The sequence below is a fragment of the Blautia sp. 210820-DFI.6.14 genome (assembly GCF_020558815.1).
In the GTDB taxonomy this organism is placed as follows: Bacteria; Bacillota; Clostridia; order Lachnospirales; family Lachnospiraceae; genus Blautia_A; species Blautia_A obeum.
This window is the reverse complement of record NZ_JAJCKS010000029.1, coordinates 1-42316: the sequence shown is the minus strand read 5'-3', so window position 1 is coordinate 42316 and position 42316 is coordinate 1. Positions and strand designations below refer to the sequence as shown.

General features: G+C 41.3%; 42 protein-coding genes and 1 tRNA gene. 3 read left to right on the top strand and 40 right to left on the bottom strand.

Annotated elements, in window-relative coordinates:
- Positions 1-167: 167 nt before the first annotated feature.
- From radA to pyrF, 19 genes are all read right to left on the bottom strand, one after another.
- The gene (gene radA / locus LI112_RS15405) at positions 168-1559 is read right to left on the bottom strand and encodes a DNA repair protein RadA (RefSeq protein WP_055056487.1); all 1392 of its coding nucleotides are present in this window, start codon (positions 1557-1559) and stop codon (positions 168-170) included.
- Positions 1553-1966 (bottom strand): hypothetical protein, encoded by a 414-nt coding sequence (locus LI112_RS15400; protein WP_005425224.1) that lies wholly within the window; start codon positions 1964-1966, stop codon positions 1553-1555. Before LI112_RS15400 ends, radA begins: the two co-directional genes overlap by 7 nt.
- A 192-nt stretch (positions 1967-2158) precedes the next feature.
- Complete coding sequence (locus LI112_RS15395; RefSeq protein WP_117997201.1) at positions 2159-4621, bottom strand: ATP-dependent Clp protease ATP-binding subunit; 2463 nt, start codon at positions 4619-4621, stop codon at positions 2159-2161.
- A gap of 12 nt (positions 4622-4633) precedes the next feature.
- A complete protein-coding gene (locus LI112_RS15390) occupies positions 4634-5011 on the bottom strand; it encodes a GntR family transcriptional regulator (RefSeq protein WP_022388085.1) in 378 nt (125 codons plus the stop codon).
- A gap of 127 nt (positions 5012-5138) precedes the next feature.
- Complete coding sequence (locus LI112_RS15385; RefSeq protein ID WP_005425220.1) at positions 5139-5903, bottom strand: SseB family protein; 765 nt, start codon at positions 5901-5903, stop codon at positions 5139-5141.
- A gap of 115 nt (positions 5904-6018) precedes the next feature.
- Complete coding sequence (purD, locus tag LI112_RS15380) at positions 6019-7293, bottom strand: phosphoribosylamine--glycine ligase (protein WP_005425219.1); 1275 nt, start codon at positions 7291-7293, stop codon at positions 6019-6021.
- Positions 7294-7361: 68 nt separating this feature from the next.
- On the bottom strand, positions 7362-7985 hold the full coding sequence (gene purN / locus LI112_RS15375) for a phosphoribosylglycinamide formyltransferase (protein ID WP_005425218.1): 624 nt from the start codon (positions 7983-7985) through the stop codon (positions 7362-7364).
- Positions 7979-9004, bottom strand: a complete 1026-nt coding sequence (gene purM / locus LI112_RS15370) for a phosphoribosylformylglycinamidine cyclo-ligase (RefSeq protein ID WP_005425217.1) — start codon at positions 9002-9004, stop codon at positions 7979-7981. The genes purN and purM overlap by 7 nt, the downstream gene beginning before the upstream one ends.
- A 26-nt stretch (positions 9005-9030) precedes the next feature.
- A complete protein-coding gene (gene purE, locus LI112_RS15365; protein WP_005425216.1) occupies positions 9031-9531 on the bottom strand; it encodes a 5-(carboxyamino)imidazole ribonucleotide mutase in 501 nt (166 codons plus the stop codon).
- Between the two features lie 155 nt (positions 9532-9686).
- On the bottom strand, positions 9687-11756 hold the full coding sequence (locus LI112_RS15360; protein ID WP_227190997.1) for an aminopeptidase: 2070 nt from the start codon (positions 11754-11756) through the stop codon (positions 9687-9689).
- On the bottom strand, positions 11749-12336 hold the full coding sequence (locus tag LI112_RS15355; protein WP_227190995.1) for an HD domain-containing protein: 588 nt from the start codon (positions 12334-12336) through the stop codon (positions 11749-11751). Before LI112_RS15355 ends, LI112_RS15360 begins: the two co-directional genes overlap by 8 nt.
- Positions 12337-12339: 3 nt before the next feature.
- Positions 12340-12654, bottom strand: a complete 315-nt coding sequence (locus LI112_RS15350; RefSeq protein ID WP_022388088.1) for a hypothetical protein — start codon at positions 12652-12654, stop codon at positions 12340-12342.
- Positions 12638-13111 (bottom strand): VanZ family protein, encoded by a 474-nt coding sequence (locus LI112_RS15345; RefSeq protein WP_022388089.1) that lies wholly within the window; start codon positions 13109-13111, stop codon positions 12638-12640. Before LI112_RS15345 ends, LI112_RS15350 begins: the two co-directional genes overlap by 17 nt.
- Before the next feature lie 19 nt (positions 13112-13130).
- On the bottom strand, positions 13131-13283 hold the full coding sequence (locus LI112_RS15340; protein ID WP_005425210.1) for a hypothetical protein: 153 nt from the start codon (positions 13281-13283) through the stop codon (positions 13131-13133).
- A gap of 50 nt (positions 13284-13333) precedes the next feature.
- Complete coding sequence (gene pyrE / locus LI112_RS15335; protein ID WP_005425209.1) at positions 13334-14014, bottom strand: orotate phosphoribosyltransferase; 681 nt, start codon at positions 14012-14014, stop codon at positions 13334-13336.
- Between the two features lie 158 nt (positions 14015-14172).
- Positions 14173-15525 carry an MATE family efflux transporter gene (locus tag LI112_RS15330; RefSeq protein WP_022388090.1) on the bottom strand — a complete coding sequence of 451 codons (1353 nt, stop codon included), beginning with the start codon at positions 15523-15525 and terminating at the stop codon, positions 14173-14175.
- 91 nt (positions 15526-15616) lie between these two features.
- Complete coding sequence (locus tag LI112_RS15325) at positions 15617-16522, bottom strand: dihydroorotate dehydrogenase (RefSeq protein ID WP_227190994.1); 906 nt, start codon at positions 16520-16522, stop codon at positions 15617-15619.
- Positions 16519-17301, bottom strand: coding sequence for a dihydroorotate dehydrogenase electron transfer subunit (locus tag LI112_RS15320; protein WP_173904956.1), 783 nt, complete (start codon positions 17299-17301; stop codon positions 16519-16521). Before LI112_RS15320 ends, LI112_RS15325 begins: the two co-directional genes overlap by 4 nt.
- 19 nt (positions 17302-17320) lie before the next feature.
- On the bottom strand, positions 17321-18247 hold the full coding sequence (pyrF, locus tag LI112_RS15315; protein WP_022388092.1) for an orotidine-5'-phosphate decarboxylase: 927 nt from the start codon (positions 18245-18247) through the stop codon (positions 17321-17323).
- Positions 18248-18522: 275 nt separating this feature from the next.
- Here pyrF and LI112_RS15310 point away from each other — a divergent pair, with 275 nt between their 5' ends.
- Positions 18523-18723 (top strand): cold-shock protein, encoded by a 201-nt coding sequence (locus LI112_RS15310; RefSeq protein WP_005425201.1) that lies wholly within the window; start codon positions 18523-18525, stop codon positions 18721-18723.
- A gap of 91 nt (positions 18724-18814) precedes the next feature.
- Here LI112_RS15310 and LI112_RS15305 read toward each other — a convergent pair whose 3' ends face one another.
- Together LI112_RS15305 and LI112_RS15300 are read right to left on the bottom strand one after the other, a co-directional pair.
- Positions 18815-19066 carry a hypothetical protein gene (locus LI112_RS15305; RefSeq protein ID WP_022388093.1) on the bottom strand — a complete coding sequence of 84 codons (252 nt, stop codon included), beginning with the start codon at positions 19064-19066 and terminating at the stop codon, positions 18815-18817.
- Positions 19067-19139: 73 nt separating this feature from the next.
- Positions 19140-19979 carry a DegV family protein gene (locus LI112_RS15300; RefSeq protein WP_022388094.1) on the bottom strand — a complete coding sequence of 280 codons (840 nt, stop codon included), beginning with the start codon at positions 19977-19979 and terminating at the stop codon, positions 19140-19142.
- 153 nt (positions 19980-20132) lie between these two features.
- Here LI112_RS15300 and LI112_RS15295 point away from each other — a divergent pair, with 153 nt between their 5' ends.
- Positions 20133-20636 (top strand): DUF5721 family protein, encoded by a 504-nt coding sequence (locus LI112_RS15295; protein WP_022388095.1) that lies wholly within the window; start codon positions 20133-20135, stop codon positions 20634-20636.
- Here the strand turns inward: LI112_RS15295 and LI112_RS15290 are convergent.
- The 8 genes from LI112_RS15290 to LI112_RS15255 form a co-directional block, all read right to left on the bottom strand.
- Positions 20572-20997, bottom strand: coding sequence for a sporulation initiation factor Spo0A C-terminal domain-containing protein (locus LI112_RS15290; RefSeq protein ID WP_022388096.1), 426 nt, complete (start codon positions 20995-20997; stop codon positions 20572-20574). The genes LI112_RS15295 and LI112_RS15290 overlap by 65 nt on opposite strands.
- 275 nt (positions 20998-21272) lie before the next feature.
- Positions 21273-23336 (bottom strand): molecular chaperone HtpG, encoded by a 2064-nt coding sequence (htpG, locus tag LI112_RS15285; RefSeq protein WP_173899672.1) that lies wholly within the window; start codon positions 23334-23336, stop codon positions 21273-21275.
- A gap of 134 nt (positions 23337-23470) precedes the next feature.
- Positions 23471-26521 carry a hypothetical protein gene (locus LI112_RS15280; RefSeq protein ID WP_227190992.1) on the bottom strand — a complete coding sequence of 1017 codons (3051 nt, stop codon included), beginning with the start codon at positions 26519-26521 and terminating at the stop codon, positions 23471-23473.
- A 246-nt stretch (positions 26522-26767) separates the two neighbouring features.
- On the bottom strand, positions 26768-27025 hold the full coding sequence (locus LI112_RS15275) for a hypothetical protein (RefSeq protein WP_005425190.1): 258 nt from the start codon (positions 27023-27025) through the stop codon (positions 26768-26770).
- Positions 27025-27831, bottom strand: a complete 807-nt coding sequence (locus tag LI112_RS15270) for an HAD family hydrolase (RefSeq protein ID WP_118235654.1) — start codon at positions 27829-27831, stop codon at positions 27025-27027. The genes LI112_RS15275 and LI112_RS15270 overlap by 1 nt, the downstream gene beginning before the upstream one ends.
- Positions 27824-28489: an HAD family hydrolase gene (locus LI112_RS15265; protein ID WP_005425188.1), complete on the bottom strand. Its 666-nt coding sequence runs from the start codon at positions 28487-28489 to the stop codon at positions 27824-27826. Before LI112_RS15265 ends, LI112_RS15270 begins: the two co-directional genes overlap by 8 nt.
- A gap of 4 nt (positions 28490-28493) precedes the next feature.
- Positions 28494-29084 carry a nucleoside triphosphate pyrophosphatase gene (locus tag LI112_RS15260; protein WP_022388099.1) on the bottom strand — a complete coding sequence of 197 codons (591 nt, stop codon included), beginning with the start codon at positions 29082-29084 and terminating at the stop codon, positions 28494-28496.
- Positions 29085-29254: 170 nt separating this feature from the next.
- Positions 29255-29327: transfer RNA gene (locus tag LI112_RS15255), tRNA-Thr, on the bottom strand.
- Between the two features lie 198 nt (positions 29328-29525).
- On the opposite strand from LI112_RS15255, the gene LI112_RS15250 reads away from it, so the two are divergent.
- The gene (locus LI112_RS15250; protein ID WP_173904952.1) at positions 29526-31190 is read left to right on the top strand and encodes a glutamine--tRNA ligase/YqeY domain fusion protein; all 1665 of its coding nucleotides are present in this window, start codon (positions 29526-29528) and stop codon (positions 31188-31190) included.
- 123 nt (positions 31191-31313) lie between these two features.
- Here the strand turns inward: LI112_RS15250 and LI112_RS15245 are convergent, their stop codons facing one another.
- From LI112_RS15245 to LI112_RS15195, 11 genes are all read right to left on the bottom strand, one after another.
- On the bottom strand, positions 31314-31643 hold the full coding sequence (locus LI112_RS15245; RefSeq protein WP_117638956.1) for a hypothetical protein: 330 nt from the start codon (positions 31641-31643) through the stop codon (positions 31314-31316).
- 130 nt (positions 31644-31773) lie between these two features.
- Positions 31774-32367 (bottom strand): RNA polymerase sporulation sigma factor SigH, encoded by a 594-nt coding sequence (gene sigH, locus LI112_RS15240; RefSeq protein WP_005425182.1) that lies wholly within the window; start codon positions 32365-32367, stop codon positions 31774-31776.
- A gap of 13 nt (positions 32368-32380) precedes the next feature.
- Complete coding sequence (gene rlmB, locus LI112_RS15235; RefSeq protein ID WP_005425181.1) at positions 32381-33124, bottom strand: 23S rRNA (guanosine(2251)-2'-O)-methyltransferase RlmB; 744 nt, start codon at positions 33122-33124, stop codon at positions 32381-32383.
- Complete coding sequence (locus tag LI112_RS15230; RefSeq protein WP_005425180.1) at positions 33121-33546, bottom strand: Mini-ribonuclease 3; 426 nt, start codon at positions 33544-33546, stop codon at positions 33121-33123. The genes rlmB and LI112_RS15230 overlap by 4 nt, the downstream gene beginning before the upstream one ends.
- Entirely contained in the window at positions 33531-34940 is a 1410-nt protein-coding gene (cysS, locus tag LI112_RS15225) for a cysteine--tRNA ligase (protein ID WP_117638955.1), read from the bottom strand. The genes LI112_RS15230 and cysS overlap by 16 nt, the downstream gene beginning before the upstream one ends.
- Before the next feature lie 59 nt (positions 34941-34999).
- A complete protein-coding gene (ispF, locus tag LI112_RS15220) occupies positions 35000-35479 on the bottom strand; it encodes a 2-C-methyl-D-erythritol 2,4-cyclodiphosphate synthase (protein ID WP_117638954.1) in 480 nt (159 codons plus the stop codon).
- A gap of 2 nt (positions 35480-35481) precedes the next feature.
- Positions 35482-36168, bottom strand: coding sequence for an iron-containing alcohol dehydrogenase (locus LI112_RS15215; RefSeq protein WP_117997207.1), 687 nt, complete (start codon positions 36166-36168; stop codon positions 35482-35484).
- A gap of 141 nt (positions 36169-36309) precedes the next feature.
- Positions 36310-37758 carry a serine hydrolase gene (locus LI112_RS15210; protein ID WP_117638952.1) on the bottom strand — a complete coding sequence of 483 codons (1449 nt, stop codon included), beginning with the start codon at positions 37756-37758 and terminating at the stop codon, positions 36310-36312.
- A 163-nt stretch (positions 37759-37921) separates the two neighbouring features.
- On the bottom strand, positions 37922-40282 hold the full coding sequence (locus LI112_RS15205) for an ATP-dependent DNA helicase (RefSeq protein ID WP_144368580.1): 2361 nt from the start codon (positions 40280-40282) through the stop codon (positions 37922-37924).
- A gap of 112 nt (positions 40283-40394) precedes the next feature.
- Positions 40395-40622: an HPr family phosphocarrier protein gene (locus LI112_RS15200; protein WP_005425170.1), complete on the bottom strand. Its 228-nt coding sequence runs from the start codon at positions 40620-40622 to the stop codon at positions 40395-40397.
- A 232-nt stretch (positions 40623-40854) separates the two neighbouring features.
- Positions 40855-42174 (bottom strand): aspartate kinase, encoded by a 1320-nt coding sequence (locus LI112_RS15195; protein ID WP_144368579.1) that lies wholly within the window; start codon positions 42172-42174, stop codon positions 40855-40857.
- Positions 42175-42316: the final 142 nt, after the last annotated feature.

Genomic DNA, 42316 nt, shown 5'->3' with positions numbered 1-42316 from the left:
GTGTGTCGCTCTCAAGCGACTTGTTTACTCTATCACATGTTCGTTTCTTTGTCAACAATTATTTTTGTTTTTTTCAAAACTTTTCAAATTGTTTAATCAGAAGAAACAATTCCTTGTGACAGCTCAGTTAGAATACCACTATCCAACCGAGTTGTCAACACTCTTTTTTATAATTTATAATTATTCTTCATGATATAACGAATTGCATCTTGAATCCAGGACACATATACCAGATTAATGCCAGAAACTTTTCCCACAGACGATTTACATACTTCCGGCAAGATCACTGTATCAAAACCAAGTTTTTTCGCTTCGGCCACTCTTTGTCCTGCCATACTCACTGCCCGGACCTCACCACTTAATCCAACTTCGCCAAATGCGATCACTGAATCCGGAATGATAATATCTTTGCAGCTCGATACAACTGCCAGTGAGATTCCCAAATCAATCGCAGGCTCTGTCATTTTCATGCCACCTGCGATATTTACATATGCATCGCAGGCTGCCAGATGAATTCCTACTTTTTTTTCTAATACAGCCATAAGCAGATTTACTCTGTTAAAATCAGTTCCCACCGCAGTTCTTCTTGGTATTCCAAAATTGCTCTGGCAGACCAGTGCCTGAATCTCCACAAGGATCGGTCGTGTTCCTTCCATCGAGCACGCAACAATGGAACCAGATGTCCCATTCGGCTTTCCGTTCAGCATAAACTCTGACGGATTCTTCACTTCTTCCAATCCTGTATTTCTCATTTCAAATACACCAATTTCATTTGTAGATCCAAATCTGTTTTTGACAGCACGAAGAATACGATAAGACGCATGACGGTCTCCCTCAAAATACAGCACTGTATCCACCATATGTTCCAAAACTCTCGGACCTGCTACATTGCCTTCTTTTGTCACATGTCCTACGATAAAAATAGAAACACCCTGACCTTTGGCAATCTGCATCAGAATATTCGTTGATTCCCTAACCTGCGAAACACTGCCTGGTGCCGAACTGATATCTTCATGGAACATCGTCTGGATTGAATCAATCACGACCATATCCGGTTTTTTTCTTTCAATCACCTCTCTGATTGTTTCCAGATTTGTCTCACATAGTAACTGGAGATTCTCATTGAACTCCCCAATACGTTCAGCACGTAATTTAATCTGCCGCAAAGATTCTTCACCTGATATATATAATACAGAATTACCCGACATCGCCAGATTTCTGCAAACCTGTAAAAGAAGGGTGGATTTTCCGATTCCCGGATCTCCACCCACCAATACCAAAGACCCGGGGACAATGCCGCCCCCGAGTACTCTGTCAAGCTCTCCTATATTCGTCAGTTTTCTTTCATCTTCCGAAAGTCTGATGTCTTTTAATACTACCGGTTCAGCTCTTCGCAAACCGTTCTGTAGACCGCTTCCCGTCGAAGATACCTTCTTTGTGGAAACTGTTTCTTCAACAAATGTATTCCATGCTCTGCATCCAGGACATTGTCCCATCCACTTTGAAGACTCATACCCACATTCCTGACAAAAATAAACAACCTTTTTATTTTTTAGCATTTTTCAACCTTTACTGCTACAGCTGCATCTCCGCCAAGTTCTACACTGAAAGAAAGCTTGCCGCCAAGATTTGTCTGCATTTTTCCTGCATCTTCACCATCAATAGAAATGCTGTATTCTGTATCAGCTTCCATCTCAACGGTAATCTGCGCGTCCTCCGCACCTTCTACTTCAAACTCCATGCCAGTACCATCCTGCTTCAATGAATATACAGCAGTTCCCGGTACAGACTCGTATACAAACATTCCATTGCGTTCCAGTTTGGTAATCTCTTTAAATGTTTTTACTTTATAAACATCTCCCTGATATGGGAAATCAGATGCTTTAGATTTTGTCGGTAATTCATAATTACCAAAGCTGATACCCCCATTTTCTTCTGTTCGGATCAGTTCTTTTACTACTGCCATGATCTTATGTCCTCCCTAGACTTTTCTGTTGTGTTTTAGTCCTTGCATATCTGCACCGTGTTATCTTAATATCCCATCTGACGCAGATATTTCAGTTACATTATTATAACATTCAGTACTTTTTTTGACCAGTATCCTAACCAAGATTTAACATCTTTTTTAGATTTTAAATTGCCATAATCCCTTCTGCGCTTATTCCGTATCTCTGACCGGAATAAAACAGATTTTCTTCTGATGAAGCTGAACTTTCACTGTATCTCCAGTTCGAATTCTGCCTTCAAGAATTTCATTGGCCATCGGATCTTCCAGTTTATTCTGAATGGCTCTTCTCAGAGGTCTTGCGCCATATTTACTGTCAAAACCGGATTCTGCCAGATAATCTCTGACCGAATCTGTAATTTTAAGCTGAATACCCATCTGCTCTGCACATCGTTTCTCAAGATTTTTCAAAAGAATATTCACGATTTTCCTGATCTCCGGCTTTTTAAGTGGATGGAATACCATAATTTCATCGATTCGATTCAAAAATTCCGGTTTAAAAAGTCTTCTTACTTCTTCCATCACTCCGGATTTCATTCTCTCATAGTCCTGTTTTTCATTATCCTGGGACATAAAGCCAAGTTTCTTTGGCTCAATGATTGCCTGTGCTCCAACATTGGATGTCATAATGATTATCGTCTGTTTAAAATCAACTTTTCTTCCATGTGCATCTGTAATATGTCCATCATCTAAAACCTGAAGCAAAATATTAAACACATCCGGATGTGCTTTCTCAATCTCATCAAACAACAGTACACTATACGGATTTCTTCTTACTTTTTCGCTAAGCTGCCCGCCTTCATCATATCCAACATATCCCGGAGGTGAACCGATCATTTTGGAAACACTGTGTTTTTCCATGTATTCTGACATGTCAACACGGATCATTGCCTGCTCACTGCCAAACACAGCTTCCGCAAGTGCCTTTGAAAGTTCTGTTTTGCCTACACCGGTCGGTCCAAGAAAAAGGAATGAGCCAATCGGACGGTTTGGATCTTTCAGCCCTACTCTGCCTCTTTTAACAGCCTGCGCAACCGCTTTGACAGCTTCCTCCTGTCCGATCACTCTTTTATGAAGTTCTTTTTCCAGGGCCGCAAGACGCTTGGTTTCACCTTCCGTAAGTCTTTTTACTGGAATTTTAGTCCAGTCCGATACTATATCTGCTACAGAATTTTCATTTACCGTAAGATTTTTGCGTTTATTTCTGCGCACTTCTTTTTTTCTGTATTTTTCAATCTGTTCTTCCGCTTCATTCTGCTCCTGCTGAATTCTCTTTGCCATAGACAGATCTGCAAGTTTTATTGCTTCTTCTTTCTGATTCAGCAATTCTCTTATCTTTATTTCCAATGCTTCTATCTCTGGTGCGGAACGATAGCTTCCAAGCTGTACTTTGGATGCAGCTTCATCAATAATATCGATTGCTTTATCCGGAAGAAATCGGTCATTAATATATCGAACTGACATTCTAACCGCAGCCTCCAGAGCCTCATCTTCAATTCTTACCCCATGATGTTTCTCATAATACGGACGAAGTCCTTTCAAAATCTCAAGGGCCTCCTGTTCTGTCGGCTCTTCTACGGTAACCGGCTGAAATCTTCGCTCCAGCGCAGCATCCTTTTCGATGTATTTACGATATTCCTCCAGTGTTGTTGCACCAATCAGCTGAATTTCTCCTCTTGAAAGAGAAGGCTTCAGAATATTGGACGCATCCAGAGCACCTTCTGCCCCTCCGGCGCCAATGATTGTGTGAAGTTCATCAATAAAAAGAAGAATTCCCTGGTTTACACGCACCTCATCAATTACCTTACGGATACGTTCCTCAAATTCTCCCCTATACTTACTTCCGGCAACCATTCCTGACATATCAAGAACAACAACTCTTTTATCACGCACAGAATCCGGAACAAGTCCTGAAACAATTCTCTGTGCCAGACCTTCAACAATCGCAGTCTTACCAACTCCCGGTTCTCCAACCAGACACGGATTATTCTTACTTCTTCTGCTCAGGATCTGAATCAGTCGTGTAATCTCTCTGTCACGTCCAACCACAGGATCCAATTTGCCTTCTGCTGCCATCACAGTCAGATCTCTGCTGTACTGGTCCAGCGTCGGCGTCGCTGCCCCACTCTTCTGTGTTTTTTGATTTCTGCCACCCTGTAGTTCTTCTGCTGTTGGATTCTCAATTCCCATCGCGGTCAGAACTGCCACATACAGTTTCTGGATATTGACTCCCATTGTATAAAGAAGCCTGGTCGCAACACAATCCGTCTCTTTAAGCATTGCCACAAGAAGATGTTCCGTTCCGGCCTGTGCTTCTTTCTGATTTTCTGCCTCCTGTACAGATTTTTCAAGCACTCTCATCGCTCTTGGGCTGTATTCCGGTGCCTTTTCCGCAGCCAGCACCTCTGACGGTGCGATCAGTTCTTCGATCAGCTGGCGCAGCGCATCTTCTTCTACATTAAATTCTTCCAGAATCCTGCCCGCCGTACCCTCTTTTTCCTTTAGCAGACCTACCAGAATATGCTCTGTGCCAATATATGAATGATTACAGGACTGTGCGGTGGTTTTTGCCAGTTTTAACGCATTTGCAGCCTGTCTGGTAAATTTATCCTGCATAGTTTGTTCCTCCTAGTTGTCAATTTCGTATTCGTCATAGATCTCATCGATCAGATCATGCACTTCACTTCTGCTGACGTTTCTGCAGCAGCCCTTTGCCAACGCTACAAGAAGATTTTCTTTCATTTCTTCCAGTGCTTTGATCTTATCAACATCCACAGCGATAATTGCCCCACGTCTGCGGTCGATCGTAACAAAACCTTCCTGACGCAACAAAGAATATGCTTTGTTTACCGTATGCATATTAATTCCTACTGTATCCGCCAACTGTCGAACTGACGGAAGCGGATCTCCCTCTTGCAGTCTGGAAGTAGCAATTCCCATTATAATCTGATTCATAAGCTGTACATATATAGCTTCATCACTGTTAAAATCTATTTCAATGACCATTTCCGTCAGCCTCCCATTGTTTTTCAATGTTATACATATAGTAGCACATACAGCAGATTTTGCAAGTAAAAAATAAAAACAGGCAGCCTGTTCAGCCACCTGTCTTATTATCATTATGTCATTTTTATCAGCCAAGAATCTTCTTAAACTGTTCTTTATTAAGAATAAGATTAAATCCCATTGGATTAAATACCATTGCTTCCGCCTGATTGATCAGAATTTCCGGAAGTTTGTCAAATGGAATTTTTGCCAGGCGAAGTTTTTTACCTTTTGCAAATTTTTCAAATTCCATAACATCAGAAAATACCGGCTGTAAAATCTGGCCTTCTTTATTTTTCAGATACGGAATATTAATTTTTTTCGGATTTTCTTCGTCACGTTCCATTGCTACCAGGAAATGAGATTTTTTCAGATTTGCAATCAGTTCCTCTTCCAGTGCTCTTAAATTTTTGTGTTCTTCTTTTTCAACCGGACGTCGAAGTTCCTGCATAAAATAGATACCTGAAAGCTGTAATGTTGGATTGATCAGCGGACGTTTAGCCGGCTCCATCTGACTGAGATCTGGTTTTCTTACGATTTTTTCCAGGTCAATCTCAATTTCATCTGCTCCATTATTCCAGATTACAGAGTTTACGCCAATAGAAAACAGAAGTCCGTACATTCTCGGAAAATCTTTTTTCTCATAACGCATCCCCATAAGAAGGATTTTATCTTCCAGTTTCTTTTTGCCATATTCCTTCAGAGTTTCCTCTTCTGCAAAAAACCACACCTGATCATTATATGTTTCTTCTCCGCAAGTTACATAAGGCAGTTTTGTTGCCTGTGAATATGCCACAAACACTGTCTCCCTTGCCTGAAGTTCTTTGACTGCATCTTCTACACTAATACCCATTTTGTTTTCCTTTCATTTATCGCTTCCGCATGATATATCATAAATTATACCATATTTCACGAAAAATGGCACACTTTTTTGGTGATTTTTTTATATTATCATTCCGTTTATTACTTCAGGCCTCATCAATGGCTTTTCCAATATCATGACGCATATATTTATTCGCAAACTGAATCCACTCTGTTGCATCATAAGCATTTTTGCGTGCCTCTTTCAGAGTCTTTCCTTTTGCTGTAATTCCAAGTACACGGCCGCCATTTGTAACAATCTGTCCATCCTGGAATTTGGTTCCGGCATGGAAACAATAATATCCATCTTTACCTTTAAAGTTTTCAAATCCATACATTGGAATGCCCTTTTCGTATTTTACAGGATATCCTTCACTTGCAAGGACCACACATACAGCCGCATTATCCTCAAATTCCAGCTCTATCTTATCCAGTGTTCCATTCACGCAGGCTTCCATAACTTCTATAATATCTGTTTTCATTCTTGGAAGTACAACCTGTGCTTCCGGATCTCCAAACCGTGCATTATATTCCAGTACCTTCGGTCCTTCTGCTGTAAGCATCAGTCCAAAGAAAATAATCCCGACAAATGGACGACCTTCTGCTGCCATCGCATCTACTGTTGCCTGATAAACGTGCTGTTTGCAAAATTCGTCAACTTCTTTTGTATAAAATGGACTTGGTGAAAACGTTCCCATCCCACCTGTATTTAATCCTTTATCACCATCCATGGCACGTTTATGGTCCTGCGCAGATGTCATAGTACGGATAGTTTTACCATCTACAAAAGAAAGTACTGACACTTCTCGACCAGTCATAAATTCTTCAATGACCATAGTATTTCCGGCACTTCCGAATTTTTTGTCTTCCATAATTTCTTTAACGCCAGCTTCCGCTTCTTCCAGCGTATTACAGATCAAAACTCCCTTTCCAAGAGCAAGTCCGTCTGCCTTGAGAACGATTGGGAATTTTGCCTGCGTATGCAAATAATCAAGTGCTTTCTGTGGATCATCAAAGTTCTCATATGCCGCGGTTGGAATTCCGTATTTCTTCATCAGATCTTTTGAAAACGCCTTGGAGCCTTCAAGGATTGCTGCATTCTTACGAGGTCCAAATACCTTCAGTCCGCGGGCTTCAAATACATCCACCACGCCGCCGACCAACGGGTCATCCATACCAATGATTGTCAGATCCACTTTATTTTCTTCTGCAAAATCAGCAAGCTTCTCAAATTCCATGGCTCCGATCGCCACACATTCTGCATATTCTGAAATTCCTGCATTCCCAGGTGCACAGTAAATTTTGTCTACCTTTGGACTTTTTGCAACACTCCATGCGATTGCATGTTCTCTTCCGCCACTTCCAACAATCAGTACTTTCATGAGCTTTTATCTGCCTCCTACTATTAGACTTCTTCTATCAACAACAAATTTTTATTAATAAAGCATTCTTAATCAATAACAACTTTTCCATTCTGAACTGAAACTCTGTTATTCGCAATCAGATCAATTGCTTTCGGAAGGATTTTCCATTCTGCTTCCTCCATAACACGACGTTGAAGCACCTCCGGAGTGTCTCCCTGCTGTACTTCCACCGCTTTTTGAAGGATGATCGGTCCTGTATCTGTACCAGTATCCACAAAATGAACCGTTGCACCGCTAACCTTGACTCCGCGTGCAAGCACACCCTCATGGACATGAAGACCATAAAATCCTACGCCACAAAAAGACGGAATGAGGGATGGATGAATATTGATGATTCTGTTCGGATATGCTTCCACGATCATAGGTGGAATTGCCACCAGAAAGCCTGCCAGTACGACCAGTTCCACCTTATTTTCCTGTAATTCCTGCAGAAGCGCTTTATGAAATTCTTCTCGATTTTCAAATTTCTTCGGAGAAATGCACTTAGCCGGGATTCCCCGGCTCTCTGCGCGTTTCAGTGCATATGCGCCTGGATTATTACTGATCACCAGACCGACTTCCGCATTTGTGATCACACCGCTGTCAATCGCATCCATGATCGCCTGCAGATTTGTACCGCCTCCTGATACCAGAACACCAAGCTTTAACATAAAGTCACTCCCTTTTCTCCGGCCTCAATACGGCCAACTACATATGGAGTGTCTCCTGCCTGACGAATAGCCTCCATTGTCTTATCTACATCTGAAGGATCTACTGCCAGAACCATACCAAGTCCCATATTAAAAGTATTGTACATCATCTTTTCTTCGATATCTCCGGTCTTTGCAAGAAGGTCAAAAATCGGAAGAACCGGATAGCTGTTCTTCTCAATGACAGCTCTTGTGCCATCTTTCAGCATACGAGGAACATTTTCATAAAAGCCACCACCGGTAATATGGCTGCATGCATGAATACGAACTCCGGCTTCTTTAACACTTTTCAGTGCTTTTACATAAATTCTTGTCGGAGCAAGCAGTGCCTCACCAAGAGTTGTTCCAAGTTCATCATAATATGTATCCAGAGATTCTTTTGTCATTTCAAACACTTTGCGGACAAGTGAAAATCCATTGCTGTGAACGCCTGTAGAAGCCATACCGATCAGAACGTCTCCTGGTTTCAGTTCTTCGCCAGTAAGAAGATCTTTCTTATCGATCACACCAACTGCAAACCCAGCAAGATCATATTCATCTTCCGGCATAAGTCCCGGATGTTCTGCAGTTTCACCACCGATCAGTGCTGCACCTGACTGTACACAGCCCTCTGCAACGCCACTTACGATCTCTGCGATCTTTTCCGGATAATTTTTTCCACATGCAATGTAATCCAGGAAGAACAGTGGTTCTGCACCTGCACATGCAATATCATTTACACACATGGCTACAGCATCGATTCCGATCGTATCGTGTTTATCCATGATCATAGCAAGCTTAACTTTGGTTCCGCAGCCATCTGTACCGGATACGAGTGTTGGTTCTTCCATATTTTTGAATGCATTCATGGAAAATGCTCCCGAAAATCCACCGATTCCGCCTAAAACTTCCGGTCTCATGGTCTTTGCAATATGTTTCTTCATTAACTCAACTGACTTGTAACCAGCTTCTATATCCACACCTGCTTTTTTGTAATCCATAATCTTCTGATCTCCTCCACCTGTTTTTAATAAGCTTTGTATCCAACTTTCTGAAGTCTGGCATCCTTTGCCTCAACCTGCTCTTTCAGTTCCTGACTGTATGCTTTCAATCTGTCCAGAAGTTCCGGATCAGATGTTGCCAGAATCTTTGCGGCAAGAAGTCCTGCGTTTGCGCCTCCATTGATTGCTACTGTTGCTACCGGAATTCCGGACGGCATCTGTACGATTGAATACAGTGAATCTCTTCCTCCAAGAGATGTTGTATGCATTGGAATGCCGATAACCGGCATCGGAAAGATTGCTGCACACATTCCCGGAAGATGTGCTGCCATTCCTGCTCCTGCAATAATTACTTTGAATCCTTTTTCTTCTGCCGTCTTTGCATACTCAAAGAACACATCCGGTTCTCTGTGTGCAGAAATAATCTTCATCTCATATTCAACGCCCAGCTTGTCAAGAATTGCTGCCGCCTTACTCATAACCGGCATATCTGAGTCGCTTCCCATTACAATCCCAACTTTTTTCATTGGTGGCCTCCTCGTATAATTTCTTACATCTTCAGGTTGATTCTACTAAGATTCTAAAATTGTGTCAATAAAATTACGGAAAAGAAATATTTTGGCGGGCAAACTCTTTTTGTATAAAAAAAGTTTGCCCACCTCATAAAATAAATAAGCTATCGTTATTTTTCAAAAGAACGATTCAGTTCTTCCGTTCCCGGCAGCACAAAACGTCCATTCTCAATAATAGAAGTTCCTTCTCCATCTTCGTCAATTACACGGATACTTCCCAGTTCTTCATATGGAATTGTAATATCTGTATGACATCCATAATAAGCCATGCTGATATCCTCTTTACGAAGAATCGAAATCTCATTATCTCTGGCAATGATTTCTCTTCCGTCTGGGTTAAATACCGGAGTATCTTCTGACCAGCTGTAACAGGTATCTCCCACAGCGAAATGTGGTCCCATTTTCTCAGCGATCAGAATTGGAAGTTTATCTGCAATACCATATTTTTCAGCTGCCACATACGCGGTTGTATTGGTCCCGATTGCAAACTCACCCATTGGAATCTTCGGATGATGGTGCAGAATATTATCCTCAATATATGCACGATTCTCCTCTTCTGTCTCAAAGTTTGCACACGAATAATCAATCACCTGTCCACAGTCAAATACCAGCTTCAGATCCTTAAACTGTAATCCGTTCAAATAAACCTTCTTTACATGAAGAATCCCACCAGTTCCGGCAAGCACCGGAGAAGTAAACACTTCTCCCACTGGAATATTTACATCTGCCACACAGTTTTCAAAATTTGTCTGTTTCCGGACATCTTCCAGTTCATGCAGATGAATGATCAAATCTGTCTCGTTGTCCTCTTTTCCTTTTATTTCTACCCACTGACAGGTATCCAGAGTCTCAATGATCGTCTGCTGTATCCGTTCATACTGTTTATAATCCAGTGTATTGATCTTCACAATCTCTGCAAAAATCTTCGGAAAATCATTTCCGATCTCCGGCACCGGATAGGCAATGATCGTAAAGCTTCTCTCATCGCCCCTGATATAACGATTTACGATCTGACCGGATTCGTTATCCAGCTCTACCTGCATTTTCTGCTGTGCCTCGTTTAAAGCCCACGCACCTTCTGTAGAAACAGGAGCAAATGGTTCTTCTCCAAAAGTCTCAATACATGCCGGTCCGCCATGAACTGCAGCCAGGTCTTTATATTTCTCATATGCATTCTGCATAGAACGAAGTTTGCGCTGTACATAATCACTGTCCATAAAGAGTGCCTGATCCTGCCTGTGATCATACTCATACTGCGGATTTGCATTTCCACCAACAAAGCCGATCCATGCATTACCTCTTTTATTCACTGCATGTGTGGCATGGCGATAGATCACCGGTTCAAGCCCCATCTCACGGAACTGCAGGATTGCAGCACGTACCATTCGCTCAAATCCAAGATTATAACGAATGTTTACCGTCTTTTTCTTGGTAATGCCTTTTCTTCCATTAATAAAACCAATTCTGTATCCTTCCGTATATGTGCGTGCCATACTGTCAATCTCATCCTGACTGAGACTGTTCATAAATTCTGCAACTCCTGTTTCATTTGCAGAAACATATTCTCCATACCTGTACAGATAACGCAGATCTGACAAATCAGAATCCATTACGATTCTTACAGCAAAATCCAGCTGCGGATCAACCGCTTCCGCAATCCTCTGTTCCATCATATCCTGACAATAGTCATTCACATAAGAACGCAGCATGTCTTCCACATTTTTTACAGATGGCAGTTCACCATTTTCAAAAGCAGCATATACTTCAAGAAAAAGTTCTGCTGTCACTGTATAATCCCAGATTTTTTTTTCATATGCATAGGCAATTGCTCCACGAAGTTCTGCGTAAAGAAATGTAAATGCCCTTCCATATTCACCGAGTTTTTCTTCTGCGTATGCAGGATTCCCGTAACAGTGTGTATAATTCTGAGGAAACAGTTCTTTATAAAGTTCTGTATTTTCTTTCTGCAATTCTTCTATGGAAAGCTTTTCTTCATCTCTTTCCAGTATGGCTGCTGTTTTCTCCAAAAAAGCCGCCATATTCTGAAAGAAATCCAGAAAATCCGGCTTTACAGTTGTTTCAGTACAGATTTCGACAATTCGATCTTTTGCCAGATCATAGCGTTCTTTCAGCAATTCATCCACTTTATCATCTCCTCCGTTTGAATTTAATTTAGTCATCGATCACATGTCCCAGCTGAATATGTTTGTCTATCAGCTGCTGCATATATTCCCATATTTCCCTGGAACCTTCTGCAGTATGCTCATTTCTTTTGTATATCTGACTCTTATGTACAGTATGTTCCTTCCAGCTTTTTCCTCCGGAAGCATCATTCAGAAGCAGTGGCTGACAATTGTCCAGCACATGTGCAAATTTCGCCTCTGCTGTCTCATATTCTTCAAATTCTTCCCATAAATTTCTGAACTTTGTACCCTGATCTTCCGGAAGCATACCAAAAATACGGTCTGCAGCCTTTGTCTCACGCGCTCTCTGCGTTGCCAGTCCTGCCTGATCATATGCATATGTATCTCCAGCATCAATCTCCACAAGATCATGGAGCAAAACCATAGGGATCACTTTTGCCAGGTCAACTTCTTCATTGGCATATTCCTTCAACAACACAGCCATAAGAGCCAGATGCCAGGAATGTTCCGCATCATTTTCCTTACGGCTCCCGTCTGCCAGATATGTCTGACGTATAATCTGTTTTACTTTATCCACTTCCAAAATAAATTTCATCTGCTGTTGTAAGCGTTCCATTTTTCACACTCCCATCAAAAAAAAGGCCAACCAGCCTACCATAAAGATTCCATTAAGGATTGAGCCGATAATACTGGTCCTGTGTGTACATTTTTCTTCTGAAAAGCTACTGATTCCCATCAGAAATCCATATACGGAAAGCAGCGCTGCAAACAGGCAGATGCCTCCCACAATAAATCCATAGGATCCTTCAAGTACATAAGCTATCCCAACAGCCCCTCCAAACAGAAGCAGGGAAGCAATTGCCAGCCCCACTGACAGCTTCCCTTTTGCAGCCTCTTTCTTTTTTATGATCGCGTATCTATATCTTCTCGCCATATCGTTTTCTCCTCAGATAATTACAGACAGCAAAAAGCATATATCCGATTGCTGCCCCAAGTGTATTCAAAATCAGATCGTCCACATCAAAACATCCCACTTTTGCAATTAACTGCACTGTTTCCACCAAAAGGCTAAGTGAAAAACCGGATGCAACAATGAACAAACCGTTACGGCATTTATGCGCAATGACCGGAAGGATAAAACCATATGGAATAAAGCCTATCACATTTCCAAAAAGATTGGTGATCAAAGCAAACATCCCAAGCTGTTTTCTGTATATCCAGAATCTTCTGATTTCTACAAACGGAACCAGATTATACCGATACACCCGTTCTTCCGCTGTAACGCGCCCATATTCTTCTGAAAAGAAAAGAAAATAAACAAGAAGCAGTACATAAAGTATAAACAAAAGCACACTCAGAAACCTGATTTTACGTTTTGTACTGTCTTTCAATTTTTACCCCTATCCAGCTTCAGATCAGAATATCAGACTTTCTTTTCAGCAGTCTGCTTCCACTGACGATCATCAGCACTCCTGCAGCAACACCTGTTACAAGGGTTATGATCCCTACTGCAATACTGCATGCGCCCGTACGACTCATTGTTTTATATATTTTTTCATTCATGGCAATTCCTCCTTATGCAGATACCGTTCATCCCACTGATCAGCCAGAAACTATTTTGCACCATACTGGCTGTAATATGCATCAATTGCCTTCTTCAGTTCATCATCAATGATAACCTGGCCTTTGTATTCTTTATTGTAAAGATGTTCAATAACTTCAGCCATGGTAACGATTGCATTTGTTTCAAAGCCATACAGGTCATGTACTTCGTCAAGCGCGCACTTCACACCGCCTTTTCCAACCTCCATACGGTCAAGTGAAACCATCAGTCCAACAATTTCTACATTGGCTGCACCTCTTACCTTCGGCACTGTCTCTTCCATGGATTTTCCGGAAGTAGTAACGTCTTCGATCATAACTACCCGATCTCCGTCCTTCAATTTGCTTCCAAGAAAACTTCCTTTATCTGCACCATGATCTTTTTCCTCTTTACGGTCAGAGCAGTAACGAATTTCTTTGCCATACAGTTCGCTGAATGCGATCGCTGTAACAACACTGAGTGGAATTCCCTTGTATGCCGGTCCAAACAGCACATCAAAATCATCACCATATTTGTCATGAATTGCTTTTGCATAGTATTCCCCAAGTTTTTTTAACTGAGAACCGGTTACATATCCACCCGCATTCATAAAAAACGGAGATTTTCTTCCGCTCTTCAATGTAAATTCGCCAAATTTCAGCACCTGACTGTCTACCATAAATTCAATAAATTCCTGTTTATACTGTTCCATTTTATTCTGGACCTCCTGTCTACACGGCTTTTTGCCTGTCTTCTGTCTGAATCTGTTCAGATCATTCTCTGAATATCTTCTTTATAGTAACATAAAAAAGCCAACTATTCAATCCTGTTAACTTTCCCGTTTCGGATTGAAGTTGGCTTTTATTACTCCTATTGTCTCATTGCTTTCATATGTTTTCCCATTACATAATAGTAATATGGAATCAGTGGAATCAGTGCTGCGATCCAGGCCATTGGATCCGCCAGGCAAACGCCTGCAAATGTCGTTCTTCCCGCAACCAAAACTACGATCAGTGTTCTGGCAACCAGTTCAAAAACGCCTCCCAGCATTGGTACCATTCCGTATCCCATCCCCTGCAGGGCATTTCGAAATACAAAAATTGTACACAAAAACGGATATGCCCAGAATACTGTACGGAAATATATCACAGACACCTGCACAACATCTGTCTGTGACGGGCTGATAAACAGATATGTAAAATATTTTCCACCGAAATAAACCAGAGCCATCTCAACCACACTCCATACCAGAAGCATGATCCAGGAATATTTTACTCCCTGTTTTACCCGGTCCATACGTCCTGCTCCACGATTCTGTCCGACATATGTCGCGATCGTTGCCCCCATAGAAACAGCCACCATACCAATTACATTCTGGATCTTTCCTGCAGCGGAAAATCCAGCCATATAGGTAGCACCATAAATATTTACCGCACTCTGTACGATGATCGTTCCTATTGCCGTGATGGAAAACTGAAGTCCCATGGGAATTCCAAGAATCATCAGTTTACTCATACTGCCTTTTCGAAGTTCAAAGTTTTTCTTTTCAAGATGAAGAATCGGATATTTCTTTTTTATATAAACCAAACAGCAGATTGCTGAAACGCCCTGCGCGATAACAGTTGCATATGCACAGCCTTCTACTCCCATTCCTGCAAAACGAATCAGTACAATATCCAGCACAACATTGATGCCCGCTGAAATGATCAGAAAATACAACGGGGATTTCGAATCTCCCAGTGCACGCAGAAACGCAGCCAACGTATTATACGCTGCAGTAACAAGAAGACCTGCATAAATAATTCCCATATATCCGGCCACATCTCCCATCAGATCTGCCGGAGAATTCATAAGTCGCAGAATCGGCACATTAAATACCAAAAATCCTATGGTCATAGCAGCAGCAAAACCAAACATAAGATAAATGGACATTGCCACAAAATGCCTCATATCGTCATACTTCTTCGCCCCAAACATCTGTGCCACAATAATTGCAAATCCACTACTCAGTCCGTTCAGCCAACCGGTCACAAAAAACATCAGTGATCCGGTACTTCCAATTGCAGCAAGTGCATCTACTCCAATAAACTGTCCTGCCACAATAGAATCTACAATATTATAAAACTGTTGGAATATGTTTCCAAGAAACATCGGTATCATAAACTGAATGATCAGTCTGACCGGATTTCCCACAGTCATGTCATTTGTTTTCTGTTTGTTCAAAATATTTCCTTTCCCGATACAAGGCAGCAGAAAAAGTTTTTCAACCTTCGCTGCTGTCTCTTATGTATTTCTATTCTGTTTTCTGTAACTACTATTTTACAATACCGATCAGCTGATTGATATCCTCAACTTTCCGCTGTTCCATAAATTTCGCCAGCCCATCCACAATTTCTGTTGTTGCATATGGATTAAAGAAATTAGCGGTTCCAACTGACACTGCTGTTGCACCTGCCATGATAAATTCAAGTGCATCTTCTGCTGTTGCAATTCCACCCATGCCGATGATCGGGAGTTTTACAGCCTGTGCAACCTGATAAACCATACGCACTGCAACCGGTTTCACTGCCGGGCCGGACATCCCGCCCGTCTTGTTTGCCAGAGCAAATGTTTTTCTGTAAATATCAATTTTCATTCCGGTAAGTGTATTGATCAAAGAAAGAATATCTGCGCCACCAGCCTCAGCCGCTCTGGCCATCTCTGTGATATCAGTCACATTCGGACTGAGTTTCATGATGATCGGCTGTTTTGCATATTTCTTTACTTCTTTTGTGATTGCTTCCAGTGCATGAGGATTCTGTCCAAATGCAATACCGCCCTCTTTCACATTTGGGCAGGATACATTGATTTCCAGTAAGTCGACCGGCTCATCCGCCAGTTTTTCCACCACTTCACAATAATCTTCTGTACTCTTTCCACAAACATTTACAATAATTTTTGTGTCATACTGTTTCAGAAATGGAATGTCTCTTCTGCAAAAAAGATCAATTCCCGGATTCTGAAGTCCGATTGCATTCAGCATTCCGCTTGCAGTCTCTGTCACTCTCGGAGTCGGGTTTCCTGGCCATGGTACGTTTGCAACACCCTTAGTCACAACACCACCAAGTTTATTAAGATCTACAAATTCACTATATTCTGCACCGGAACCAAACGTACCGGAAGCAGTCATGACAGGATTTTTTAATTCAACTCCAGCAAGAGTTACTTTTGTATTGATCATAACTCCACCTCCGTGCTCAAGAATACCGGTCCATCTTTACAAACACGTTTGTTATGCACCAGAGAATGCGCATCAATCTCTTTTGATTTGCAGACACATCCAAGACATGCTCCGATTCCACACGCCATTCTTTCCTCCATGGAAATCCAGCATGTGATATTCTTCTCTGCTGCATACTCTTTCAGTGCACGAAGCATCGGCGTTGGACCACAGGCAAAAATAACCTCTGCCTCAAGTCCCCTTTCACAAATCGCATTTAATACATTGCCTTTTGTCCCTGCGCTTCCATCTTCTGTAGCAACATAAACATCTGCATATCTTGTAAATTCATCATTCAGGAACAATTCATCCCTATATCCAAGAACTGCTGTTTTTTCAGCTTTTAACTGTTTTGCAGTCTCAAGCATCGGTGGAATTCCGATGCCGCCACCAATCAGAAATACTTTTTTCCCTTCTGCTTCTTCCAATGGAAAACCATTTCCAAGAGGTCCCAGTGCCTCAATCTTTTCTCCTGATTTCAGTCTGGAAAATCCTTCTGTTCCGGTATTCTTCCCAGTCACACGATACACCAGTCTGATTTTGCTGTCTTCTTTATCAATCTCACAGATGCTGATCGGTCTCGGAAGAAGTTTACTCCCATCGCCTGTATATAAAGAAAGGAACTGCCCCGGACGTGCATTCTGTGCCATCTGATCAGTCTGAAGCCAGAGACTGAAAATATCTCTGCCGATTTCTTCCTGACTGATAACAGTCAAAGTCTCTTTTGTTTTTGTACTCATCTGTCTCCTCCTGCCCTCATTAGCGATTCTTAAGGGCTCCGCTGATATCTTCGATCATCACTTCCACTGCCTTACGAGAAGCATCTGCATAATTCAGTTCTCCAAATTCCGCATATGCTTCCTGTTTGTATGCTGCAATGATTCCTCTGGATGAGTTTACAATCGCACCAAGACCATCTTCATTGAAGAAATGCACCAGATCAGAGCCTTTTCCACCCTGTGCACCGTATCCAGGTACCAGAATAAATGTTTTTGGCATAAGCTTACGAAGTACTTTTCCCATTTCCGGATAAGTTGCACCAACTACAGCTCCGATATAGCTATATTCTTTACCCATATGATCTGCGCCCCACTCGGCAACTTTCTCTCCTACCCATTCATACAGTGGGCGTCCGTCTATGATACGATCCTGGAATTCGCCGCTGGAAGGATTGGATGTCTTTACAAGAATAAACAGACCTTTATTTTCTTCTTTGCAGACTTCGATAAATGGCTTCACTCCATCCGAACCCAGATATGGATTAACTGTTGCAAAATCCTCATCAAATCCTGCATATTTCTTGGATCCTACCTGAACATGTCCCAGATGTCCAACTGCATACGCTGCCGATGTGGATCCGATGTCTCCACGCTTGATATCACCAATGACTACAAGATCTTTTGATTTACAGTAATCAACGGTCTTTTTGTATGCCTGCAGTCCCGGAATGCCAAACTGCTCATACATTGCAATCTGTGGTTTTACTGCAGGAATCAGGTCATATGTTGCATCTACGATTCCTTTATTGAACTGCCAGATTGCTTCTGCTGCACCTTCCAGAGTCTCTCCAAATTCTGCAAAGGCATTTTCCTGGATATGTTTCGGTATGTAATTCAGCATCGGATCCAGACCTACAACGATCGGTGCATTAGTTTTGCGGATTTTTTCAATAAGCTTATTAATCATAACTGCTTCCTCCTGGAATTTATATTCTTCATATTTCTTCTATACATTATCACTAATATCATACACGAAACAAACGATTTAATAAAGTGTTTTTTACATATTCACCTTGACATTTTTAGAAGCGGGAGATATAATTCTACTCATAGACGAAGAGAACCTTAATATAAAATCACTAGTTTTTAGAGATTATATATTACCAACGATATAGTCTCTAAAATCTGGTGATTTTTTCGTCAGATGGACATTTAACTTTTTATTTTTATGGAGGTAACATCATGAACAAGGGAACTGTAAAATGGTTCAACGCAGAAAAAGGCTATGGCTTTATCACAGGAGAGGACGGCGCTGACGTATTCGTTCATTTTTCTGCAATCAATGGTGAAGGATTCAAATCACTGGATGAAGGACAGGCTGTAACTTATGATTTAACAGAAGGCGCTCGCGGAATGCAGGCTGCTAACGTTACAAAATTATAATTCTGATACTTCAAGGTTGTAATAACCTTTCAAACCATTCAATAAAAAACCCCGGTGAAAACCGGGGTTTTTTATTATCTCATTTTCATTTTTACTGTACATCAGACGAAAGATCCGAAACATAATTATCAATTGCAGAAGTATCCATTACTGTCTCTGTAACAACAGACTCCTGTTTTGTCTCGATCTTTGCATACGCGGAAAATCCAATCCATCCAACCATTGCCACACAGATTGCAATCCATGCAAGAATTTCCAGTTTGTCAATCAGTTTTTCTTTTCTGGATGCTTTTGAGCGGCCTGCTTTGCCTGCCTTATAGCTGTCTACTTTTTTCTGACTCATTCCAAGAATCTCCTTTATTGTATAAGCTTAAACTTTTGTTATTATATCACACTCTCACACAAAAGGGAAGGGCTTATACAGCTACAATCACACCGCCATCATTAGCGTACATACTGCTTACTCCCGCAGTATCCAAAATAACGATATGTTTTACAGGCATTCTCTCTTCCAGTGCATTCTTCAGAAGCACTGCTCTCTCCCTGCAGTTGCAGTGAGAAATTGCAAGGATTTTATTTTCACTGTCTTTTGTTTTGTCTACAATGTTCTGAGCCATTTTTACAAGAGCTTTGTTCATGCCTCTTGCCTGATCCAACTGACAGATTGCTCCTTCATCTGTAGAGCCCATGACAGGTTTGATTTTTAATGCGCTTGCCACAAGAGCTTTTACCTTACTGAGTCTTCCATTTTTGCGAAGCGTTTCCAGATTATCCAGAACAAAAAACGTGTGCTGGTCAGCAATGTATGCTTCTACTGTCTCAATTACTTTCTCAAATGAATACCCAGCTTCTTCACATTCCTGTATTTTCATCGCAATCAGGGACTGTCCGACAGATGCCGATTTCGAATTAAACACATAAATCTGCTTACCAGGATTTTCTTCCTGCAAAAGACTTTTTCCCAGAACAGCACTGTTATACGAGCCACTAAGTTCTGCTGAAAGCGTAACTGCATATACGTGATCCGCATCACAGTCAAACGCCCTCATATAGCGTTCCGGTGACGGACATGCCGATTTTGGGCATTCCGGGCAGTCAGCTACTTTTTTTAAAAAAGAAGCCTGGTCAAAATTTTCATCATCTATAATATTTTCACCACCAACGCTCAAAGTCAGTGCTACCGACTCAAAGCGAGGATCTTTTTTCCACTCATCCAATAATTCCCCACAACTATCTATGACAATTTTATAGCTCAATTATATCGTCCTCTTTTCCATAATATGTAGTATCGAATACCACATCTATATTACCATATAGCTACATATTTGAAAAGACTTTTTCGAAAAACTCTATTCTTTTTTTTGATTCTGTTTTATAATAGAAGCTACACTAAATTATGGGAGTTCAAAATGCTTGCACTTAAAATCAACGATGTCAAAAGCTTCATGAATCAGTTACTGATCGGAGATACCTTCGATTCTTTTTCTCTGGTAGAAGCATCCATTACTACTTTCAGCAACTTCACAATTGACGGAAAAATCCACAAAGATTTTTTTGACACGGATACCGTGCAAAATATGAATTTTAATGATTCAGATTACTGTCCCTGGAAAGAGCTGAAATCTTACTGTTTTTCAATCATACGCGGCAAATTACTGCCAATACAGTTTCGAATCGTTTTTCAGCTGTCTCCGGCTCAGTATTCACTATTATTTGCAGATTCTTCTTTCCAGATTTCTACTGATCAGATTCGCGGATTAAATTTAAACCTTCAATATAAAAACAACGAATTATTCTGTACGACCGGAATTTCTTCCGATACATTTCTTCTGGACAGACACCCTGAAATCACATGGGATTCTGCAGTTCCGAAATTTTTTCAAAAACATCGATTGGATTTTGACAGGCTGTAAGATTCTTTTTGGCTTCCTCAATTGCATTTTCTGCATCCAGTTCTGTCTGGATGAGATAATATGCCAGCATATCTACAAACTCACTGTTTGTAGGTCTGTAGCGAAGAGGATAACCTGCGATTCGATCCATCGTTTCTTTATTAGCTGTCCAACATACATTAATGACCGTCCGAATATCATGTTCAATATTAACTGGTGTTGATTTGAATTTTTTTGCCAGATATGGATAGATGTCCTTCGTGATCTTAATTGGATAATCCTGAAGTTCCATCGACATCATTACTGCTTCGGCAACATAATAATATCCTTTATATTTTGAGGTCATTCCCAGCTGTCGGATTAATCGATATACTTTTCTCATGTGCTCTCCCTCCGCCTTTTCCTGTTTTGTCATTATTATACGACAATTTTTTCTTATTTTTCTTTTCCATACCAAACTCGTGGTTCTTCGAAAAAAAACGACATTTTAAGAGTCACACTATTCATGTTATAACTACAAAATCATAGGTTCGCCATACAATTTCAGCATATAGAATTTATTGTTTTTTGTCAACAAAATATAAAAAAATCCCGATTTTTTTCCACATAAAAGAAAATATTCGGGATTCTTTTTATATTGTCTTTAAATTTTTGCTTTTATTTTGTAAGAAGCATCAGAATTTCATTGCTTCTCTGTACAAATTTGGTCATTTCATCTGGCGATAACTGTTTATGACTCAACATTGCAAGATCATATAACTGCTGGCAGATTACTGCTGCATGTTCAGACTCCTGATTTTCCGCAAGGTATTTTACCAGCGGATGACTCACATTCAGCACCAAAGTTTCCTGACCGCCAAACATTCCAGGATCCATTCCGTACATATTGTACATCTTCATCATATCCTGCATACGACGACTTTCCTCCGAAAGTGTCATCATTGCTGCAACAGATTCATTCTTCAGATTCTCTGCCTTAACTTCCAGTTTCTCCATATTCAAATTCTTACGGAATAATTCTGTCAGAGTTTTTGCAGTATTTTCATCTGCTGCACCTTCACCCTTCAGTTCTTCTGTCACATCTGCATCAATTCTCTTGAACTGAATTGTCTGATCTTTCTGTTCCAGGTGAGAGATAAAAGTTGTATCAATATTGTGAGAAAGAATAACTGCATTTTTTCCTGCTTCTCTGAACATATTGATGTACTGGCTCTGCTGTACCGGATCTGTCACATAGAAAATTGTGGTTTTCTCCGGTTCTTTGTTTTTAGCCTCATCTTTATTTTCAGAGTTCTCTTTTTTCTCTGTATCTTCTGCCTTCTCTGCTGCATCTTCTTTCTTATTCTGCTCTATACAGTCTTTCAATGTCAGATATTTGCCATCAATATCTTTAAAAAGAATATAGTCATGAAGTTTTTCTGCAAATTTGCTGTCCTTGATGCAGCCAAATTTAATAAATGGACTGATATCATCCCAGTATTTCTCGTATGATTCACGGTCTGTCTTGCACATTCCTGTCAGTTTATCCGCAACTTTCTTGGAGATATACTCTGAGATCTTCTGTACAAATCCGTCGTTCTGCAGTGCACTTCTGGATACATTCAGCGGCAGATCCGGACAATCGATCACGCCTTTGAGAAGCAGCAGGAATTCCGGAATAACTTCTTTAATATTATCTGCGATAAATACCTGGTTATTGTATAATTTAATCGTTCCTTCAATAGAATCATATTCTGTATTAATCTTCGGGAAATATAAAATACCTTTCAGGTTAAACGGATAATCCATGTTCAGGTGGATCCAGAACAATGGCTCTTTGTAATCCATAAATACCTTACGGTAGAATTCTTTATAATCCTCATCAGAGCACTCATTCGGATGTTTCATCCACAACGGATTCGGATCACTTAAAGATACCGGACGTTTGTTGATCTTTACACGCTCACGTGCAGGAGAAACCTCTACAACTTCCTTTTCACCCTTATCATTTTCTTTCTCTTCTGTCTTTGCATCTTCATGAATATGCTCAACAACAACATCGTCATCCCTCAGATCAGCTTCGTCGATTGTCTCATATTCCTGCTCTGCATTTGCATTAGACAGATAAATATTTACCGGCATGAAAGAACAATATTTCTCAATGACTTCACGCATACGATATTCATTACAAAACTCCAGGCTTTCATCATTCAGAAACAGCGTAATCTCTGTACCAACTGTTGTTCTGTCCCCATCCTGCATATCATATTCTGTACCACCATCGCATGTCCAGTGTACTGCTGTTGCACCTTCTTTAAAAGAAAGAGTATCAATATGCACTTCATCTGCTACCATAAATGCAGAATAGAATCCCAGACCGAAATGACCGATCATCTGGTCATCCGTTGTTTTATCTTTATACTTCTCCAGAAATTCTGTTGCACCGGAAAATGCGATCTGTGTAATATATTCCTCTACTTCATCAGCAGTCATACCAATACCATTATCGATAAATTTCAAAGTCTTTGCTTCAGAATCTACAACGACCTGCACTGCCGGTTTATAATCATCCGGGAAAGCATATTCTCCCATCACTTCAAGTTTCTTTAATTTTGTAATGGCATCGCAACCATTGGATACCAGTTCTCGAGCAAAAATATCATGGTCAGAATACAGCCATTTCTTTATGATAGGAAAAATGTTTTCACTGTTAATTGATAAATTTCCGTGCTTTTCAGCCATATTATCCACACTCCTTAGATTCTTTTTTTTCGTTTTTCTATATACTAATCCCCTTTTTTCCAAAAGTCAAGAAAAAAATTAGCACTCATTTTAAATGAGTGCTAACAAAACTTTTATCGTTTTTCATTTCTTTTTTATTTTTTGTTTTTCTTTTTGTAAAATACCACTCCGCCAATCGCACCTGCCGCAATGATCAGGATACATACAAATGGAAGGATTGGTGTATTATCACCTGTTTTTACGGAACTCTTTCTGTTCGCTGCAGGTGTAAGATTTGTTCCAGGAGCAGTCACTTTGGCTTTTGCGATGCTGAAAGATACCTGTCTGGTATCCATTGTTCCTGTTGCTTTCCAGCTGCTTCCATCATACTGCTGCTGTACAAAAGCAACTTTCAGCGTATAATCCCCACTCTGTGCCAGTCCAAAAGACGCAGTATATGGTGCGGCGTTCCAGACATTTGTATTAATGACTGTCCAGCTCTGCGGAACATAACGGGTGTCTCCTTTTTTCGGAGAATTATTATCCATTCCAGCACCAACTGCTGTAAAGGAAATCTTTGTCTGTGTAGTATAAACTCCATTTACATCAATGCCTGTAATCTTATTATTCTCTGCAGATGCAACTTTTGCACTGTATGCATTTACGCTGACTTCCACAGAAGTAGCAAGACTGATCTTATTATCATTATCCACTCCGGAAGGTAACGTCACGGTACCGGATACGGTAAATTTCTGAGCATCTGTACTGGACTGCTTATAAGAAGCTTCTTTCACATTCCATGAAACTGCTGCTTTCATACTTCCTTCTGTTGTTTCAATCACTACAGTAGATGGAAGTTTCAGCGAGGAAGCATCCTTCTTCGTTCCATTTGCAAGTCCGGTAACTGCTGCCGGCTGTTGGATCTTCGTAAGAACTGCATTTCCCTTCACAACCTGAAAATTCACTGTAACCGATTTATCCAAAGATGAAGAAATCTTAAGATTCTCTGAATAAGCGCCCACATCAAGTCCGGTCTTAGGCTGCACTGTATAAACAGCAGTTGATCCCGGTGCCAGTGTAAGCTGATTAACAGAAACCGTAAAATTTGTCAGTGCCGGCTGTTCCAGTGTTTCTGTCACATTTCCATTGTTCGTGACCATGAACTCCCGTGGTGCAATCTCACCATATCCCTGCTTTGCAGTTGTAAAATCGAGCATTGATTCAGATACATTCAGAGAAGGATCTGATGGATTTACTGTAACTGTCGCAGTGATCGGAATGCTCTTTCCATTTGTAGCATCTGTAATCGTAAATGTTTCTGTATAAGGAGTCGCATTCGCTGTAAGATTGATCTTTGGCTGAATTGTAAATATAGCCTTATCTCCGCTCTTAACAGTCTGTGCCTGCCAGGTAATATCAAAATACTGTCCCTGGGCTGCGCCTGTACTGCTGACTGCATCAGACAGAACAGCATCTGCATTTCCTTCATTTGTCAGTGTGATCGTCTGAGGCGCCGGAAGTTCTGTATATCCATCTACCAATGTTCCAAAGTCAGGACCATCTTTAGGATCGCGTGTAACATTGCTCACTGCCGGAGCAGGTATCGTAACATTCACAGGAACTATGATCTTATTATCGCTGTTATTCTTATCCGCGAACAAAATATTATCCGGATAAGGAGTATCTGTTACCAGATTTTCTGCCGGTGTAACTGTAAATGTCGCACTTTCACCAGCCGGAATCTCCTGTTCGGAAGGATCTATTGTCACTGCAGGCGCCGCACCTGTTGAAGAAGCAGCTACTTTCACTGCCTGTGCGGAATTATTTTTTACAGTGATCTGCTGGCTTTCTGTAGATTTAAATGTCAACCCGGACTCTGCAACAGTATCATCTACTGCCAGTGTAACTTCTGTTGTGGTACTTCCATTATTTCCGCCATCTGAAGTGTTCGCATCATTCGAAGGATCTGTTGTACTGTCCGCCGGAGTTTCATCACCTTTATTCTGATCATCTGCTGTCGGATCTGATGTATTTCCTGTATCTGTTTTCTGATCATCCTGTCCGTTGCCGTTCTGTGCATCATCCTTTGCTGCCTCGACTGTCATCTTTGCTTCAAACGAAACTTCTACACCTTCTTCACTGGTATATGTGATCGTATCATCATACTCTCCTGCTGCTATCCCGGCACGCGGTACGATCCACAGCTGCTGACTGCTATTCTGTTCCATTGGATCTGAAATATCCTGAACCATAAAATGTTCCGGACTGATATCTGTAAAATTCAACGTAGTATTGCCGGTATTCGTTACCGTTACATACTGTGCCTGTATACTGTCTTCCTGACCGGAAATCACAGTTCCAAAATCTACAACTTCAGAATTTCCATCTCCAATGACGATACTTGCATCTGCTGTTGGAGTTTCCGTTTTTCCCGTATCGTTGTTTTCCTGAGAGTCCGCAGTATCTGCTGCATCATTTGTCTGTCCATATGTGCCGTCTTCTGTTGCTTCCGGAATACCATCCACAGATTCAGAACCTGCACTTTCACTCTGCTGCTTCTCTTCATCTGTTGTAGCAGCGGGAATGCCTTCTATATTCTCAGTTCCTGCCTGTGTAGAATCCTCCTGATAGGTTGTGTCTGTATCCTCGGACACACCAGTCTGTGTTGTTTCTTCTGTATCAGCAGAAGCATCTGTATTCTGAGACTGTTCATTTTCTGTTTCTTGTGCAGCCTGCTGTTCAGCAGTATCTGCAGCGGCAGCCTTTTCTTCTGCTGCTTTTGCCTCCTGGCCAGCAGCAATCTGCGCATCTATTACTGTATCTGATACAACTTTCAGACTTCCGGTATAACCATTTTCTTCTTTGCCGGTGACCGTCAGGACAATTTTGGAACCAATATCATCCTGTGTTACTGTATAAGTCTTGTCTTTTCCGAGTTCTTTCAGTTCAGGCTTCTCCCCTGCTTTCTCTATTTCCTCATCCTCAACTGTTTTTCTCTCCCAGAGATAGGCAACATCATCCTCCGTCACTCCCTCTGGCTTTACTTCTTTAAATTCCGCACTCAATGTTCTGCCTTCTGCTGCAGTTCCCTGAATCTTCAATTTACCATCCAGTGCTGGAATTTCTGCTGCAAACACTGTTGCAGGAATCATCGACAATGCCAGAAGCACCGACATAATGACTGCAAGAATTCTCTCTTTCCGCATGATTCATCCTCCTTTTAGATTTGTTCTGTCCTGATTTATTTCTTATAGAATTCGACTTTAACTTTTCTTTAATTCTTTGTCGGTATCTATACCCCGTCTCCTGTAAAAAATTATAACACAGGTTTTTTATCGAATGTAATTTGTATTTTACAGAACTGTTACATTACCACATTGTTCCTCTACACAAAAATATCCCCGGTCATATTACTTATCGACCAGGGATATACGTCTTTTTTATGAATTTTCTTATCCTTCCACGATCAGATAGCCACCGGATGGAAGTGTAAAAACTTCACATGCTTCTTCCAGTTCCTCATCAGACATTCCACTGACATCTGCTCCTGCTTCATCCAGATACTTTCTGACTTCTTTGATATTTTTTACTTCAACAGCCATGCAGTCTTCCAGAAATTCCTCCGCTTCTTCCACAGTCTCAGCTACCGGTTCATCATAAAGTCTGCCTTGTTCTTTCAAAAAAACCTCAATACTCTCTTCTGTATACATTATTTCAATACCTCCTCAATGTTTCCTTTCGCCGTAATCAGCTTTTTTAGTATTGTCTCAACTCTCTCCGTTTCATATGCCGCTGCCTGTTTTACTCCATCTTTGGCATGTGCCATTGCGAAACTGTACGGAACAGATTTCAGCATGGCAATATCATTGTATTCATCGCCAAACACGATACATTCTTCCGGTCTGATTCCCAGAATCTCCTGATATTTTTCAACGCCTTTTGCCTTATTGGTATCAAAAGGAATAAAATCCACCCATGCTGTTCCGGAAGTCACAACTGTACATTTGTCCCCAAAGCGTTCATTCCAGTAATGAATCGTATCGTCCTGCAGTCCGCCTCTTTCATATACTGCCAGTTTCATACACGGTTCCGTGATTTCTTCAAAGCTATTGATTTCTTTGCAGACATTTCCAACGACATTGATCATCAGATCTCTGAAATGTTCTGTTTTCGGTCTGATATAGTAAAAATCTTTCGTGGAACAGGTAAATTCTGATCCTTCTTTGTCATAAATACTTTCTGCGATTTCACGGACCAGCTCCTGTTCAAAACTGTCCTGATAAAGAACTTTTTCATTATACACAGCAAGAGCGCCATTTTCGCTGATAAACGCCATATCATCCACTACTGGCCGGAACATTTTTTTCATATTTGCATACTGACGTCCACTTGCAGCCACAAACAGTATTCCCATTTTTTTTAACTGTCTGATCAGTGGGAAAATTTCTTCCGGAAGGCTCTGCGCCCCCTTAAAAAGTAAAGTTCCGTCCAGATCACTTGCAACAAGTTTAATCATTTTTCCATTCCTCGCATATATATAATAAATCCTGTGGTTTCTCAGCTACTTTTTCCGCACCATTACTCTCCAGTTCCTCACGGTCACGAAATCCCCAGAGTACTCCTACCGTATGCATTTTTGCAGCAGTTCCTGTTTCCATATCTGTTTTGGTGTCACCTACATACATACACTCTGATGGAGATACGCCAAATTCTGACGCCGCTTTCAAAGGACCATCCGGAGCTGGTTTTCTTCGTATTGAATCACTCTGTCCGATCACAAAGTCAAAATACCCATCAAACATCTTCTCTATTACTTTCACAGCTGCCACATGTGGTTTGTTCGAGCAGACTGCCAGCTTCATTCCACGTTTTTTCAGCTCCTTCAGCATTTCTTTAATGCCTTCATATGGTACAACTTTGTATAATGGATCTTCATCAAATTTTTTTCTGTAAATCCTGCGAACTTCTTCATAATGTGTCAGTTCCGGATCACCGGCATCTTTCAGACAGCGGCGAATGAGCATATCCGCCCCTTCCCCACTGTAATATTTAAAGTTTTCCACCGGCTGTGGTTTGAGATTCATACTCTTTAAAATCTCATTTGCCACATAAGCCATTGACTCCAGTGTATTTGCCAAAGTACCATCCAGATCAAAAATACAAGCCTTTATCATTTGTTTATCCCCTTAATTCAATCCCATGTTTCTTCATTTCATAAAAAAGTCTGCCAACCGGCAATCCCACTACGTTCGTATACTCTCCCCGGATTTCTTTCACATAAATGCCAAATCCGCCCTGAATACCATAGCTTCCGGCTTTGTCCATTGGTTCACCACTCGCAATATAAGTTCTGATTTCCTCATCGGAGACCGGGTAGAAAGAAACATCTGTACTCTCAGAAAATGAGATATTCTCCCATTTTCCATTTTTCTTTATCAAAACTGTTACCCCTGTATATACCTGATGTATATTTCCCTGAAGCATTTTAAGTGTCTTAAATGCATCGGACTCATCGACCGGTTTTCCGAGGATTTCATTATTATAAGAAACAATTGTGTCTGCTCCGATCACAACCGTCCCCTCTTCCATATCAAAATTCAGTGCAACTGCAGTTGCTTTCTGTTCCGACAACTCTCGAACGATTTCTTCTGGTTTATCCGAAGTAATCTTTTCCTCTCCGTCAGCTGCGCATACCTGAAAAATAACACCGGCTGCCGCCAGAAGCTCTCTGCGTCTTGGTGAAGCAGAAGCAAGTATGATTTTTCTCATATAATATCCCTTTTCTACTGTTTTCTGTTTGTGTAAATCAAAGCATTTACTTCTGTAACAGTATACCCTGTCACCTAACATCGTGCAACCGTGAAAATGTAAAAAAAGTCGGCACCAATTCCCATATCTGCAAGGAATATATGCCAACTTTCATTTTTGCAAAAAAATAAAGCTGCTGACGGGAATCGAACCCGTGACCTCCGCCTTACCAAGGCGACGCTCTACCGACTGAGCCACAGCAGCATTTCCATAAGCGGACATTTCTGTCGCTCACAGTTGATAATATTAACAGAAAAAGCATACCCTGTCAACAGGCAATTTGTTTTTTTTGCCTTTGTGTTTTTTTACATTTATTTCTCGATATTTTTCTCTTGAAATCTTTTAAATCCGGCGTTTTTATGATATGATTAACCTTTAAAGAAACATTCAGGAGGGAAAGAGATGGAAAACGAAACCGTTTCTAAAAATTTTATTGAAAACATCATTGATAAAGACCTTGCAGAGGGTGTTTATGATACCGTACACACCCGCTTCCCACCGGAGCCTAATGGATACCTCCATATCGGACATGCCAAATCCATTCTTTTGAATTACGGACTTGCCCAGGAATACAACGGCAAGTTTAATATGCGTTTTGATGATACAAACCCTACAAAAGAAAAAAGTGAATTTGTAGAATCTATTAAAGCTGATATCAAATGGCTTGGTGCTGACTGGGAGGACAGACTTTTCTTTGCTTCTGATTACTTTGGACAGATGTATGAAGCAGCCATCAAACTGATCAAAAAAGGAAAAGCTTATGTCTGTGACCTGACTGCCGATGAGATCCGCCAGTACCGTGGAACTCTGACAGAACCTGGAAAAGAGAGCCCGTACCGTAACCGTTCTGTTGAAGAAAATCTCCAGCTTTTTGAAGAAATGAAAGAAGGCAAATATGCCGATGGAGAAAAAGTTCTTCGTGCCAAGATCGATATGGCATCTCCTAACATGAACATGCGTGATCCGGTCATCTACCGTGTTGCTCATATGACCCACCACAGAACCGGCGACACCTGGTGCATTTATCCAATGTATGACTTTGCTCATCCGATCGAGGATGCTATCGAGGGAATCTCACACTCCATCTGTACACTGGAATTCGAAGACCATCGTCCGCTTTATGACTGGGTCGTTCGTGAGCTGGAATACCCACATCCGCCGAAACAGATTGAATTTGCGAAACTGTATCTGACCAACGTCGTAACAGGTAAACGTTATATTAAGAAACTGGTTGAAGACGGAATCGTAGACGGATGGGATGATCCACGTCTTGTTTCCATCGCAGCTCTTCGCAGAAGAGGCTTTACACCGGAATCCATCAAAATGTTCGTAGATCTCTGCGGTGTCTCCAAAGCAAACAGCTCCGTAGACTATGCAATGCTTGAGTACTGTATCCGTGAAGACCTGAAATTAAAACGCCCTCGTATGATGGCAGTTATGGATCCAATCAAGCTCGTGATCGACAACTATCCGGAAGGACAGGTTGAATATCTCGATGCTCCGAATAACATGGAAAACGAAGCACTTGGAACCCGTAAGATTCCATTCAGCGGTGAATTATATATTGAACGCGATGACTTCATGATCGATCCACCACGTAAATATAAGAGACTTTTCGTTGGTACAGAAGTACGTCTGATGAATGCTTATTTTGTAACCTGTACAGGATATGAAGCAGATGATGACGGTACAGTACGAGTTGTACATTGTACTTATGATCCGGCAACAAAAGGCGGAAACGCTCCGGACGGACGTAAAGTAAAAGGAACGATTCACTGGGTAGAAGCTACAAATGCCAAAGAAGCAACTGTACGTCTTTACGAAAACATTGTAGACGAAGAAAAAGGTGTATACAACAAAGAAGATGGTTCTCTGAACGTAAATCCAAACTCTCTTACAACTGTCACTGCTTATGTTGAGCCGGCTCTTATGGAAGCAAAAGTCTATGACAGTTTCCAGTTTGTAAGAAACGGATTCTACTGTGCAGATATTCATGATTCTAAAGAAGGTGCTCCGGTATTTAACCGTATCGTATCTCTGAAGAGTTCTTTCAGACTTCCTAAATAAACACAACTATTTCAAGAGAGGCAGACCATAAAGGTCTGTCTCTCTTTTTAACATAAAAAACTGCCGTCCTACAAATGCAGTGCATTCATAAAACAGCAGTTCTACTTATCCATGAAGGATTATTTATTCCTCTTCTGTATCTTCGTCTTCTTTTTCTTCTTGGATCACTTCTTCAACAGCCTCTTCTGCATCTGCTGTTTCAGCAGTTTCTTCTACTGCTTTCTCTACAGCTTCTTCTGCTTCATCCCAGGATGCAAAATCTTCGCTTGTTTCTTTCTTTTCTTCTTTCTCAGCAGTTTCTTCTTCGCCTGCCTCATCTTCGAAATCATCATCGAAGTCATCAAAATCATCTAACGGATCTTTCTTCAGTACAAGTGCTGCGATAGCTCCTGCCGCAGCGGCAGCTACCGCTCCAACTGCTACATATCCCCAATATTTATTGATCTTTGCCATATTATGCTTCTCCTTTCATACTTTCATATCCAAGAGAACTCTCTTTGATATTCCAATGTGATATTGTTATAATATTACTACTTTTATCCAAAAAAGGAAAGGGAAAAGTGTTTCTGTGCATAACAGAACATCACTTTTGTACAGGTGCAGAAAAATTGCGTATTTTTCCACGGATACGCTGCAGCGCATTATCAATTGATTTCGGTGTTTTTCCCATAATCTCTGCAATCTTCACATACCCGTATCCCCGGAGATAATAATCCAGGACTTTATTCTCCATCGGACTTAAAACTTTCGTGATCTCGCGTTCCAGAGTTCTTGTACTTTCCTGATCAATAATAAGTGCTTCCGGATCTTCTGACCAGGATCCCTCGAGATGATCAGACTCATTCTCATCACTCAATGAAACATACGAATTCAGCGGCTGATGCTTTTGTCTGTTGGAATTTTGAACTGCACTGTAAAGCTGCCGGTCAATACACAGACTCGCAAACGTACGAAAAGAAGTTTCTTTATCTGCCTGATAATTCTGAATTGCCTTAAAAAGACCGATCATGCCCTCCTGAATCAGGTCATCTGTCTCTCCCCCGATCAGGAACATGGCTCTTGCCTTTTTGCGGACAAATTCTTTATATTTTTCCATCAGGTAATCCGAGATTTCTGTCTCTCCTTCTCGCAGCCTGACAATCAGTTCCTCATCACTGTACTGGTCATAACGGCCCATATAAGTTTCCCCTTTATTTACCTGCTTTTGCCAGTCGCTGTCTTACAATCTCATATGCAAGGACCCCTGCTGCCACAGAAGCATTCAGAGAATCTATATCACCTTTCATTGGTATGGATGCAGTAAAATCACATGCTTCTCTTACCAGACGGCTGACACCTTCTCCTTCATTTCCGATCACAAGTCCCATTGGTCCTGTCAGATCAAGGTCATACATAGTCTCACCACCCATATCCGCACAAACAAACCAGATGCCTTTTTCTTTAAGTTCTTCAATTGTTCTTACAATATTTGTCACCTTGGCAACTGGTGTATAATTGATCGCACCGGCGGAAGTCTTTGCTACTGTAGAAGTCAGTCCCACTGCACGTCTTTTTGGAATGATCACTCCATGCGCTCCTGCAAGATTTGCGGTACGGATAATTGCTCCAAGATTATGCGGATCTTCCACATTATCCAGGATAATAAGGAACGGTGCCTCACCTTTTTCCTCTGCTCTTGCAAGAATTTCATCCACGGTACTATAATCATAAGCAGCAACCTGCGCAATCACGCCCTGATGTGCATGCGTCTCACTGAGCTGATCAAGTCTCTCTTTGCTTACATAGTTAATAATGGTGTCTGTCTTTCGTGCCTCTCTCGCGATCGTTCTTACCGGACCATCCTGACAGCCATCCAGAATAAAAAGCTTGTCTACGCATTTGCCAGAACGGAAAGCTTCCAGCACCGCATTACGTCCTTCTATCTGTTCACTCATAATATGTCCTCTCCGATTCCCATACGGACCAAAGTGAGCATCCGTGTGTAATCCTCTTTCAAATATAAATATCCCATCAGAGCCTCAAATCCTGTTGCTCTGCGATAATCTGCCATCGTCGCATGTTTCGCCATTGTCGGAGAATGTGCATTACGCCCTCTCCGATAAACACTCAGTTCTTCCGGTGTCAGTTCCTCTTCAATGACTTCCATGATCGCAGACTGTGCTCCAGCCTTTACGAGACTGCTCGCTTTTTTGTGAAGACGGTTTACCGGACAATTTCCCTTCTTAACAAGTATTGTCCGAATAATAAGTTCATAAACTCCATCTCCGATATATGCCAGTGTCAGCGGAGAATAACTCCGCAGATCCTGGTCTTCCAAATGAAACAGTTCCTTCAGCTGTATCAGATTCGTTTCCATTTTACGCCCTCGCGAGTGTCTTTCAGCTCAATCCCCTTATCCAGGAGCAGACCTCTGATCTCGTCAGCTCTTGCAAAATCTTTAGCCTTTCTGGCCGCCTGACGCTCTGCGATCAGGTTTTCGATCTCTTCATCAAGGATTTCTTCTTTCTTCTCAAGAGTCAGTCCGAGAACATCACAGAGTTTTGTCATAACTTCAAGTGTATGTCCTGTAAATTCTTTTGAGCTGCCTTCCTGTACATTGGTATTTGCAAATTTAACAAGCTCAAATACTGCTGCAAGTGCATCTGCTGTATTGAAATCATCATCCATGGATTCTTCAAATTTTGTTACAAATGCAGCCTCTTCCTGCATCAGTTTCTTCTCGTCCTCTGTTGCTTCCTGTACGGTTGCTGCTGCCTGACGGTCACGAAGTCTTGCTGCTGCTTCTGTAATTCTCTCAAGCGCATTTTTTGATGATTCCATCAGATCTGCACTGAAATTCAGCGGACTTCTGTAATGTGCATTCAGCATGAAGAAACGAAGCACCTGCAGATCATACTGCTCTCCGATCTCGCGAACTGTACGGAAGTTTCCGAGAGATTTTGACATCTTACGGTTATCGATATTCAGGAATGCATTGTGCATCCAGTATTTTGCAAATGGAACTCCATTGCAACATTCACTCTGTGCAATCTCATTCTCATGATGAGGGAATACAAGATCCTCACCACCGGCATGAATATCGATCTCCTCGCCCAGGTATTTCTTGGACATAACGGAGCATTCAATATGCCATCCCGGTCTTCCGTCGCACCATGGAGATTTCCAGAACGGTTCCCCTTCTTTCTTTGGTTTCCAGAGTACGAAGTCAAGCGGATCTTCTTTCTGATCTTCACCGGATACCTGCAGGGAACGGAATCCTGACTGCAGATCATCCAGATTTTTATGTGAAAGTTTACCGTATTCTTTAAATTTCTTTACACGGAAGTATACAGTACCATCGGCTACCGGATATGCATATCCTTTGTCGATCAGTGTCTGGATCATATCGATCATTCCGTCAATCTCCTGCGTCGCAAGCGGATGTGTGGTGGCCGGTTTTACATTCATTCCAGCCATATCCTTCTTGCATTCGGCAATATAACGCTGTGAGATTTCCTCTGCGCTCACACCTTCTTCAATTGCTTTTTTGATGATTTTGTCATCTACATCTGTAAAGTTGGATACATAATTCACCTCATATCCTTTATATTCCAGATAACGTCGTACCGTATCAAAAATAATCATCGGTCTTGCATTTCCGATATGGATCAGATTGTACACTGTTGGTCCGCACACATACATACGTACCTTTCCCTCTTCCAGAGGTACAAATTCTTCTTTTCTTCGTGACATTGTATTAAAAAGTTTCATGTCTCTTTCCTCCGATATATTACTTCTTAACAGAATCCCAGAAAACTGTTCCCTGCAGATCAGTCCTGTTTCTCGATAAGAAGGCAGATTGCCTGAGAAGCAATCCCTTCTCCTCTTCCGGTAAATCCGAGTCCTTCTTCTGTCGTTGCCTTTATATTGATCTTTGATTCCGGAATTCCAAGTGCATCTGCCATATTTTTGCGCATCTGCGGAATATGTGGTGCCATTTTCGGCTTCTGTGCAATCACTGTTGCATCAATGTTTCCTACTGCATATTCCTGCTTCCTAAGCAGTTCCGCCACATGAACCAGCAGTTTAATACTGGAAATCCCCTTATAAGCCGGATCTGTATCTGGAAAATGTTTGCCGATGTCTCCAAGTGCAGCGGCTCCAAGCAATGCATCCATGACTGCATGGATCAATACATCTGCATCAGAATGTCCAAGGAGTCCCTTTTCCCACGGAATATCTACTCCACCCAGGATCAGTTTCCGTCCTTCCGTCAGTTTATGAACGTCATAACCCATTCCAACTCTCATAATCATTCTCCTTCTGCCTGACCGGCAACACCAGACCGTAGCAATACATACATCAGTTTCTCACAGGTATCCGGATCTCCTTCTTTGATCTGTGTCTCTGATATCTTTCTTTCGGTCAGATATGTATCACTGCTGTTCACTCTTATTGCTCCGGAAAGGTTCAGTTCTGTCGGCGCGTTTGCAAAAATATCCGTATCTGCATATACGGCAATTGGTGCTTCCGCGGCTATCATTTTTTTCTGACCATTCCAGACCATCTCTGCTTCTGTAGATACAAAGCCTTCAGCACTTGCTGCTGTGGGGACGGAAATAAAAGGAATTTTATATTGAAAAGCCACATACCTGCTGATATCGTGCACAGTACCCGAACCAACAGCCAGAATCAGATCAATATCCTCATCCATATAGTTCTCAACAATTTCGATTGCATGCTGATCTGCCTGAAGATCATCCGCATCCAGAACCAGAACCTGACATCGGTCAAAAATATCTTCCATAAGTTTCTCCGTTGCCTTACACGTATTTGTGTCACAGATCAGAAGCGGAGATATATATTCTTTAAGAAATCCCTCTGACATAGCTTCTTCAAGCGCATTTACAGCTCCTGGTTCAATCAGTATTTCCTTTATTTCATGGTGCATTTTCCCGTCCCCGCAAGGTCGGGCAAAGTCATCTGCATCGACTCGCATTTATTTCTCTCCTCCTGTATTTACTGTCATCTGCCATCATTCAGCACTGTCATGTCAGCAGACAAAAAACCTATTTTATTACATTCCGTTATTATACATGATTTTCCGGAAAAAATCAACGAAAGCCATCGTACACAGCAACTACAGATTCAGATAATTATAGACAACTCTGGATATGTTTCGAATGTTGGCGATTGCATTGGACGCATTCTCCGACATCACACACAGAATATATGTTGTTTTTGTTCCATATACAATTGCGATATCATGCTGGTCTTCATCCGTCTCACCAGTCTTATTAGCAGTTGGAACGTCTACACCAAGTCCTTCCGGAATCTTAGATGTATTCTGCTGATTTTTCAGGAGATCCAACATCTCTTCTGATGCCTCTTTGCTCACACATTCTCCTCTGTAGATCCGTTCAAGAAGTTTTCCACAATCTGTAACTGTTGTCTGATTATGCCCACCAAGTGTAATGCGTTTCGATGCTGACGGATGCAGTGTGCTCTGATAACTGGTCTTCGTATATCCCTCTTTTTTCAGATATTTATTTACCTGTTTTGCCCCATCTATAAAATCATATGTATCTGACTGCAATCTTCCCAGTTCATTACAGGATTCATTATCGCTGACCGTGATCATGTTCCACAGAAGTGTATTCACTTTGTCCTGTACTTTTGTATTATCCACTGTTGTTTTCATCTGTGCAGCTTCATTTTTCAGAACATCATCCATATCCTGATATGTTTTTGCCATAACAAATGCTTTGATCAGACTTGCCGAGTATAATGGTTTATCATTCAGTGCAAAATCTTCATTACTCTCAAGATCTTTTACATAAACGCTCCATTCCCCGTCATATCCGGAAATCATGGCTTCCAGCTGTGGTTTCAACGTATCGATACCAAGATCTTCCATACCGGTCACTTTGCCAGTCTCATCTACCGGAAATCCATCTTCTGTCATGCCGGCTTCCTGCACCAGCACTCCATTTGTTCCTCCAAAATAATAAAGCCCTGAAAACTTCTGTCCGTTCGAAGTCATTTCCAATTCATGTGTTCCCGGTTCCGTGACCATTTTGCCATTTTCGTCAAAATAATAATAACCGTCATAGGTTGTTTTATCGACCGTATAATTACTGATATAGCGCACCTGCGGTGCTGCCGTCAGTTTACCCAGATTATTGACCATATAGTATCCGTCAAATTCCACTGGCTCTTCTGCATTATCTGGATTTTCTGAGCAGCTGAGTTTTGTGAGCTTCACCATATGTGAACTGCCAGCCTGAAAGCAGCCACTTTCATCATGATAATAAAAGCCATCCAAAACGGTTCCATCTATTTTGACATGATCAAAATAATGAACTGCTGCTGTATCGTCCTTACTTCCATCATCTTTCAGACAGTAAAATCCATCACTTTTCATCAGATACTTTTCTGAACCATCCTTGATCGGACGAATCTGTGCTTCATCCGTTACAGAAAGCATGCTGCTTGCCGATACTGGCAGTATCCCGGACATTCCCAATGTCATTACAGTCAGTCCAGCTGTCAAAAATTTCCATCTTCTCAAACTGTTTCCAGTTTTCATGTATTTCTCCTTTTTTGTATATTCTTTCTGATGCTTTGTTCACAGTATTTTCAATCTCTTCTGCATCTTCTTTTCAATAGTAATTGAACATAGTATACCTGATATTTTCTTTCTGTCAAGCAGACATATTTTGTCAGATTCCCGGCATCTTCTTTCTACCAGTTTATTTCTTTTCTTCCCTTTTCCAGAAAGCTCCAAGCTGCTGTTCTACATTTTCCAGAATGCAGACAGCCGCATCATTCCATTCTCGGGGAAACAGCATCCTGTAGTCCCGACCTGTAAATCTTTCATCCATCAGAAGAATCGTCCCCCTGTCTTTTCTGGTCCGTATGACTCTGCCTGCTGCCTGTAATACTTTGTTCATTCCGGGATAACGATACGCATAATCAAACCCCTGCTCTCCTTTTGCATCATAATATTCTTTCAGGATTTCGCGCTCACAACTCACCTGTGGCAGACCAGTTCCAATGACAGCCGCTCCGATCAGACGATTTCCGATCAGGTCGATTCCTTCTGAAAAAATTCCTCCCATCACACAGAAACCGACAAGCGTATCTGCACTTTCTTCTGTAAATTCTTCAAGAAATTCCTCTCTTTCTCTTTCCGTCATTGAAGCATGCTGACAGATACATCTCACCCATCCCGAGGAAAATTCCTCCTGATAAACCTGCCATACATCATCCATCAGCTTATAAGATGGAAAAAACGCCATATAATTTCCTTTTTTCTGCCAGCTCATTCTTGCAATATATTCCGCGATCTTTCGGTATTCTTCATATCCTCTTCTGGTATACCGACTGCTCACATCCCTGCAGATCAAAAGGCATCTGTTTTTCTGTTCAAACGGAGATTCCACATACATCCCAAAATTTTCTTTCCTTGTGCTCAACATCCTGCTGTAATATTTGAGCGGCAGTAAAGTCGCAGAAAAAAATACCGTGCTGATTCCTTTATCCAGACATTTCTGCAGATTTCCCGCAGGATTGACGCAAAACAGCTTCATATAAAATCCGCCATCTTCTCCGACTGCCGTATAGACTACATAATTTTCATCCACCAGTTCTGATATATTCAAAAAATCCCGCACTGTGAAATAAAAATCAAGAATCCCATCCGTCACTTCCTGTGTCGGCGGTTCTTCCAAAAGCTGATCCATCTCTCCCTGTACAGACAGAAGACTGATCGGAAGTACCCCCGCATTTTCCTGTACCTTCCAGGAATCACATCCATTCTGCAATTCTTTAAGCTGACTGACCACTTTTCCAAGCTTCTTCCACAGTTTCTGACTGTAGGGTTTTATAAATTTTCGTATTTGTATTGTATCTTCAAGGCAGATTGATGCACTGTACATCTCCCGTCCTCTTTCTACAAGATTATGAGCCTCGTCTATCAGAAACAGGTATTTACCAGATATATTTTCTCCGAAAAATCTTTTCAGATATACATTCGGATCAAATACATAATTATAATCACAGATAACTGCATCCATCCAGACAGACAGTTCCAAACTCATTTCAAACGGACATACCTGCCATTTTTCTGCCTGTCGAAGAATCGTTTCCCTGTCAAACGACTGCTCGTTTGTCCACAATTCATATACTGCATCGTTGATTCTGTCATAATGCCCCTTCGCATAGGGACATGTCTCTGGATTGCATTCTGGTTTTTCGCAGAAGCAAAGCTTCTCTTTCGCTGTGATCGTAACTGTCTTAAAAAGTAACCCGTTCTTTCTCAGAATTTCAAATGCATCCTGTGCAACAGTCCTTGTAATCGTCCTGGCTGTCAAATAAAAAAGTGTTTCCGCTTTTCCCTCTCCAATTGAACGGACCGCCGGAAAAACAGCGGACATCGTTTTACCAACACCAGTCGGCGCCTGAATAAAAATCTGTTCTTTTCTGGAAATTGCATGGTAAATCCCCGCAACCATCTCTTTCTGTCCTTTTCGATAAGTAAATGGAAATTCCAGTTTTTCCATCGACCGATTTCGTTCCTCTCGCCATTTCATCTGATAAGAAAGCCATTTGTGATAAGAATCCAACAGTCTCTGGTACCAGCTCTCCAGTTCTTCCCTGGTCATCGTTTCCCTGAAACGCTTGATCATCTCCGTATCCAAATGTGCATACGTCATCTGAACATCAATCTCTTCCAATCCATGATCATCCAGATAGATCCAGGCATAGCAGAGCGCCTGTGCACGATGTACCAGAACCGGTTCCGCAAGCAGTTCCAGATTCTTATACACGCCTTTGATCTCATCAATGCAGATTTTCTCATTCTGCGTAAAAATTCCGTCTGCACGTCCTTCCACCCGCAGGATCAAATCCTCATATTCTGTGTCTTTTTTCAGTGAAACTTCGGCCTGATAGTGGCTTCCCATCTGCTTCTGGATTTTTCGGTGCAGGCGGCTTCCTTTCAGCATTGCTTCTTTATCGCCTGCTGTGCCGCCACTTTCCAGATCACCATTTCTTAATATAAACTCTACCAGGTTACGAACCGAAATACGGATTACCGGTTTTTCCATCATTCTCCTGCCTTCTATAAAAATGCTGCCATTCATAAAGCCAGCTCAGTATCTTATTACACAAAAAGGCGCATACCCGTTCCCGGAATACGCGCCCCTGTTTACTGTTCACCTATTATGCTACAGCAAATTTTGCCATTACTTCATTAAATCTCTGACTCTCACCATAGCATCTTACTGTAAGTTCTCTGGTAAGATCCATGCTCAGAATACCTAAAAGGGATTTGGCATCAATAATAATTCTGTTATAGGAAATGTCGATATCAAAATCGCATTTGGTGGCTTCATTTACAAATTCCTTTACATCTTCCGTCGCATTTAATCTAATATGTCTTTCAACCATATGCTTATCCTCCTGTATCAGACTTTAGGCGTATTTTGTCACTACGAGGAGAATTTGTCAACAGACTTAAAATTTTATTCATATTTTTCAATAAATTTCATAATTTTGAATTTCTATAGCACAAATTTTTGTGATTTTTTCTAGTGGAATTCTATCATATTTGAACAAAATTTGAAAGAGAAAAAGATCCGGTTCGGCGCCGGATCTTTCTTTTTATTCCGATTTTTCTTATTTACATCTGTGTCAGAACAAAAATATCATAAATTGCTTTTACAGCTGTTTCGAAATCTCTGTTTTCCACACCAATGATAATATTCAGCTCACTGGATCCCTGATCGATCATTTTAACATTAACATGGGCATGTGCCAGTGCAGAAAATACACGTCCTGCAGTACCTCTCTGAGATTTCATTCCACGTCCTACCACCGCGATCAGTGCAAGATCGGACTCCATTTCCACAAAATCCGGCTGTACTGCACGATGAATACCTGCGATTACCTGCTGTTCTTTTTCTTCAAACTCATCCTGATGAACATAAATCGTCATCGTATCGATTCCGGATGGAACATGTTCAAAGCTGATTCCCTGGTCTTCAAATACCTGAAGAACTTTTCTTCCAAAACCAACTTCACTGTTCATCATGGACTTTTCAATATTGATCGAACAGAAACCTTTTTTGCCTGCAATACCGGTAATCACATATTTCGGCTTGCGGCAGGTACTCTCTACAATAAACGTTCCCTTGTCTTCCGGACGGTTTGTGTTACGGATATTGATCGGAATACCTTCTTTACGAACCGGGAAGATTGCATCTTCATGAAGAACAGTTGCTCCCATATAAGAAAGCTCTCGAAGCTCCCGATATGTGATAGTCTCGATCACTGCCGGATTCTCAACGATTCTCGGATCTGTTACCAGGAATCCGGAAACATCTGTCCAGTTTTCATAAATATCTGCATGAATTGCTTTTGCCACCAGAGAACCTGTAACATCAGAACCGCCTCTTGAAAACGTCTTAACAGTTCCATCTTCCATTCCACCATAAAATCCTGGAATAACAGCTCTTTCGCATTTCTGAAGTCGTTTGGCAAGAAGTTTGTCAGTCTTATCGGCATCGAAATTTCCGTTTTTGTCAAATCGAATAACTGTCGCAGAATCAATAAACTCATATCCAAGGTATGCAGCCATTACTTTACCATTGAGAAATTCTCCACGGGATGCAGCATACTCCTTTCCTGCATGTGCCTTAAAATCTGCTTCAATCTGCCTGAATTCCTCTTCAAGAGAAAGATCCAGATTCAGTCCTTTAATGATTTCATAAAAGCGGCTTTTGATTTCTGTAAGAATATCGCTGAAATCTTCACCTGCTTCTGCTTTATCATAACATGCATATAAAAGATCTGTTACCTTTGTATCTGCGGAAAATCTTTTACCCGGTGCGGACGGTACCACATAACGTCTGCTCTCCTCGCTTCTGATAATGTCTCCAACCTTCTGAAACTGTTCCGCATTGGCCAGAGAGCTTCCTCCAAATTTTACAACCTTTTTCATAATAATACTTCTCACCCTTCTGTTTTCCTACCGCTGTCACATTCCCTCACAGCAGTTTTTTCTTTTCAGTCAGAAAATCTGTCTTTTATTGTATTGAAAAACACAGGGATTTGCAAGTATTTCTTTATAAAAAACTAATTTT

Excerpts from the sequence above, each read along its gene's own strand:
- LI112_RS15280 (WP_227190992.1), bottom strand. The coding sequence starts at position 26,521 with ATGCGGAAAGAGAGAATTCTTGCAGTCATTATGTCGGTGCTTCTGGCA.
- LI112_RS15250 (WP_173904952.1), top strand. The coding sequence starts at position 29,526 with ATGGAAAACGAAACCGTTTCTAAAAATTTTATTGAAAACATCATTGAT.
- LI112_RS15355 (WP_227190995.1), bottom strand. The coding sequence starts at position 12,336 with ATGGAACGCTTACAACAGCAGATGAAATTTATTTTGGAAGTGGATAAA.
- purE (WP_005425216.1), bottom strand. The coding sequence starts at position 9,531 with ATGAAAAAAGTTGGGATTGTAATGGGAAGCGACTCAGATATGCCGGTT.
- LI112_RS15360 (WP_227190997.1), bottom strand. The coding sequence starts at position 11,756 with ATGACTAAATTAAATTCAAACGGAGGAGATGATAAAGTGGATGAATTG.
- LI112_RS15200 (WP_005425170.1), bottom strand. The coding sequence starts at position 40,622 with ATGGTTGAAAGACATATTAGATTAAATGCGACGGAAGATGTAAAGGAA.
- LI112_RS15290 (WP_022388096.1), bottom strand. The coding sequence starts at position 20,997 with ATGAGAAAAGTATATCGATTAATCCGACAGCTGGGAATGACCTCAAAA.
- LI112_RS15205 (WP_144368580.1), bottom strand. The coding sequence starts at position 40,282 with ATGATGGAAAAACCGGTAATCCGTATTTCGGTTCGTAACCTGGTAGAG.
- LI112_RS15295 (WP_022388095.1), top strand. The coding sequence starts at position 20,133 with ATGCTTGCACTTAAAATCAACGATGTCAAAAGCTTCATGAATCAGTTA.
- ispF (WP_117638954.1), bottom strand. The coding sequence starts at position 35,479 with ATGAGAGTTGGAATGGGTTATGACGTTCATAAACTGACGGAAGGACGG.
- LI112_RS15195 (WP_144368579.1), bottom strand. The coding sequence starts at position 42,174 with ATGAAAAAGGTTGTAAAATTTGGAGGAAGCTCTCTGGCCAATGCGGAA.
- LI112_RS15210 (WP_117638952.1), bottom strand. The coding sequence starts at position 37,758 with ATGAAAACTGGAAACAGTTTGAGAAGATGGAAATTTTTGACAGCTGGA.
- sigH (WP_005425182.1), bottom strand. The coding sequence starts at position 32,367 with ATGGGCCGTTATGACCAGTACAGTGATGAGGAACTGATTGTCAGGCTG.
- pyrF (WP_022388092.1), bottom strand. The coding sequence starts at position 18,247 with ATGATTAATAAGCTTATTGAAAAAATCCGCAAAACTAATGCACCGATC.
- purM (WP_005425217.1), bottom strand. The coding sequence starts at position 9,004 with ATGGATTACAAAAAAGCAGGTGTGGATATAGAAGCTGGTTACAAGTCA.
- LI112_RS15270 (WP_118235654.1), bottom strand. The coding sequence starts at position 27,831 with ATGATTAAACTTGTTGCAAGTGATCTGGACGGAACTTTACTTTTTAAG.
- purN (WP_005425218.1), bottom strand. The coding sequence starts at position 7,985 with ATGTTAAAGCTTGGTGTTCTGGTATCAGGAGGCGGTACAAATCTGCAG.
- radA (WP_055056487.1), bottom strand. The coding sequence starts at position 1,559 with ATGCTAAAAAATAAAAAGGTTGTTTATTTTTGTCAGGAATGTGGGTAT.
- LI112_RS15230 (WP_005425180.1), bottom strand. The coding sequence starts at position 33,546 with ATGGAAACGAATCTGATACAGCTGAAGGAACTGTTTCATTTGGAAGAC.
- LI112_RS15390 (WP_022388085.1), bottom strand. The coding sequence starts at position 5,011 with ATGGTCATTGAAATAGATTTTAACAGTGATGAAGCTATATATGTACAG.
- LI112_RS15340 (WP_005425210.1), bottom strand. The coding sequence starts at position 13,283 with ATGAATGAAAAAATATATAAAACAATGAGTCGTACGGGCGCATGCAGT.
- LI112_RS15215 (WP_117997207.1), bottom strand. The coding sequence starts at position 36,168 with ATGCGAGTCGATGCAGATGACTTTGCCCGACCTTGCGGGGACGGGAAA.
- LI112_RS15260 (WP_022388099.1), bottom strand. The coding sequence starts at position 29,084 with ATGAGAAAAATCATACTTGCTTCTGCTTCACCAAGACGCAGAGAGCTT.
- LI112_RS15245 (WP_117638956.1), bottom strand. The coding sequence starts at position 31,643 with ATGGCAAAGATCAATAAATATTGGGGATATGTAGCAGTTGGAGCGGTA.
- LI112_RS15400 (WP_005425224.1), bottom strand. The coding sequence starts at position 1,966 with ATGGCAGTAGTAAAAGAACTGATCCGAACAGAAGAAAATGGGGGTATC.
- rlmB (WP_005425181.1), bottom strand. The coding sequence starts at position 33,124 with ATGAGTGAACAGATAGAAGGACGTAATGCGGTGCTGGAAGCTTTCCGT.
- LI112_RS15320 (WP_173904956.1), bottom strand. The coding sequence starts at position 17,301 with ATGAGTACAAAAACAAAAGAGACTTTGACTGTTATCAGTCAGGAAGAA.
- htpG (WP_173899672.1), bottom strand. The coding sequence starts at position 23,336 with ATGGCTGAAAAGCACGGAAATTTATCAATTAACAGTGAAAACATTTTT.
- pyrE (WP_005425209.1), bottom strand. The coding sequence starts at position 14,014 with ATGGAACAGTATAAACAGGAATTTATTGAATTTATGGTAGACAGTCAG.
- LI112_RS15395 (WP_117997201.1), bottom strand. The coding sequence starts at position 4,621 with ATGCAGGATAAATTTACCAGACAGGCTGCAAATGCGTTAAAACTGGCA.
- LI112_RS15350 (WP_022388088.1), bottom strand. The coding sequence starts at position 12,654 with ATGGCGAGAAGATATAGATACGCGATCATAAAAAAGAAAGAGGCTGCA.
- LI112_RS15275 (WP_005425190.1), bottom strand. The coding sequence starts at position 27,025 with ATGTATACAGAAGAGAGTATTGAGGTTTTTTTGAAAGAACAAGGCAGA.
- LI112_RS15325 (WP_227190994.1), bottom strand. The coding sequence starts at position 16,522 with ATGATCAATACAAAAGTAACTCTTGCTGGAGTTGAATTAAAAAATCCT.
- LI112_RS15310 (WP_005425201.1), top strand. The coding sequence starts at position 18,523 with ATGAACAAGGGAACTGTAAAATGGTTCAACGCAGAAAAAGGCTATGGC.
- cysS (WP_117638955.1), bottom strand. The coding sequence starts at position 34,940 with ATGAAACTTTTTAATACAATGTCACGAAGAAAAGAAGAATTTGTACCT.
- LI112_RS15385 (WP_005425220.1), bottom strand. The coding sequence starts at position 5,903 with ATGGGTATTAGTGTAGAAGATGCAGTCAAAGAACTTCAGGCAAGGGAG.
- LI112_RS15265 (WP_005425188.1), bottom strand. The coding sequence starts at position 28,489 with ATGATAAAGGCTTGTATTTTTGATCTGGATGGTACTTTGGCAAATACA.
- purD (WP_005425219.1), bottom strand. The coding sequence starts at position 7,293 with ATGAAAGTACTGATTGTTGGAAGTGGCGGAAGAGAACATGCAATCGCA.
- LI112_RS15305 (WP_022388093.1), bottom strand. The coding sequence starts at position 19,066 with ATGAGTCAGAAAAAAGTAGACAGCTATAAGGCAGGCAAAGCAGGCCGC.